General features: G+C 35.8%; 61 protein-coding genes, 1 pseudogene, 3 riboswitches and 2 other annotated features (2 of these 67 running past the window's edge). Of the genes and pseudogenes, 15 read left to right on the top strand and 47 right to left on the bottom strand.

The features are described 5' to 3' along the window. Nucleotides 1–345 (bottom strand): IS3 family transposase gene (locus MKY70_RS07740; protein ID WP_341074485.1) (it extends 1,010 nt beyond the left edge of the window). Within the gene, nucleotides 1–345 belong to an annotated coding region that runs on past the window's edge; the region does not span the whole gene. Nucleotides 346–668: 323 nt separating this feature from the next. Further along, nucleotides 669–1,514 (bottom strand): DUF72 domain-containing protein, encoded by an 846-nt coding sequence (locus tag MKY70_RS07735; protein WP_002086674.1) that lies wholly within the window; start codon nucleotides 1,512–1,514, stop codon nucleotides 669–671. A 160-nt stretch (nucleotides 1,515–1,674) separates the two neighbouring features. Between MKY70_RS07735 and MKY70_RS07730 the strand changes: the two genes are divergently transcribed. The 3 genes and pseudogenes from MKY70_RS07730 to MKY70_RS07720 all read left to right on the top strand — a co-directional run bounded on the left by MKY70_RS07730 (nucleotide 1,675) and on the right by MKY70_RS07720 (nucleotide 4,988). Then, nucleotides 1,675–2,940 (top strand): ATP-binding protein, encoded by a 1,266-nt coding sequence (locus MKY70_RS07730; RefSeq protein ID WP_088034901.1) that lies wholly within the window; start codon nucleotides 1,675–1,677, stop codon nucleotides 2,938–2,940. A 262-nt stretch (nucleotides 2,941–3,202) separates the two neighbouring features. After that, nucleotides 3,203–4,340: pseudogene (locus MKY70_RS07725) on the top strand (Gly-Xaa-Xaa repeat protein). 219 nt (nucleotides 4,341–4,559) lie between these two features. Continuing rightward, the gene (locus MKY70_RS07720; RefSeq protein ID WP_002168802.1) at nucleotides 4,560–4,988 is read left to right on the top strand and encodes a hypothetical protein; all 429 of its coding nucleotides are present in this window, start codon (nucleotides 4,560–4,562) and stop codon (nucleotides 4,986–4,988) included. Between the two features lie 178 nt (nucleotides 4,989–5,166). On the opposite strand, the gene MKY70_RS07715 is transcribed toward MKY70_RS07720, so the two are convergent. Beyond that, nucleotides 5,167–7,206, bottom strand: a complete 2,040-nt coding sequence (locus tag MKY70_RS07715; protein WP_341023856.1) for a transglycosylase domain-containing protein — start codon at nucleotides 7,204–7,206, stop codon at nucleotides 5,167–5,169. A gap of 311 nt (nucleotides 7,207–7,517) precedes the next feature. Here MKY70_RS07715 and MKY70_RS07710 point away from each other — a divergent pair, with 311 nt between their 5' ends. From MKY70_RS07710 to MKY70_RS07700, 3 genes are all read left to right on the top strand, one after another. After that, complete coding sequence (locus MKY70_RS07710; protein ID WP_000231445.1) at nucleotides 7,518–8,138, top strand: DUF47 domain-containing protein; 621 nt, start codon at nucleotides 7,518–7,520, stop codon at nucleotides 8,136–8,138. Between the two features lie 11 nt (nucleotides 8,139–8,149). Then, nucleotides 8,150–9,148, top strand: a complete 999-nt coding sequence (locus MKY70_RS07705) for an inorganic phosphate transporter (RefSeq protein WP_088034905.1) — start codon at nucleotides 8,150–8,152, stop codon at nucleotides 9,146–9,148. Nucleotides 9,149–9,265: 117 nt separating this feature from the next. Then, nucleotides 9,266–10,066, top strand: coding sequence for a sulfite exporter TauE/SafE family protein (locus MKY70_RS07700; RefSeq protein WP_002086690.1), 801 nt, complete (start codon nucleotides 9,266–9,268; stop codon nucleotides 10,064–10,066). 293 nt (nucleotides 10,067–10,359) lie between these two features. On the opposite strand, the gene MKY70_RS07695 is transcribed toward MKY70_RS07700, so the two are convergent. After that, a complete protein-coding gene (locus MKY70_RS07695; RefSeq protein WP_000883004.1) occupies nucleotides 10,360–10,587 on the bottom strand; it encodes a hypothetical protein in 228 nt (75 codons plus the stop codon). A 170-nt stretch (nucleotides 10,588–10,757) separates the two neighbouring features. Here MKY70_RS07695 and MKY70_RS07690 point away from each other — a divergent pair, with 170 nt between their 5' ends. Beyond that, nucleotides 10,758–11,270 (top strand): Crp/Fnr family transcriptional regulator, encoded by a 513-nt coding sequence (locus MKY70_RS07690; protein WP_341023854.1) that lies wholly within the window; start codon nucleotides 10,758–10,760, stop codon nucleotides 11,268–11,270. A gap of 29 nt (nucleotides 11,271–11,299) precedes the next feature. Here MKY70_RS07690 and hmpA read toward each other — a convergent pair whose 3' ends face one another. The 3 genes from hmpA to MKY70_RS07675 all read right to left on the bottom strand — a co-directional run bounded on the left by hmpA (nucleotide 11,300) and on the right by MKY70_RS07675 (nucleotide 14,430). Continuing rightward, entirely contained in the window at nucleotides 11,300–12,508 is a 1,209-nt protein-coding gene (hmpA, locus tag MKY70_RS07685) for an NO-inducible flavohemoprotein (protein WP_002126349.1), read from the bottom strand. A 191-nt stretch (nucleotides 12,509–12,699) separates the two neighbouring features. After that, nucleotides 12,700–13,218 carry a hypothetical protein gene (locus tag MKY70_RS07680; protein ID WP_147740224.1) on the bottom strand — a complete coding sequence of 173 codons (519 nt, stop codon included), beginning with the start codon at nucleotides 13,216–13,218 and terminating at the stop codon, nucleotides 12,700–12,702. Nucleotides 13,219–13,332: 114 nt separating this feature from the next. After that, the gene (locus MKY70_RS07675; RefSeq protein WP_002126346.1) at nucleotides 13,333–14,430 is read right to left on the bottom strand and encodes a site-2 protease family protein; all 1,098 of its coding nucleotides are present in this window, start codon (nucleotides 14,428–14,430) and stop codon (nucleotides 13,333–13,335) included. A 152-nt stretch (nucleotides 14,431–14,582) separates the two neighbouring features. On the opposite strand from MKY70_RS07675, the gene MKY70_RS07670 reads away from it, so the two are divergent. Then, a complete protein-coding gene (locus MKY70_RS07670; protein WP_000776287.1) occupies nucleotides 14,583–14,780 on the top strand; it encodes a hypothetical protein in 198 nt (65 codons plus the stop codon). Between the two features lie 183 nt (nucleotides 14,781–14,963). Here the strand turns inward: MKY70_RS07670 and MKY70_RS07665 are convergent, their stop codons facing one another. After that, on the bottom strand, nucleotides 14,964–15,815 hold the full coding sequence (locus MKY70_RS07665) for a hypothetical protein (protein ID WP_215587518.1): 852 nt from the start codon (nucleotides 15,813–15,815) through the stop codon (nucleotides 14,964–14,966). 108 nt (nucleotides 15,816–15,923) lie between these two features. Here MKY70_RS07665 and MKY70_RS07660 point away from each other — a divergent pair, with 108 nt between their 5' ends. Then, nucleotides 15,924–16,700, top strand: a complete 777-nt coding sequence (locus tag MKY70_RS07660; RefSeq protein WP_088034911.1) for a class I SAM-dependent methyltransferase — start codon at nucleotides 15,924–15,926, stop codon at nucleotides 16,698–16,700. A 39-nt stretch (nucleotides 16,701–16,739) separates the two neighbouring features. Here the strand turns inward: MKY70_RS07660 and MKY70_RS07655 are convergent, their stop codons facing one another. Further along, the gene (locus MKY70_RS07655; protein WP_000880630.1) at nucleotides 16,740–16,949 is read right to left on the bottom strand and encodes a hypothetical protein; all 210 of its coding nucleotides are present in this window, start codon (nucleotides 16,947–16,949) and stop codon (nucleotides 16,740–16,742) included. Nucleotides 16,950–17,211: 262 nt separating this feature from the next. Beyond that, nucleotides 17,212–17,470, top strand: a binding site (T-box leader). A 59-nt stretch (nucleotides 17,471–17,529) separates the two neighbouring features. Between MKY70_RS07655 and brnQ3 the strand changes: the two genes are divergently transcribed. After that, complete coding sequence (brnQ3, locus tag MKY70_RS07650; RefSeq protein WP_341023853.1) at nucleotides 17,530–18,885, top strand: branched-chain amino acid transport system II carrier protein BrnQ3; 1,356 nt, start codon at nucleotides 17,530–17,532, stop codon at nucleotides 18,883–18,885. Nucleotides 18,886–18,909: 24 nt separating this feature from the next. Here the strand turns inward: brnQ3 and MKY70_RS07645 are convergent, their stop codons facing one another. From MKY70_RS07645 to MKY70_RS07620, 6 genes are all read right to left on the bottom strand, one after another. Further along, nucleotides 18,910–19,266 carry a DUF3992 domain-containing protein gene (locus tag MKY70_RS07645; RefSeq protein ID WP_341023852.1) on the bottom strand — a complete coding sequence of 119 codons (357 nt, stop codon included), beginning with the start codon at nucleotides 19,264–19,266 and terminating at the stop codon, nucleotides 18,910–18,912. A gap of 10 nt (nucleotides 19,267–19,276) precedes the next feature. Continuing rightward, on the bottom strand, nucleotides 19,277–19,909 hold the full coding sequence (locus tag MKY70_RS07640; protein ID WP_048544876.1) for a response regulator: 633 nt from the start codon (nucleotides 19,907–19,909) through the stop codon (nucleotides 19,277–19,279). Then, nucleotides 19,906–20,961, bottom strand: coding sequence for a sensor histidine kinase (locus MKY70_RS07635; protein WP_002011673.1), 1,056 nt, complete (start codon nucleotides 20,959–20,961; stop codon nucleotides 19,906–19,908). Before MKY70_RS07635 ends, MKY70_RS07640 begins: the two co-directional genes overlap by 4 nt. Beyond that, entirely contained in the window at nucleotides 20,961–21,701 is a 741-nt protein-coding gene (liaF, locus tag MKY70_RS07630) for a cell wall-active antibiotics response protein LiaF (RefSeq protein ID WP_002126337.1), read from the bottom strand. Before liaF ends, MKY70_RS07635 begins: the two co-directional genes overlap by 1 nt. 106 nt (nucleotides 21,702–21,807) lie before the next feature. Beyond that, a complete protein-coding gene (locus MKY70_RS07625) occupies nucleotides 21,808–22,470 on the bottom strand; it encodes a PspA/IM30 family protein (protein ID WP_002030696.1) in 663 nt (220 codons plus the stop codon). Between the two features lie 44 nt (nucleotides 22,471–22,514). After that, nucleotides 22,515–22,871 (bottom strand): lmo0954 family membrane protein, encoded by a 357-nt coding sequence (locus tag MKY70_RS07620; protein ID WP_002011676.1) that lies wholly within the window; start codon nucleotides 22,869–22,871, stop codon nucleotides 22,515–22,517. Nucleotides 22,872–23,181: 310 nt separating this feature from the next. Between MKY70_RS07620 and MKY70_RS07615 the strand changes: the two genes are divergently transcribed. Then, nucleotides 23,182–23,604, top strand: a complete 423-nt coding sequence (locus MKY70_RS07615) for a GNAT family N-acetyltransferase (RefSeq protein WP_002011677.1) — start codon at nucleotides 23,182–23,184, stop codon at nucleotides 23,602–23,604. A gap of 68 nt (nucleotides 23,605–23,672) precedes the next feature. On the opposite strand, the gene MKY70_RS07610 is transcribed toward MKY70_RS07615, so the two are convergent. The 3 genes from MKY70_RS07610 to gltP form a co-directional block, all read right to left on the bottom strand. After that, on the bottom strand, nucleotides 23,673–24,989 hold the full coding sequence (locus MKY70_RS07610; RefSeq protein ID WP_341023848.1) for a Na+/H+ antiporter NhaC family protein: 1,317 nt from the start codon (nucleotides 24,987–24,989) through the stop codon (nucleotides 23,673–23,675). A gap of 94 nt (nucleotides 24,990–25,083) precedes the next feature. After that, nucleotides 25,084–25,189, bottom strand: a riboswitch (SAM riboswitch). Nucleotides 25,190–25,309: 120 nt separating this feature from the next. Beyond that, the gene (locus tag MKY70_RS07605) at nucleotides 25,310–25,828 is read right to left on the bottom strand and encodes a DUF402 domain-containing protein (RefSeq protein WP_341023846.1); all 519 of its coding nucleotides are present in this window, start codon (nucleotides 25,826–25,828) and stop codon (nucleotides 25,310–25,312) included. Between the two features lie 68 nt (nucleotides 25,829–25,896). Continuing rightward, a complete protein-coding gene (gltP, locus tag MKY70_RS07600) occupies nucleotides 25,897–27,171 on the bottom strand; it encodes a glutamate/aspartate:proton symporter GltP (RefSeq protein ID WP_002126331.1) in 1,275 nt (424 codons plus the stop codon). Between the two features lie 492 nt (nucleotides 27,172–27,663). Here gltP and MKY70_RS07595 point away from each other — a divergent pair, with 492 nt between their 5' ends. Together MKY70_RS07595 and MKY70_RS07590 are read left to right on the top strand one after the other, a co-directional pair. After that, nucleotides 27,664–28,938, top strand: coding sequence for a murein hydrolase activator EnvC family protein (locus MKY70_RS07595; RefSeq protein ID WP_341074484.1), 1,275 nt, complete (start codon nucleotides 27,664–27,666; stop codon nucleotides 28,936–28,938). 98 nt (nucleotides 28,939–29,036) lie between these two features. Then, nucleotides 29,037–29,201, top strand: a complete 165-nt coding sequence (locus MKY70_RS07590) for a hypothetical protein (RefSeq protein WP_003188170.1) — start codon at nucleotides 29,037–29,039, stop codon at nucleotides 29,199–29,201. 32 nt (nucleotides 29,202–29,233) lie between these two features. Here the strand turns inward: MKY70_RS07590 and MKY70_RS07585 are convergent, their stop codons facing one another. From MKY70_RS07585 to MKY70_RS07530, 12 genes are all read right to left on the bottom strand, one after another. Then, the gene (locus tag MKY70_RS07585) at nucleotides 29,234–30,589 is read right to left on the bottom strand and encodes a sodium-dependent transporter (RefSeq protein ID WP_002140989.1); all 1,356 of its coding nucleotides are present in this window, start codon (nucleotides 30,587–30,589) and stop codon (nucleotides 29,234–29,236) included. A 111-nt stretch (nucleotides 30,590–30,700) separates the two neighbouring features. Next, nucleotides 30,701–30,947, bottom strand: a binding site (T-box leader). Between the two features lie 61 nt (nucleotides 30,948–31,008). After that, complete coding sequence (locus MKY70_RS07580; protein WP_002166092.1) at nucleotides 31,009–31,626, bottom strand: NAD(P)-binding protein; 618 nt, start codon at nucleotides 31,624–31,626, stop codon at nucleotides 31,009–31,011. Continuing rightward, entirely contained in the window at nucleotides 31,601–32,353 is a 753-nt protein-coding gene (locus MKY70_RS07575; protein WP_341023840.1) for a sirohydrochlorin chelatase, read from the bottom strand. Before MKY70_RS07575 ends, MKY70_RS07580 begins: the two co-directional genes overlap by 26 nt. Nucleotide 32,354: 1 nt before the next feature. After that, nucleotides 32,355–33,131 (bottom strand): uroporphyrinogen-III C-methyltransferase, encoded by a 777-nt coding sequence (gene cobA / locus MKY70_RS07570; RefSeq protein ID WP_002030683.1) that lies wholly within the window; start codon nucleotides 33,129–33,131, stop codon nucleotides 32,355–32,357. An 84-nt stretch (nucleotides 33,132–33,215) separates the two neighbouring features. Then, complete coding sequence (locus tag MKY70_RS07565; protein WP_044437964.1) at nucleotides 33,216–33,416, bottom strand: DUF3906 family protein; 201 nt, start codon at nucleotides 33,414–33,416, stop codon at nucleotides 33,216–33,218. Nucleotides 33,417–33,426: 10 nt separating this feature from the next. After that, nucleotides 33,427–35,049, bottom strand: a complete 1,623-nt coding sequence (locus MKY70_RS07560; protein WP_341023836.1) for a nitrite/sulfite reductase — start codon at nucleotides 35,047–35,049, stop codon at nucleotides 33,427–33,429. An 11-nt stretch (nucleotides 35,050–35,060) separates the two neighbouring features. Then, on the bottom strand, nucleotides 35,061–35,654 hold the full coding sequence (gene cysC / locus MKY70_RS07555) for an adenylyl-sulfate kinase (RefSeq protein WP_002030679.1): 594 nt from the start codon (nucleotides 35,652–35,654) through the stop codon (nucleotides 35,061–35,063). Nucleotides 35,655–35,666: 12 nt separating this feature from the next. Next, entirely contained in the window at nucleotides 35,667–36,803 is a 1,137-nt protein-coding gene (gene sat / locus MKY70_RS07550) for a sulfate adenylyltransferase (protein WP_341023834.1), read from the bottom strand. Nucleotides 36,804–36,842: 39 nt separating this feature from the next. Then, on the bottom strand, nucleotides 36,843–37,547 hold the full coding sequence (locus tag MKY70_RS07545) for a phosphoadenylyl-sulfate reductase (protein WP_002011694.1): 705 nt from the start codon (nucleotides 37,545–37,547) through the stop codon (nucleotides 36,843–36,845). A gap of 87 nt (nucleotides 37,548–37,634) precedes the next feature. Beyond that, a complete protein-coding gene (locus MKY70_RS07540) occupies nucleotides 37,635–37,778 on the bottom strand; it encodes a YezD family protein (RefSeq protein WP_000116159.1) in 144 nt (47 codons plus the stop codon). Nucleotides 37,779–37,850: 72 nt separating this feature from the next. Next, a riboswitch (SAM riboswitch) is annotated at nucleotides 37,851–37,959 on the bottom strand. A gap of 117 nt (nucleotides 37,960–38,076) precedes the next feature. Continuing rightward, nucleotides 38,077–39,393 (bottom strand): diaminopimelate decarboxylase, encoded by a 1,317-nt coding sequence (lysA, locus tag MKY70_RS07535; RefSeq protein ID WP_002126306.1) that lies wholly within the window; start codon nucleotides 39,391–39,393, stop codon nucleotides 38,077–38,079. Between the two features lie 180 nt (nucleotides 39,394–39,573). Further along, nucleotides 39,574–39,755, bottom strand: a riboswitch (Lysine riboswitch). Between the two features lie 89 nt (nucleotides 39,756–39,844). Further along, nucleotides 39,845–40,240, bottom strand: a complete 396-nt coding sequence (locus MKY70_RS07530; RefSeq protein ID WP_176280957.1) for a DUF3888 domain-containing protein — start codon at nucleotides 40,238–40,240, stop codon at nucleotides 39,845–39,847. Between the two features lie 253 nt (nucleotides 40,241–40,493). On the opposite strand from MKY70_RS07530, the gene MKY70_RS07525 reads away from it, so the two are divergent. Continuing rightward, on the top strand, nucleotides 40,494–42,380 hold the full coding sequence (locus tag MKY70_RS07525; RefSeq protein WP_033708925.1) for an LTA synthase family protein: 1,887 nt from the start codon (nucleotides 40,494–40,496) through the stop codon (nucleotides 42,378–42,380). A gap of 182 nt (nucleotides 42,381–42,562) precedes the next feature. Beyond that, a complete protein-coding gene (gene pssA / locus MKY70_RS07520; RefSeq protein ID WP_002011698.1) occupies nucleotides 42,563–43,264 on the top strand; it encodes a CDP-diacylglycerol--serine O-phosphatidyltransferase in 702 nt (233 codons plus the stop codon). 32 nt (nucleotides 43,265–43,296) lie between these two features. On the opposite strand, the gene MKY70_RS07515 is transcribed toward pssA, so the two are convergent. From MKY70_RS07515 to ilvC, 17 genes are all read right to left on the bottom strand, one after another. Continuing rightward, nucleotides 43,297–44,277 (bottom strand): 2-hydroxyacid dehydrogenase family protein, encoded by a 981-nt coding sequence (locus MKY70_RS07515; RefSeq protein WP_002011699.1) that lies wholly within the window; start codon nucleotides 44,275–44,277, stop codon nucleotides 43,297–43,299. A 135-nt stretch (nucleotides 44,278–44,412) separates the two neighbouring features. Beyond that, complete coding sequence (locus MKY70_RS07510; protein WP_341023830.1) at nucleotides 44,413–44,577, bottom strand: YozQ family protein; 165 nt, start codon at nucleotides 44,575–44,577, stop codon at nucleotides 44,413–44,415. Nucleotides 44,578–44,645: 68 nt separating this feature from the next. Further along, complete coding sequence (locus tag MKY70_RS07505) at nucleotides 44,646–45,665, bottom strand: histidinol phosphate phosphatase domain-containing protein (protein ID WP_088034929.1); 1,020 nt, start codon at nucleotides 45,663–45,665, stop codon at nucleotides 44,646–44,648. A gap of 12 nt (nucleotides 45,666–45,677) precedes the next feature. Further along, nucleotides 45,678–46,001 carry a phosphoribosyl-ATP diphosphatase gene (gene hisE, locus MKY70_RS07500; RefSeq protein WP_002011702.1) on the bottom strand — a complete coding sequence of 108 codons (324 nt, stop codon included), beginning with the start codon at nucleotides 45,999–46,001 and terminating at the stop codon, nucleotides 45,678–45,680. Between the two features lie 10 nt (nucleotides 46,002–46,011). Beyond that, on the bottom strand, nucleotides 46,012–46,317 hold the full coding sequence (gene hisI / locus MKY70_RS07495) for a phosphoribosyl-AMP cyclohydrolase (protein ID WP_002086731.1): 306 nt from the start codon (nucleotides 46,315–46,317) through the stop codon (nucleotides 46,012–46,014). Next, nucleotides 46,314–47,072, bottom strand: coding sequence for an imidazole glycerol phosphate synthase subunit HisF (gene hisF / locus MKY70_RS07490; RefSeq protein WP_088034932.1), 759 nt, complete (start codon nucleotides 47,070–47,072; stop codon nucleotides 46,314–46,316). Before hisF ends, hisI begins: the two co-directional genes overlap by 4 nt. Beyond that, a complete protein-coding gene (hisA, locus tag MKY70_RS07485; RefSeq protein WP_002086736.1) occupies nucleotides 47,066–47,785 on the bottom strand; it encodes a 1-(5-phosphoribosyl)-5-[(5-phosphoribosylamino)methylideneamino]imidazole-4-carboxamide isomerase in 720 nt (239 codons plus the stop codon). Before hisA ends, hisF begins: the two co-directional genes overlap by 7 nt. After that, nucleotides 47,758–48,387, bottom strand: coding sequence for an imidazole glycerol phosphate synthase subunit HisH (gene hisH, locus MKY70_RS07480; RefSeq protein WP_002011707.1), 630 nt, complete (start codon nucleotides 48,385–48,387; stop codon nucleotides 47,758–47,760). Before hisH ends, hisA begins: the two co-directional genes overlap by 28 nt. Further along, entirely contained in the window at nucleotides 48,388–48,972 is a 585-nt protein-coding gene (gene hisB, locus MKY70_RS07475) for an imidazoleglycerol-phosphate dehydratase HisB (RefSeq protein ID WP_002030662.1), read from the bottom strand. After that, nucleotides 48,972–50,261, bottom strand: a complete 1,290-nt coding sequence (gene hisD, locus MKY70_RS07470) for a histidinol dehydrogenase (RefSeq protein ID WP_061675104.1) — start codon at nucleotides 50,259–50,261, stop codon at nucleotides 48,972–48,974. Before hisD ends, hisB begins: the two co-directional genes overlap by 1 nt. Before the next feature lie 11 nt (nucleotides 50,262–50,272). Beyond that, nucleotides 50,273–50,908: an ATP phosphoribosyltransferase gene (gene hisG, locus MKY70_RS07465; RefSeq protein ID WP_033708301.1), complete on the bottom strand. Its 636-nt coding sequence runs from the start codon at nucleotides 50,906–50,908 to the stop codon at nucleotides 50,273–50,275. Continuing rightward, nucleotides 50,884–52,146, bottom strand: a complete 1,263-nt coding sequence (locus tag MKY70_RS07460) for an ATP phosphoribosyltransferase regulatory subunit (protein ID WP_002140970.1) — start codon at nucleotides 52,144–52,146, stop codon at nucleotides 50,884–50,886. Before MKY70_RS07460 ends, hisG begins: the two co-directional genes overlap by 25 nt. 308 nt (nucleotides 52,147–52,454) lie before the next feature. Next, nucleotides 52,455–53,036, bottom strand: a complete 582-nt coding sequence (gene leuD, locus MKY70_RS07455; protein ID WP_002086742.1) for a 3-isopropylmalate dehydratase small subunit — start codon at nucleotides 53,034–53,036, stop codon at nucleotides 52,455–52,457. After that, a complete protein-coding gene (gene leuC / locus MKY70_RS07450; protein WP_002011716.1) occupies nucleotides 53,014–54,408 on the bottom strand; it encodes a 3-isopropylmalate dehydratase large subunit in 1,395 nt (464 codons plus the stop codon). Before leuC ends, leuD begins: the two co-directional genes overlap by 23 nt. Beyond that, on the bottom strand, nucleotides 54,408–55,472 hold the full coding sequence (gene leuB, locus MKY70_RS07445; RefSeq protein ID WP_002011718.1) for a 3-isopropylmalate dehydrogenase: 1,065 nt from the start codon (nucleotides 55,470–55,472) through the stop codon (nucleotides 54,408–54,410). The genes leuC and leuB overlap by 1 nt, the downstream gene beginning before the upstream one ends. Nucleotides 55,473–55,550: 78 nt before the next feature. Continuing rightward, the gene (leuA, locus tag MKY70_RS07440) at nucleotides 55,551–57,071 is read right to left on the bottom strand and encodes a 2-isopropylmalate synthase (RefSeq protein WP_002188914.1); all 1,521 of its coding nucleotides are present in this window, start codon (nucleotides 57,069–57,071) and stop codon (nucleotides 55,551–55,553) included. Between the two features lies 1 nt (nucleotide 57,072). After that, nucleotides 57,073–57,671 carry the 3' portion of a ketol-acid reductoisomerase gene (ilvC, locus tag MKY70_RS07435; protein ID WP_003188179.1) on the bottom strand. 418 nt of this gene lie beyond the right edge of the window, so only the last 599 of its 1,017 coding nucleotides appear in the window; the start codon falls outside the window, past its right edge; it ends in the stop codon at nucleotides 57,073–57,075.

Here is a 57,671-nt window from a genome sequence, read left to right as displayed (position 1 = left end):
ACGCCCCTTTTTCTTAGATTGAAGGGCATCAATTCCTTGTGTTTCGAGTTGTTTTTTCCAAACAGAAATCGTTGAAGGGGCAGGAATGTTAAAGATAGCTGCCGTCTCAAATAAGGACATACCGTTTTCAATCATAAAGTTTAGTACGTCTAGTTTAAATTGTTGTGTGTAATTTGTACATCGTTTTAGAAAAGCTTCCACACCATTTTGCTTATATTGGTTTACCCAATTCAAAATGATTGTGCCACTTATACCGATCGCTCTACCCATTTCTCGATAACTTTCATTTCCGTTCAAATAACGTAGAACGATTTGTATTTTTTCATCAGCTGTAAATTTAGCCATAGAAAAACTGCGCCTCCAATTGTTAGACTGTGTCTAACAATTGGGGTGCAGTTCAGTAATTGCTGTTCTTTTTTTATTACTATTTAAAATATAAAATGAAACTTTAATCAGTGGGGGTCTTACTGCCGCAAATAGCGGGATAAAAAGTTTTTTACTTATTTTCCGAAAAACCATTGACAATGATAATGATAACCATTATCATTTATTATGAAGCCAACAATTGATGAATCAACCAAACGCTCAGTAACATTGTTACCCCTCTTTTTCATATAGAAAGGCACTGTACATTCCCCCTGTTTGTACAGTGCCTTTCTTGTTTATCATCATTCAAACAAATTTAATTGCTCAGGCTTCGGCTCACCATATGTAATGTTCATCATTTTCATAAGCTGTTTCGCATTATCCGCTGCATCTCCGCCCGAATTATTATTAAACAATACAAATATATCCTTCGTCTTCTTTTTCAATCGCTCTAATCGTTCTACCCATTCCGCCAATTCTTTACTATTATAACGATATAAACAGCGAACCGCTCTCCAATTTTCTCCTTTATCCAGCCAACCATGAACATTTCGGCCATGAAAACGTATTAACGCCATGTCCGAGTTTGTTGCCTCTAATATAAGCGGTACTGATCCTATTCCAGCCTGAGGCTCATCGCAAATTGTATGAATCCAATTTTCTTTTTCTAAAAACTGTAACGTCTTATCTCTCATTTCTGGATAAAACCATGTTTGATTTCGAAATTCTATTGCACATGGTAAATCTTCCATTTTTTCTTTCGTGTATCGAAGTAAATCTACATTTTTCACTTTACAATCAAACCATGGTGGATATTGAAATAAAATCATTTTTAATTTATTTGCTTCTATTAAAGGAAGAATGGATTGTTTATACACATCAAACATCTCATCGAACGTAGAAAAAGGGATTTCCCCTTTCATATGTCCTGTCATACCTTGATAGGCTTTTACTATAAAAGAAAAATCTTTCGGCGTTTCCATCGCCCATTTTGTATAATTCCGCGCAGGTTGTATCGCATAAAATGAACTATCTACTTCCACAATGGGAAAATGTTCACTATAAGTTCGCAATTTATTTCTATTTTCATAGGGATTTATATATAAAGAATCATGATCTCCCCACCCTGTCACTCCAATGAAAAGCAAATATATCCCTCCCTTTTTAACTTCACCTTCTATCCATTCTACTCACTTCCCGGACATTTCAGCTAATCAATTTCATTAAGTAGCCCCTTCTTTAAGAGTATCCGTATAAAAATATGATATACTAAATGGAAGAATTTTTAAATTGAGGGGTTATTTATTTATGCTTCCAAACGATGATATTGTATCTCATGAAAAACGAATAGAAGAACTAGAAAATAAAGTGCGGTTATATGAAGAGCTTGTGAATCAATTACCACATCATTTCACATACAAAAATCCACATATTGGTTTACAAATAAAGAAAACGAGAACGACTCATTCCATTCAAAACATACAAAAAGAGAATAAAAAGGCTGATTTTCAACTTACTTGCGATTCATTATTTTTATTTGAACAACTTGAAACATACTTTGTTCATATTTTTGATGCTTTTTCACATCATGTCACCTTTGTTGATAGTAAAGGAAATATAACTTTATGTAATCAAGCTGCAGCAGATGATTTTGGTGTAGTACGAAATGATATAATTGGAAAGCCAATTCAACAATTACTAAACTTGCCAGAAGAACAAATTAAAGCGATTGAAACATTAAGAACAGGAACAGAAATATATAATGAAGAAGTGTTAGACAAAAACTATGGTATTTTAAACAATCGAATTATTCGGGATTATAACGGAGAGATTTTTAGAGTTATTAGTGTCTTCCATTATTTAAACACAGAACGTGATGCAGAAAAATTTTCATTAGCAGGACGAATCGCAGCTGGGATTGCTCATGAAGTACGAAATCCCCTTACAACGGTACGTGGATACTTGCAATTTCTACAAGATAACGTTTCTCCATCCAATAAAGAATTGTTTAAAAGTCTACTCATTCCTGAACTAGATCGTGCAAATAGTATTATCACAAAATTTTTAGCCATTTCAAAAACACGTGAATTTACTAGAGAACCTTTTCCCATCAATACGTTTTTACGCGAATATATTCAACAACTACTTGCTAGTGAAGTTTTTTTACACAACATTTCTATTGACTATGAATTTTCTACGGCATTAGATGGTGTACTTGTCAATATCGATCGTCATGAACTTGTGCAAGTTTTTTTAAATTTATTTCAAAATGCTATCGATGCTCGAGGCGAAAGACCTCTTTCCATTCAAATCTCTAGTTATCGCCTAGATAACTTTGTTCGGATTACTTTCACAGATAACGGAACTGGGGTTCCTCCAGCTATTCAAGAATATATCTTTGATCCATTCTTCTCAACAAAAGATTCAGGAACAGGACTGGGCTTGTCAGTAACGAAGAAAATTATTCAAAATCATAACGGTACATTAAAAATGTCTAGTAATCAAAACGGTACAACTTTCACTATTTCTATTCCAATTTTACCTAAAGCGAACTATGAACGAATTAATCATTAAAAAGGTTGGGCTGTTCCACGAACTGCACGCAAATTGTTAGATATAATCTAACAATTTGCGTGCAGTTTTTTTATTCTAACCTATTCTTTTTTAACTCATATAAATCTTTCTCTATCTCTTAATTGTTCTTTGTTTTCACAAGATAGGTAAACTTCTTATTTTTTTAGAAATAGTAGTTTGTCCCTCACGAATTCAGTTTAGTTTCCATTTTATTATATAGTAACGACTATTTATTCTATAAAAGAAAAAAAGGAATGAACAAATGTCCAACAAAAATAAAGGAAAAGTGTTTTATGGTAATGATTGTTGCGAAGTAAGAGCTTGCAGTTATATTAACATCTCTAAGGCAGAACTAAAAGAGTATGCTAGACTTCTTCAAGCTCTTGGTCAAAGTATTCAAGCTGTATTTCAAAACCCTTCCCAAGATAACATCGATAAACTAATTGCTCTCCTGAATAATCTTCAAAAATTCCTCAGTTGCTTAGATTTATCACCTGCACAAGAAAAAAATTGGTAGTTCTATTATTGCTAACTTATTAACTATCCTAAAGTTCTCACCTTTCTCATGCGGAGCATTGTACGTTGAACTACAAAGTTTGCTTAATTATTTATTGTATATTGCTAAGTTATTCAAAATCGATTGCTGTACTATCGATAAACTAGTTAAGCTCATTACAGAAATTCAAGCTATCCTAGTTCAATATGGATCAGGTTGCCTTGGTGGAGGAACAATAGGACCTACTGGACCTCAAGGTATTCAAGGGACTCAAGGTCCGGCTGGTGCTCAAGGTGCTACTGGACTTCAAGGACCACAAGGTATTCAAGGACCGGCTGGTGCTACTGGCGCTCAAGGTGCCCAAGGTGCTCAAGGTCCGGCTGGTGCTACTGGCGCTCAAGGTGCTCAAGGTACTCAAGGTCCGGCTGGTGCTACTGGCGCTCAAGGTGCTCAAGGTACTCAAGGTCCGGCTGGTGCTACTGGCGCTACTGGACCGTCGGGCACACCACTCCCTGTAACTATAGCAGCAATAGGAAATTCTAATCCACAAACTATATCACCTGGAACGAATATCCAATTTAATCAAGTTTTCGAACTAAATAATCTCATTTTTAATGACACTTCAGATACTTTAACTATTTTAGAAACAGGAGTATACGATATTAGTTTCTCAGCATCTACAACCTTCCCGGGTTCTTCACCATTTGGATTCGGTATTTCATTCAACGGTCAACCACCTACTCGTAATTTTTCAACTAACGTTATCGGTAGTGCGGTTTCTTTCTCCACAATTGTTACTTTAACAGCTGGTACAACAATCTCTGTACAACCTACAGTAAATACTATTTCCATCCCTAACACTGGTGACACAACAGCTACACTATCAGTCTTCCGAATTTACTAATTTTAGTTTTCATTTTATTTTTGCACGACCAAGAATGTTTGATTTATAGTAATTTGTATTATTTTGATTGTATGTTAAATCTTTCTTTTAATAAAAAGGAGCACTTATTTTGGAGGATAAGTGCTCCTTCTTTACGTTTCTTTACTTCAAATTTACTCTAGCTTAATCCTCTTTTTGTATGATGAATAGTGAAGACAAAGACATGAAAGAGGGATGACAATGCGAATTATATCACTGACACGTTTTTGGTTTGTTCTTATGGTATGCATAATTTTATGTATAGGGTTTCTTTTAACTCTAAACTATTCAAATGTTTCAAAAGCAGAAAGAAAAACAATTCCATACGAACTTCTGTATACAAAACAAAACAACATCCCGTATTCCTCTTCCACACAAAATGAAAAAAAAGTTATAAAAGGAATGCTTATTACAGAAGCTTCTAGTTATGAAAACCTACTTCAAATCGCTGAAACGATTAAAGATCAATATAAAAATAAAGACGTTGATGAAATAACACTCTCTATCCATAATGAAAATACTGGAAATTTCGAAGAGGAATTGCCATATGAACCTATTAGTAAAGGAATAATAACCGTCACGTATGATTCTCAATCCTTCGGTAGGACCAATGTTACGCTAAATAAATAAACTGAAGCTTTAATCCGTGGCGCTTTTCCCATCCCCACGGATTATTAAGTTAAACCCATCAAATTTTTATAGGCAGCTCGATTCTCACCTAACTTCTTTTCTGTTGCCACATTTTGAACCGAGATAAAACCGCTCATTTCTCATAAAAAAGAGGCGAACTCGTTATTCGCCTCTTTTTTTACCAAAATGGAATCCACTCTTTCACTTTATCTATCCATTCATTTTGCTGTTCTTTTCTTTGTTGTTCCTCTTCTTTTCGTTTTTTCTCTTCTTCTTTCCTTCGTTTTTCTTCCTCAATCGTTTTTAATTGTTTTGTATAATCCGCCTCAGGTATTAGTGATAACTGAAATGCCTTTTGAGTTGGATTTTCATTCGCTTTCTTCATAATATCCCGGAACATTGTCGTTGTAATTTGGCTGCCTCCTGGCACATAATGCTCACTATCCGTTTTATCATACCCTACCCAAATCGCACCTACTAAATCCGGTGTGTATCCAACAAACCACGAATCCTTCGCACCAGTGCTTGGTCCATTTACAAGCTGGGTAGTCCCTGTCTTGCCGGCGGTATCGATATTATTAACTTTCGCTTTTTCACCTGTTCCCCTTTCAATAACACCTTTTAATAAGTATGTCATCTTTTGGGCAACTTTCTCGTTCGTCACACGAGTTTCTTTCTTATACCATTTTCCAATTGTTTCCCCTTCAGCATTTTGGATTTCTCTAATGGCATGAGCTTCTACTTGGACACCATCATTTGCAAGTGCGCTATACGCTTGAGCCATTACAAATGGTGAAGTCCCTACATGCATACCTCCTAAAGCAATCGGATACGTATGGTCTTCAGGCTCTAATGGAATACCAAACCGCTCTAAAGATTTCAATCCTTTATCTAATCCAATTTTCTCTAATAGCCAAACTGCTGAAACATTATATGACTTTGCCACCGCTTCATACATCGTCACATTACCATGGAACGTATGATCACTATTTTGTGGTGCATATTCTTTAATATTAAACGGTTCATCTTTTAAGACATCGTATACTTCATATCCTTGTTCTAACGCTGGTACATACACTGCAAGAGGCTTTAACGTTGAACCTGGCTGTCTTTTTAATTGTGTTGCATGATTAAACTGTAAAAATTGATAAGGACCTCTGCCTCCAACTAAAGCCGGAACACCGCCAGTTTTTGGATTCATAAGGACCACTCCAGTTTGCATAAGCTGATCTGAGCCACTATCTTTAAAATAACTATCATTATTCACAACATCTTCAACCGCTTGTTGTTTTTTCGAGTCAAGTTCCGTATAAATACGATAGCCACCTGCTAAAATTTCATTTTGTGTTAATTCATACTTGTCCATCGCTTCTCTAACAATATAATCTACGTATTGAGAATATTTTCCCTTATATTTATCGTCAACACCACGTCGTAATACAAGACCTGATTCTTTCTCCTGATTATATTGTTCTTCAGAAATATATCCTTGCTCCTTCATTAAACCTAATACGACATTACGTCTTTCAATTGATTTATTAAAGTTTTTATACGGCGAATACGCAGATGGCGCTTTAATTAATCCTGCAATCGTTGCAGCTTCTGAAATCGTTAAGTCTTTTACTTCTTTATCAAAATAAGATTTAGCTGCTCTTTTTATCCCCCAAGCACCTTCACCAAAATAAATTTGATTCATATACATTTCAACAATTTCATCTTTCGTATAAGTACGTTCTATTTTTTTCGTTAGAAAGTATTCCTTTATTTTACGCGAGAATGTACGGTCTTGCGTTAAAAATACATTTTTCGCAAGTTGTTGTGTAATTGTACTACCACCTGCCACAACTTCACCGGCTGTAATGTTCTTAAATACAGCACTTATAATTCCACTATAGTAAATACCATGATGACTAAAAAATTCCTTATCTTCTACTGCAACAATTGCTTGAACCATAATATCAGGAATATCTTTCCTTTTGACCCCTTCTGTTTTAGAAGAAGCTAATTTAGTCGCAACTTCATTATTTGCATCATAAATTAAAGTCGGTTGTGGAACAGCTTGTTTTAATTCAGATATATCTTGAATGGAAATTATTATATTTACAACAATAAATAGAGTAGCAAGTAAACTTCCCAATACAATTAATGAATTGCGTAGTTTCTTCCTCTTATTGAACCACTCAAGCGTTTTTTTAAAGTGAGTGTTCTTCAATTTCATTGGTTCACTTCCTTCATTTGTTTACACTCTTCTTTTTAAAAGGAAGAATATACCTCCTTTTAAATTTATTATAATAACGTAGTCGTTCCTATAGTGTAAAGCTTTTCTTTCACATTCATACTTTTTGCAAGAAAAGGACATTCTACAAGTAAGATATTCATTGTTGAGTATTAATATTATTAATACAACAATGAGAGTTATGTTAAGTTTTTGTAAACTTTTCGATAAAATGTTTTAAAAAACGACAGTTTTTTGTTAGAATTGATTAGCCAATATATTTTACATATATTACTTTTGTGGGGGTAACAATAATGGTCTTTAAATCAAAAAAAGATAAATTTTCTGAAATGCTTATGAACGTTTCCGAAAATTTAAAAGAAGGCGCGCAGTTTTTCGTGGAGTATAAAATTAAAAATGCTAGCGATTTAAAAGAGTTTTCTATGCGCATGAAAGAGTATGAGTCAAAAGGTGACTCATTCATTCACGAAATCATTATGGAGCTAAACAAAGCGTTTATTACTCCTATTGAACGTGAAGACATCCTACAACTTGCAATGAGTATGGATGATGTATTAGACGGATTAGATCACAGTGCTGGTCTATTCGAAATGTATTCTATTACAGAAGCTGATGAATACATGATTAAATTCGTTGAAGCAATTAATCAATGTGCGATTGAGATTGCAAATTCTGTTGAACTACTTTCTAAAAAGAAATTAGTCGATATTCGTACAAATGCGATCAAGATTAAGGATTACGAGTCACAATGTGATGATATTCGCCGTCATGCGATTAAGCACTTATTCTCTCGTGAGAAAGATCCGATTAAGATTATTCAATTTAAAGAGATTTACGAAGAGCTTGAAGAAGTAGCTGATAGCTGTCAAAGCGTTGCAAACGTATTAGAAACAATCATTATGAAGAACGCGTAAGGAGTTTGATCATGGATACACTCTTGATACTGACCGTTTTAGTAGTCATTTGCGCTTTAGCTTTTGACTTTATCAATGGATTTCACGATACAGCAAACGCTATTGCAACGGCTGTTTCAACGAAAGCTCTAAAGCCTAGACATGCAATTGTTATGGCAGCTATTATGAACTTTTTAGGTGCGATGACATTTACAGGTGTAGCAAAAACGATTACAAAAGATATTGTTGACCCGTTTGCTTTGCAAAATGGTTCTGTTGTAATTTTAGCTGCTTTGCTTGCGGCAATAGTCTGGAATTTGATCACTTGGTACTATGGCATTCCAAGTAGTTCTTCGCATGCAATCATTGGCGCAATCGCTGGTGCAGCAATTGCTGCTGCTGGTATTAGCGCATTAAACTATAAAGGGTTTATAAAAATTCTTGAAGCTTTAATCATTTCACCGATCATCGCTTTTGTTATTGGTTACATCGTATATAGTATTTTTAAAGTGGTATTTAAAAACTTTAACTTAACGAAAACGAACAAGAACTTCCGTATATTCCAGATTTTCACCGCTGCATTACAAGCTTATACGCACGGTACGAATGATGCACAAAAAGCAATGGGAATCATTACGATGGCTCTTATGGCCAATAACTATCATACTTCTGGCGATATCCCTTTCTGGGTACAATTATCTTGTGCAATCGCAATGGGTCTTGGTACTTCTGTCGGTGGTTGGAAAATTATTAAAACTGTCGGTGGACAAATTATGAAAATTCGTCCTGTAAATGGTGTAGCTGCCGATTTATCATCATCACTTGTTATTTTCGGCGCAACATTTATTCACTTACCGGTTAGTACGACGCACGTTATCTCTTCTTCTATTTTAGGAGTTGGTGCTTCACATCGCGTGAAAGGTGTAAAATGGGGAACTGCAAAACGCATGTTAATTACATGGGTTATTACACTTCCTATTTCAGCTTCTTTAGCTGCATTATTTTACTACTTATTACACTTAATCTTTTAATCAAAAGTCGTCTTCCTTATTTTTCTAGGAAGACGACTTTTTTGTGAACAAGCCTATTTCTTATTAAAAAGCGTGTATAATGTTTGATGGATAAGTTATATAGAGGAGTTGGCAATTTTGGAATACATTATGTTACTTTTCATCGGATTAATCGCCGGGACAGTCGGGAGCCTAGTCGGACTTGGAGGCGGAATTATTATCGTTCCGTTATTAATTGGATTACACAGTTTATCACCACAACTCGCAGTAGGAACTTCTATGGTAACAGTCGTTTTTACAGGGCTGGCTTCTACCCTTACTTATATGAAACATAAACGGGTAGATTATAAAAGTGGACTTATTTTATTTATCGGGAGTGGCCCTGGTGGTATTATCGGATCATGGGCAAACAAATTTTTAAACCAAGATACATTTTCTTTATACTTTGGGATTTTTCTTATATTCGTCTCCATTCTTCTTATACTACGAGACAAATTGAAACCTCTTTCCCTATCAAATATGACTGTAATTAAGCGATCTTTTACAGATAACGAAGGAAATACTGTAGACTATCAATTTCCACCATTTCTCGCTATCTTTATTGCCTTTATAGTTGGATTTATATCCGGATTATTTGGAATCGGTGGTGGTGCCTTACTTGTGCCAGCGATGATGCTCCTTTTTGCGTTCCCAGCACACATTGCTGTAGCAACTTCAATGTTTATCGTATTTCTCTCAGCAATTGTAAGTTCTTTAACTCACATCTCTCTAGGAAATGTCAGCTGGGCTTATGCATTAATTCTTATTCCTGGTGCATGGATTGGCGGAAAAATCGGGGCTTATATTAACACAAAATTAAGCGGTAATGCAGTAATTAATTTATTACGTATCACATTAATTATTCTTGGAACTAGATTAATCATTACTTCATTTTTATAACGCGTTCTTTCTAGAATGCGTTTTTTCTTATACACATGAATATAAAAAGGCTCCTAGGAGAACAAGTAAAACTAAACAAACACTTAATAGCATAAAATTTGAAATATGTAATTTCTTCAAGTTGATCACTCCTATAGCTATGACTGTTATCTTTATGATAGCGAAAAAACAGTTATCTTACAGTTACAAAGCGCTAACAATGCAAAATCATTTATTACAAATTTTATCCTTATATTTCATTTCTTTGTATAATCTATCGATTCAATAAAAAAAGATGTCATATTGACATCTTTTTAGTGAAGAAGTGACCATCCCATAAAGTCTTCATGTACCTGGCACGCCCTCTTATCGTTTCGATCATATAATTCAGCATAACTATCTGTTTCTTCATCATAAGCCATCGTATAAATAATTTGGCCGTCTATTTCAACGGATAAAACGACTCCACCTTTCATCTCTTCCACATGAATGATAGCATTCGCCGGAATTCTCATATCCGTCATCTTCATCGCATCTAACAATATACTAAACCCCCTACAGCGTATTCATTGCTAGTACTATTACACACTAAATAGTATACTACTGTAATAGCATACATTTCGTCAATGAAATTGCTGTTTAAAAAGCATATTGTCTTTATACATATACGCTAAAATATAAGAAATAGAAATGTTTTAATGGGGGGCTAACATTGATTCTACATAAGGGAGATGTATTATTCCGTCAAGGTGAGGACGGTCCATTATATTTTATAAAAACAGGTTTATTAAAAGTTATTCGGTTAGAAGAAGACGGAACACCATTTTTATTTAATATTATCGTTCCTGGTGAAACGATACCTCACCATTCTTTAATTTCACCGAAGGAATATCACGGTACAGCTATGGCTTTAATGAAAACAGAAGTGGAGCCTATAATTAGCAATGAATGGTACGACAAACTTCAGGCAAATCCTGCATCATATGAAAATATCGCTATACAATTACAATCGAAGTTAAGAATGATGCAACAGCGTATCGATCAATTGACAACTGTCTCTCCTAAAGAGCGCCTTCATCGTTTACAAGAGTGGTTCACCTTTTATTTAGGTGACATCCCTATTTATGAAATATTAACACAAACTGAAATTGGTCAGCTCATAGGTGTACGCCGCGAAACAGTAAATCGCTTACTTAGAGAACAAGCAAAAAACGAGGTAAAATAATACCTCGTTTTTTGCTTGGCAACGTTAACCTATTGTAAGCTTGCTGCGGGACCGAAAAATTCATAATGAATGTTCTCTTGTTTAACACCCAAATCAATTAATGCAGCATTTATATGTTTCATAAATGGTACTGGACCACAGAAATAAAATTCTGCTTCAGTCGTTGGAATAATAGTTTGTAACCATTCACGTTCAATGAATCCTTCTTGATCAAAATTCTTCATTTCCACATCTTGCTCTGTCGGTGAAGAATAGCAAGTATATGCTTTAACTTGTTCATACTCTTTTTCTACTGTCTCAACATGCTCTTTCATCGCATGTGTATTACTATTTATCGCCGCATGAACAAAGCATACATTACGCTTTGATTCTTGTTCAATTAACGTATTTAACATACTCATCATCGGTGTAATACCTACTCCACCACTAATTAGTACAACAGGTAATGTTGACTCCATATTTAATACGAAATCTCCCGCTGGTGCACTTACAGGTAAGACATCTCCTTCCCCTACATGATCATGTAAGTAATTAGATACTTTACCATCTGGTGTATCTACACCTTTTTCTTTCTTTACACTAATACGATAATATTCTTTTCCTGGAGCATCAGACAAGCTATATTGACGATTATGTGTATATGTCTCACCTTTAATATTTATTTGAATCGTTACATATTGTCCTGGGATGAATGAAGAAACTTTCCCGCCATCTTCAGGTTTTAAATAAAATGATGTAATAACGTCGCTTTCCTTCACTTTTTTAACAATCACAAAGTTGCGGAAATCTTTCCACCCACCTTCTTTATGTGCAGCTTCTTCATACATACCCGCTTCAATGCTAATGAATGCATCAGCAATGACGCCATACGCTTCTCCCCATGCATTTAAAACTTCATCAGGCGCGCCTGCGACCTCTTTAATCGCTCTTAGTAAGCATGTACCTACTATTGGATAATGCTCTGCTTTAATACCTAAACTTCTATGCTTATGACCGATTTGTTTTACAACTGGAATAATAGCTTCTAAATTATCAATGTACATTGCAGCTGCATAAACAGCATTTGCTAATGCTTGTTGTTGTCTTCCTTTTTTCTGGTTCGTATGGTTGAAAATATTCAATAACTCCGGATGTTCCGAAAATAAAATTTGATAAAATCTCGTTGTAATCTCAACGCCTTTTTCTTGTAATAACGGTACTGTTGACTTTACGATTTCAATTGTTTTTGCACTTAACATTGTATCCCACTCCTCTATTTCCTTAACTGTTTTTAGTTTAACTGAATTGTATAATACATATTGTGATTTTAATCACTATTAACATGGTGTTTTTGTGAAAAATATATGAACAATGCACATATTAAGTTAATTTTAATTAGCCCTCATTAATTATGCTCAAAAAAAAGCTAACTAGAATTCTAGCTAGCCTACTACTTTGTTTGTATTGCTTGTTCAATTACTCTTATATTCTGCCCATCTCCAAACTCTGTATACCCCCATATATTCGTTTCACCTTTATGTTTATTCACAAGTATATCCAAGTCATGATATACGCGATGAGCATAGATTACATACTCAATATTCTGAAGCTCCACACCTTTTTTTACAATTTCATAACTTCTATTCACATCGCGTTTTATTTTTTCATTTTTTATTTCTTTATGTATATTTTTTAAAGAGGCTTCTTGCTCTTGAAACCATTGTTTAAAATGTTTCCAATCCCCATCTGTATATTTCTCTGCCTTGCCATAATTCAAGAAATTATTATAACTTTCATGTGTCGTACGAACAAAATCGAGTGTCTTCTTCTTCTCTTGCACCTCTTCTATTTGTGCTACTGTATTTACTCCAGCAGACTTATTCGCATAATATAATAGTACTTTCATAAGACTATAGCTCGCTATTGCCATCACAGTAATAGTTACCAATACACTTAACAATTTCTTCATATACAGAACCCCTTTTCTACTATGAATATTACAATGTACTGTTACACTTGTAACATTCTCTCGTAGAAATGTAATTCCTGTTTAAATCCTCCTTTTCATTTCGACACTATTTTTCTACAAACTTCTCCTTGGTAAATGCTCTTGTAAAACAACATAACCTTCATAAGCTGTATAACCGAGTATAGCCATTAATCCGATATAACAAGCAAATACTGTCCATTTCGTTTTCGTATCGACTTTATAATAATTTTCTTGTTGTTCCTTTTCTGTTTCCCATTCATTTAATTTTCTTTCTGACATTTCAAATGCTTCTCTTATATGAATTGTATGCATTTCTTTTTCATCTTCATATGGGACATAATCAAGTGGCTCAAATTTTGGTAAAAGGTACTCTAGCACTTCAATCTTTTGAAGTTCTCCTGTTTTTAATTCTTTTTCACGTTCTCTTTGTCTTAATACGTTCATTTCATGGTGAATCATATAAATCGTTCGATGCACCGCACCAGTTTCTTTTAATTCCTCTTCAAGCCTAGCAGCATATTCTTTCATTCCATCGATTTTATATCCTAATTCCTTAATCGGCTCATCTCTCTTTATTACTCTATATAGTTCCATACAGCCGATAATAAAAATAAATCCTCCTAAAATACTTTTGAAGTAAATAGAATAGCCGAGTAGTAAAACTAGCCCTGCTCCCCAAATTTTCGTGCTTACAACTGAAATTATTCGTCCACCATCTAATGGAGAAACTGGAATTAAGTTAAAGAAATTAATCATACTTCCAAGTAAAATAATAAGCGCCCAAAACGGCTCTTTCGTGATTATATACAGTGGGATCGCGGGTAAAAATGAAAGCAATCCGAAAAGAGGTCCCATATATGCAATGTAAGCTTCATCTTTTGCATTTTTCGGCATCTCTTTCATCCCAATAAGAGCTCCCATAAATGGTATGAAGATTGCTGGCGATGTTGGTATCCCTTTCTTTCTCGCTGCCCATAAATGCCCCATCTCATGTACAAACAATAAATATACGAGTGCTACCCCAAACTTCCAACCATATATGACTGCGTATGCACCAAGCGATAAAAACATACTAAATACTGTTGAAAATTTTGCTAACTTAAAAATTGCAAATACCCATTTTAACTTAGATAGTAAAAATAACCCTATTGCAACTATAACTCCCCATAATCCTTTTTTATTATTTTTCATATTCCTCTCCTTTATCTCGCTTTATTGAGCCATATACACTCATCAAAACTTATTCTTTTTCTCTATTATGACATATTTTTTTCTATTGTTAGAAATAATGTTTATTCCATCCATTTTTAGCCAAAAATAAAAATAAAAGGAGGTAAATACAAATGAAATTACAATCTCTTATGATAGGCGCTCTATCGTTTTTAGCTTCAACTCTTATTTTTTATACCGTCAGCTACGTATTATTATTAGATTGGTTGCCAAATCACTTATTTATAGCCCTTATTATTCTTTCTGCTCTTATGATTTCCTTTCTAATTACACGAAAATCAATGAATGAGCCATCTGCAAAAGCAAAATAATAGAGGGGATCTTTCCCCTCTATTATCATTTCCTAGGAAAGGCCATATAGACTTTATGATTCTTACTGCCCGCTATTTACGGGCAGTAAGAATCCCACCTCAAAATTCGGCTGGAGCAAAGACTTTAGGTAGGAGTCGTGCTAATAATCAGCGGGGGATGCCCCCACTGATTAAAATTTCACTTTATCTTTGTAAATTCATTTTTTCACCATACTCTTTAACAATTTGAATAATGTTTTGAAATGCTCCTACTTTTTCTTTCTTACTATTTAATATTTGTAAATCGTGATTATCATAATAGGTTTCTAGTGATTTTAATTGTGATTCTGAAGCATCTTTTATCGGAACAGTAACATTCAACTCATACTGTTTATACCCTTCCTTTACTTTTTCAGCTGAAATTATTTCACTCTCTTTTGCGCCAATTAATTTTTGGACCTTTTCCGGAAAAATTAATTGCAAATAATATTCTTGTTCCTTTGCTAACTTATTATATAGTGATTGTGAAATCGTATAACGTACTGTATAATTCATTTTTTGATCACCTGCTTTAATATGAAACGCAGTAATCTGCATGTCTTTTTTTGTTACTTCCGTTAAAGTACCTACCTGCATCTCATCTTCTTTTTGTTCTGGAATCTTTGGAAAGATAGCCAAAAGCTTTTCCGTATCTTTTTCGTTAAGCATATACATATCTTTCTTATATTGAATCCATCCTCGGCGATCTTCTCCTCTTAACCATGCATAATATGTTTCTTTTTTTCCATCACTACTAATTTGTATTTCATATTCCGGTTCACCAAAACTACCCGTTACTTCTTGTTTTTCCGCTTTGTTTATAATATCCACCACCAACTCCGCATCCATTTTCTTTAATTTTTTTTCTTCTGTACCTTTTTGTATAACAGTTATTTGTAATGGTTCTTTCACTTCATTCACTGTCTCCTCTACTTGTTTCGGTTCTTTCTTTTGCTCTGCTTGACCACACGACGCGAGTAAAATAACACATAAAACCATTAAATATTTTCCTTTCAAATCGATTCTCCTTTTCCAATAAGAAATTCTTATAATCCTCATACATAAAACAAAAACGTTACATTATATAGAATGAGCTATACTATACAATGAAGGGAGGATTTTACAATGTCCATTAATTTTCATGATGCAAATAATAAGTATACGTATGCAAGTCGTAACGCACATATTTCATGGCAGGAAACAATAAACAATATTGTAGATGTGCAAAATAAACAAGTAATTGATATAGGTTGTGGTGGCGGCATTTACACGAAAGAACTTGCTCTTATGGGAGCCAAAAGTGTTGTTGGGCTTGATTTTTCAAAAGAAATATTACAAGCTGCAAAAGAAAATTGTAACGGCTTCCCAAACATTTCATTCATTCACGGTGATGCACATAATATCTCATTCCCTAATGAAACATTCGACCTTGTCATTTCTCGTGCAGTCATTCATCATTTGCATGATATTCCCACATTTATACGAGAGGCTTCTCGCATATTAAAAAAAGACGGTATACTTATTTTACAAGACCGAACCATTGAAGATTGTATAATCCCAGGAAGTCCTGAACACCTTCGTGGATATTTTTTCTCTGTCTTTCCAAAACTCATTGAAACAGAAGCGAAAAGAAGACCAAAAACCACTACTATTCAGCAAGAATTACAACAATATTCTCTTCAAGCGTTCCCCATACAAACACAATGGGAAGTACGAAAAGTACATGATTCTGTAGAGGCTTTGCTACAAGATTTATCTCCTCGAACAGGCCGATCCATTCTATATGAACTAACAGATAATGAACTTTCTCAGCTTCTACATCATATCCAAACGGCATTACAAAACGTCTCTCCTATCATCGAAAGAGATCGTTGGACAATTTGGAGCGCGAAAAAATTGTAAGGAAGGAAGCCTCACAAAATAATGTGAGGCTTCCTTCTTTCATAATCTAATTTTGCAACACTCTTGATATCCTCCACTCCTGGCCTGTGCACTTCCACACTTCGGACATACTAAATATCTAGACTGATTTGTCAACAAACTACCTTTTTGAAAGAGTAAAACTTCTGCTTGTTTAAACGAACGCGAATAATATAACCACATAAAACCAATTATAGCAATAATGCCAAATAATACTCCCATCGCAAGCATTTCAGTCACCTCTTTTGGTTTGTTCTTTCCAGCAAGTGGATTGTTGTATTATTCTCTGCAAATTCAAACAATTCCTTCCTTACTCCTATAAATATCGATTTTCTCCATAAACTTTACAATTCTCTATAATGTTTTACAGCATTTTTACAAATAGTATTAACCCTTATATTCTCAGCTATATTTCTACAGGAAAGTGTATTTCTCAAAAAATATGTTGACTTTCTAAAAAAAACATGTAAAAATGTTGTCAGAATACTTGAATAAAAATTCATTGACGAGAACGAGTATGTTATAGAGCTGTTCCCCAGAGAGTTGGTATTTTGCTGAAAGCCAACGCTCAGTTCGTAACCGAAAATCATCTCCGAGAAGTAGAACCGAATGCTAAAGTAAGTTCTTACCGGTCGTCCCCCGTTACAAGGAACACGTATCATGTTGTACGTTGTAAAGCCGTATACATATAGATATATTTCTACATGTATAAATTAGGGTGGTATCGCGGGTAAATATAACTCGTCCCTTTCTTAAGGGGCGAGTTTTTTGTGTTCTTACAATGAATTTACAAAAAAGGAGGAAAAAAACAATGAACACTGTATCAAAAAAACATGTTTTTTTCACAGGTCTTATGCTATTTTCTTTATTTTTTGGAGCAGGAAATTTAATTTTCCCTCCAATGCTTGGACAAAATGCTGGTGAAAACTTTTGGCCAGCAATGATTGGTTTTTTACTAACAGGAGTCGGCTTACCACTACTTACTGTTATCGCTATTTCTCTATCAGGAAATGGAATGCAACAACTTGCAAGTCATGTACACCCATTATTCGGAATATTCTTTACGGTAGTTGTATACATTGCAATCGGTCCATCTATGGGCATCCCACGTGTTGCTAATGTCGCTTATGAAATGGGAATTAGTTCTTTCTTACCAGAAACTATTCGCTCTAGCAGCCTAGTGCTATTTTTATACACAGTCATCTTCTTTTCTATCGTATTTTGGCTTAGTTTAAACCCTTCTAAGCTCGTCGATCGTATCGGAAGTGTATTAACACCTATTTTATTACTCTCTATTTTTTTATTATTCGTTAAGAGTGTATTTACACCACTTGGACAATCTGGACCAGCAATGCAAGAGTATCAAACTTCTCCAATTTTCAAAGGTTTTATGGAAGGATACTTAACGATGGATACCATTTCAGCGCTTGCATTTGGAATTATCGTTGTAAATGCAATTCGCTCAAAAGGTGTGAGTGATCGTAAATCAATTGCCATCGCAACAGCAAAAGCAGGACTTATTGCCGCTACTGGTCTCGTACTTGTATATGGTGCACTTGGCTGGCTCGGTACAACTAGTGTCTCTCTCGGATACGCAACAAACGGCGGACAGCTACTTACCGTTATCGTACAACAATTACTCGGTCCATATGGTCTAATTCTATTATCTCTTATCGTTACACTCGCTTGCTTAACAACATGTATTGGACTTGTATCTGCATGCAGTCAATACTTCTCAACATTATTAACGAAATTTTCATACACAACGTTAGCAAGTGTCATTTGCACATTAGGATTATTAGTTGCCAACTTAGGTTTAACAAAAATTATCGCAATCTCTGTTCCTATTTTACTTGTTGTATATCCAATTGCGATTGTACTCGTATTACTATCATTACTTCATAAATATTTCGGTGGATATCGTTCTGTTTATGTAGGTGCGTTAATTGGATCTGCAGTTGTGAGCGTATTTGATGGATTAAAACAAGGGAATATTCCTGTTTCATCTATCACATCTTATTTCGAGTTTATTCCATTATATAATGAAGGAATTGGCTGGTTAGTACCAGCATTAGTTGGGGCTATTATCGGTTTTGCTATCGCAAAATTAAGTGGCGCCAAAGCAGTACCATTAACGGATCATTCACCTGAATCGAAAGTATCATAAAAAAACTCCCATTTCGGGAGTTTTTTACATTTGATAAGAAGTATGATTAAAGCTACTTACTTTATAAGCTTTCGTATAGTAATCAATATTCGTATCCACTGTTTCTACTTTTACAACATCATAGCTATCTTCTTGCTTCACTAGAAATAAATAATATTCTTCTGTTGCCTCAATAATTGCAATACGATCTGTTTCAATATCATATTGTTCACAAAGTGCTTGCAACGCATTCACATAGTTACCTAATTTTTTCGTTTCATCCATTCCAAATATCGTTTGAACTAACATACACTCTCTCCCCTTTGTATGTACTGTTAACCCCTTAATGATAACGCTTACATAAATAACCGTCAATAAAAAGCTTTGACCATATATAGTCAAAGCTTCCTTCTCATTTCGTCAATTGGTGTCTAAACGCATAAATAACCGCCTGTGTCCGGTCACTTACATTTAGCTTATTTAATATATTACTCACATGTGTCTTTACTGTTTTAAGGGCAATAAACAACTCATCTGCAATCTCTTGATTACTTTTCCCCTCTGCAATTAATAACAAAATTTCAGACTCTCTTTCTGTTAACTCCTCATGCAAAGGTTGTTCTTTCTTCTGACGCATACGAGACATCATTTTTCCAGTAACTTTCGGCTCTAATACCGTTTCCCCATCATAAGTAGCTCTTACAGCATCTGCAATATCACTCGCTCTTGATGTTTTTAATAAATAACTTGTCGCCCCCGCCTCAATAACAGGATATAACTTTTCATCATCTAAAAAGCTCGTGACAACTACAATTTTCGCTTCTGGCCATTCTTGAATAATAGTACGTGTCGCTTCAACCCCATCCATCTCATCCATAACAAGGTCCATTAAAATAATATCCGGTCTTAATTGCAAAGCTAACTCTGAACCTTTTCTTCCATTTTCAGCTTCTCCAACTACTTCAATATCTGGCTGCGTTGATAAATATGCTGATACACCCATTCGAACCATTTCATGATCATCAACTAGTAATACTTTTATCATGATTCTCCCCCTCTCTCAATCATAATAGGTACTTTCACTTCTATTTGCGTACCTTTATTCGGAAAACTAAGAACTTTTAATGTACCACCAATTTCATGAACTCGCTCTTGCATTGACCTTAAACCGTATGAACCAGCCTTATTAACACCAACTTTAAACCCAACACCGTCATCAATAATTTTCAAAATCGCATATTGATCAATTTTCCGAAGGCGTACTTCGGTTTTCTTTGCCTTCGCATGCCGTAAAGTATTAGACAGCGCCTCTTGTACAATACGGAATAAATGATCCTCTACACCTTTTTTTAATTGAATCGGTTCAATTAACCATTCAATTTTCATATGTTGCTTTCTAGACAGTTCTGTTAATAATTCTTCTATACCCTCTGTTAGTTTCTTACCTTCTAACTGCACTGGGCGTAAATGAAGGAGCAATGCTCTCATTTCTGATTGTGCATTTACAACCATATTCTCAACAAGCTGCAACTGTTTTTTCGTCGTGTCTGGAATTTCAGCTGCTTGCTCATTAATGGCTGACATCATCATCGACATTGCAAAAAGCTGCTGACTTACAGAATCATGTAGCTCTCTCGCTAATCGATGCCTTTCTTGAGAAATCGCTTCTTGTCTCATCTCTTCATTCCAATGGGCTCGTTCATTCGTTACTTTTTGAAATAGCCCAGCTTGCTCCTCTAAGCGACGAGCAAGACCAATTACTTTTCGTTCCACTTCATGAAATTCATCGTCCGCAGTAAATGAAACATCACTCGGAAAATTCCCTCGCTCTACTTCAAATAGAAAAGTATTTAATCCTTGTATACGCTGTTCTATATAATAACCGATTGCATATCCTACAATTCCTCCGATAAGAAGACTCGTACTCATAATAAACAAGCCAATTGGAACAGAAGCAATGGATTCTTTCCAGAGTAAATCATAAACTTGTTGCTCGCTTTTCCATACATATACAATTGTACAAATAAGTGCGATACTAACAGAGGACAACATAGAATAACGAATATACATCCACGAAATATTCCTTTGTTTTTTCATTATACTTTCCTCACTTCCGTATCGCCTACGACAAGCGAAGAAATAATTTTAATACGACGAGGGGCTTCTTTATACTGTTCTGTTCTAAACGTAACATTACGGTTAAATCCAGTTTCTTCGTGTCCTGGCAGGAGCACTCGCCCAACAATAACAGAATGATTTAAAGACAATTCAATATCATATGGTACATATAAGCGAATATTACCAATGACGCCCCGAATCACAATAACCGTTTCTCCCTCTGGAATCATAGCAGTTGTTAAATCAATCTCGACGTCACAAGCACCATATTGGACGTTAATATCCTCTATTTCATAAATATGATCCATCATTCGTACATTACCTACAAACATATTTTTTATATACGGTTCTGTACGATATATTTGTTTTTCTTCATTTATATATCCTTTTTCTTTAATTTCAACTTTCATTGCTTTTTGCCGATGTCCTTGTTGAATAAGTTGATAACCAATTAAAGCTAAACAAGCAAACACAACAAGTACGAATGCCGCTGATGAAAATAAGAAGAATAAGAAGACAATACCACCGACAAATAAAAATACATTCCCTCTTACATAACGGTTCTTCTTTCGATAATGTCTTCCAAACATAATCATAATAAATGCAAATATTAGACCACCTGGTTCAAAATGTCCAAGTATCATATCAAGAAAAAGACCGAATCCAAATATGATGAGGAGCATCCCCATAAATTGTGTTTTTGAAAATTGCTTCTTCATTTCAGCTCCCCCCTCCTTGTCACATATACATAGAAGAAAAGGCATTGCTTTCCAACACCTTTTCTCCTATCACTATATCATAAGCCTGTTTTATTATATACTACAATTATTTTGTTACTTCTTTCGTTAACGATACTTCATTTTTCTCTTTCATTTCACTCTCTAGTTTTGCAATTTTCATATCAAATGTATCACGCTCATGCTCTTCATTTATACGAAGCTCTATGTCACGAATGTGATCTTCAATTTCTTCGAATCGTAAGAACGGATTATTTTCATCCATTTTATGCATAGCAGTATTCATACGGCGGTTTGCATGCGCCATATTTTCACGTGCCATTAATTCCATACGCTTTGCGTTCATTTCTTTTAATTTATTTTTCATTTCTGAAAGACGACGCTCTAACTCATCAATTTGCTCTACAACACCAGCATACATTTCTTCTAAGCGAGTTACTTGCCCTTCATAATACGCTACTTCTTCTAATGCACGTTCATGCAATTGCAATTCGCCTGCTTCTTGTGCGATGATAGCTTGCTTTGATCTTTTATTAACGAAATAACGTGCTTGCTCAAGCTCACGAGCGAAGTTAGATTTTAATGCTTTATGACGCTGAATTAACTTCTCAATTTTTGTTATTTCACGCTCACTATCGCGTAAATATTGGTTTAACATAGCAATTGGATTTTTTCTTTCTTTCTCATCTAACACATTATGAAAATCAGCTAAAATTGCATCGCGTACACGTCCGAATAAAGATTGTTTCATTATAATCTTCCTCTCTTCTACTTTATAATTTGATTTATTTTATATTAGTTTTTCATTAACTTGTTCCACTCATCTTCAAAGTTGCTATATGGTTTAGCACTTTCTGGAGCAGAATCAACAACTACATTTTTTCCTTTTTTCCACTCACGGTATCCGTAGTATAAAACTACTAATGCTGCGATACCGATTAATGCTGGGGAATGAGAAAGTGCAATGGACAAACCGATTAAACCAACAATACCCCAAGCTAACTTTCCAAAGAATGATTTAGCTCGCACAAATGATTTATAGCTCCAGTACACAACTCCTGCTCCAATGGCGAATCCTACAATACCAGCAAGACTACCAAGAGCAATTAAAGCCAAAATACCGGCTGCGATAAACGCTAGAAATTGTTTCATCTTGTGCTTGCCTCCCTTCGATTTGATACTCTTATCTTAACTATTTTTTCATTTTTTCATAACGAGCTTAAGAACTGTTTTCGACTCAGACTTAAGACTGAGTTGCATTCAGCCTTTTGCAAAACGAACATGTATGCGATGCGTATAGATACAGAAAAATTCTTATTCAATAACGGATGAAAATCTCAACTTGCGCGTCCAAAAAATTAGCAATACATACAAACGTTTATTAAATTACATTAAATATATTATTAAGAAAATTATGTTAAAATAAATCAGAAGGCTACATTTAAATTAAAGGGGATATATCATGAATTTACACATTACGAAAGAAATCAATACCGCCGCTAAAAACTATATAAACAATCAGCTTTATGAATATAATTTAAAGCACTTTCCATCTGATTTAAGAGACAGATACTTAGAGATTCATTTATTTCTTAAAGATGAAAATGGTAAAATATGCGGGGGAATATTAGGTGAAGTCTGTTGGAATTGGTTAGAGATTCACTCTTTTATCATCGATGAAGATATACGTGCATTAGGGTATGGAACTAAACTGTTATTAGAAGTAGAAAAAATCGCTTTAGAAAGAAATTGTGATTTTATAAAAGTTGACACTTTAAGCTTTCAAGCATTAGATTTCTATAAAAAATATGGTTATAAAGAGTATGGTATCCTCGATAACGTAGGAAGAGATTATAAACACTACTATTTGAAAAAGGATTTATAAATAATAAAAAACGCTCAGAGAATGTTCTCCGAGCGTTTTCAACTGCTAATAATAAATGTCTCTTTATGTTATGCAGTTTTATGATACTCTTTTTTTTCCGCCACTTTAGAAAATCTCGGGAAACCAATTAATATAGAAATGATTCCACATACTCCAACTAAAATTGGATAAAATGCATATGGTAACAATTCGACCGGAGATAACGCAGCAAATCCTGCCGCTGTTAACATTTGAGCACCATATGGGATTAACCCCTGTACACAGCAAGAGAAAAGATCCAGTACACTCGCTGATTTACGGGGATCAATTTCATACTGATCCGCAATTTTTTTCGCAAGCGGACCTGTAAAAATGATAGAGATTGTATTGTTTGCTGTACACACATTCGTCATACTCACTAAGCCAGCAATACCAAACTCCGCTCCTTTTTTCGAACGAATATTACGTGTTAAAAGATTCATTAAATATTGAATGCCACCATTATACTGGATAAGTTCAACCATACCACCGATTAAAATGGCAAGTAACACTAACTCCATCATACCGCCCATTCCAGTCGTTACACTTTTAAAGAAACTCTCTAACGTATAACTTCCATCTATAAGACCGATAACACCAGATAGTACAGTTCCACCGGTTAATACAATAAGTACATTCCAGCCAAGTAGCGCTGTAACAAGTACACCTGCATATGGTAAAATCTTCACCCAGTCAAAACTATGGGCTTTAACTTGTGTATCACTTCCTAAAGTAATTATTACTAATAGTACAATTGTAATAATAGCGGCTGGTAATACAATTAAAAAGTTCGTTTTAAACTTATCTTTCATTTCTGTTCCTTGCGAACGAACAGCAGCAATTGTCGTATCAGAAATAAATGATAAATTATCGCCAAACATCGCTCCGCCCACAACAGTAGCCATCGCAAGTGCAATTGAGATATCAGTTTGCCCACTAATACCTACAGCAATCGGTGCTAATGCAGCAATTGTTCCCATTGAAGTTCCCATCGCTAATGAAATAAATGCCCCTATAACAAAAATTCCAGCAACGATAAATCCTTGGGGTAAAATAGATAACGCTAAGTTAACAGTGGAATCAACTCCGCCCATTCCTTTTGCTGTTTCAGAAAACGCCCCTGCAAGTACAAAAATTAATACCATAATCATAATATCAGGGTTTCCTGCACCTTTAGCAAATCGTTCTACTTTCACATTAAAGCTTTCCTTACGATTCATCACTAAAGCAATTCCTACAGCAATTGAAATTGCTACAAGTATCGGCAATTTATAGAAATCACCTGTAATAATTCCAGAACCAATAAAGAGCGCCAAAAATATTCCAAGTGGTAATAACGCTAAACCATTTCCTCTCGTTTCTTTCAAAGTATCATCTCTCCCTAGTTTTCAACCTTTTCTAATGAACAACAAAAGACCTCTTCCAACGAGAAGAGGTCTTATACATCTATAAGAAACACTCTTCTCATCTTTCAAGCACATGCTTGCTGGATTTGGCACAGCACTCTGAAATCGAGTCCGCTGCCGAGGCATCGTAGGGCCAGTCCCTCCGCCTCTCTTTATAAGAAGGTTTCATATTTATTTTTTAATAATAATTTCTTTCCTAACTTTACTCGCTTACAAAACAAAAGTCAATTATTTTTTGTATAGATTTTTTTGGTAATTATACAAAAATATGAATAAACCAATCATTTTAACTTTTCGATTTCTTTATCCAATATTGAGATCCAATAAAATTTTCTATTTTTTATCGTCGCGATAATCCATTTTGTTGTATTCCATGCTAACTCATATTCTTCTTTTGTAACATCACCAATTTTATAGGCATCCTCTAACTCGTCTTCATCCAGTACATAGATCTCACCGTTCGGTAACAATACTACATCTAAATATAAATCATCAAAATAAGGTAAACCACGCTCGTCTATTTTATATTCTTTCGTCACGTCGATATAATATTGTACTAATTGTTTTTGATTGTCTAACATAGCTGTAATTGCAAAGTTTTTTCCGTTTATAAAATATTGCATCCATGTATACCCATCACCTGCAATGCAAAGCTGTTTACCACTGTATTCTTTATGACTAGGTTCTCTCACTTTTTTTATGTCCAGTATTCCTAACATTCCATCCTCTACTTGCTTAACCCTATAATCCTTCTCTATTAGTCGCTTCCACGAAGAACCGTCACCATATTTACGTTTCATTACGTCCGCTCCTCTTCTATATATAGAAAAGCCCCCACATATTATGTGAGAGCTTGTTCATATTATAATTAAGCCGCTTGACCCTTTTCAGATATCTCTTTTAAATAGGCTTGTCCTTTTTCAGCGTCATATTGACCTTCCCACTTAGACATAACTACAGCCGCTAAAGAGTTACCTACAACGTTAACTGCTGTACGAGCCATATCAAGAATACGGTCAATACCTGCAATAAACGCTAAACCTTCAGCTGGAATACCTACTGTACCAAGTGTTGCTAATAATACAACGAATGATACGCCCGGTACACCCGCGATACCTTTTGATGTAACCATTAATACAAGTAATAACGTAATTTGTTGTGTAATGGATAATTCAATACCGTACATTTGCGCTAAGAAAATTGCCGCAATTGCTTGATATAAAGTTGATCCATCTAAGTTAAATGAATAACCTGTTGGAATAACGAAAGATGTAATTGCTTTCGGACAACCGAATTTCTCCATTTTCTCCATAATTTTCGGTAAAACCGTTTCTGAACTTGCTGTAGAGTACGCTAAGATCAGCTCGTCTTTTAAAATTTTAAAGAATTGGAAAATGTTAATACCGAATATTTTCGCTGTAAGTCCTAATACAACTACAACGAAGAAGATCATTGCTCCGTATACTACAATGAGTAATTTCCCTAATGGAATTAATGAAGCTAATCCGAATGTAGAAACTGTAACACCAATTAATGCGAATACACCAAATGGTGCAAACTTCATAACTTGGTTCGTTACATAAAACATTGCATCTGCTACACCTTGGAAAAATTGTAGAACTGGTTTACCACGCTCACCAATTGCTGCTACACCTAAACCAAATAATACTGAGAAGAAGATAATAGCAAGCATATCACCTTCAGCTAATGATTTCATAATGTTCGTCGGAACAATATTTACAAACGTATCCGCGAACGAATGACTTTGTACTTGCTCTGTCGTAGCTGTATATTTTGAAATATCAGTCTTTGTTAATTGATCCATATCAACGCCTTTTCCAGGTTGGAAAATGTTCGCTATTAATAGACCAACAACAATTGCAAGTGTTGTAATAATTTCAAAGTAAATAATTGTTTTTCCGCCTAGTCGGCCTAACTTCTTAACATCGCCAACACCAGCAACCCCAACAACAATACTCGCTACAACAATCGGTACAACGATCATTTTAATTAATCGGATGAAAATATCACCAATTGGTTGTAAGTACTTCACCACTTCCGGATTGCCAAAGAAAATCGCCCCAACTGTAATACCAAGCGCAAGTCCTATTAAAATTTGCCATGCAAGTCCTATTCTTTTCATACTTGTGGTAACCCCCTCTTCGATGTGTCACTCTATCTCTCATTCTATCTCTATAAAATATGAAATTAAGAGTATTACATATTATTCGACAATTCACTACATTTTGTCCCTGTTAAAAATCATAAATCAAAATTTAAAATCTGACAACAAAATAAGTTTGCACGAATGCAAATAATTTTCTTGACAAAAACAAACTTCATGTCAGAAAACCTCACATGAAATCGATTCCTTACTAGTGATTGATAGGTTTTTAAAATACTGTTTCATTATGGAAAACTCCATCATTTCCCATGTTTTTTTAAAAAAATATAGAAATTGATATCTTTTTCTATACATTCAAGAATTTTAACTTTATGACAAACACTACGAAAAGATACTAAATTCCGACAAAACTTAGCAAAATTATAAAATTTTCTTTACATTATGATTACAACGATAGACACTCTTCTTCTTATGATATATAACATTCATAGGGAAAGGAGCAAGACAACCATGAAAAAGAAATTTGCAGCATTTAGTGTTTTAGCAGCTGGAACGATTTTCGTTTCCCCGTTACTTTCACCCGTATACGCTGAAACGAATGAGAATAAATTATCTAATATTCAATCCGAATTAGAAGGCAAACAAAATGACTTACAAAATAAATCAGCTGAGAAAGAACAAATAGAAAAAGAAATCCAGGAATTACAAAAGAAAATCGACGAATTAACTACTTCTATTAATAAAAACGAAGCTGAATTAAACGATACAAAAAAAGAAATTAGCAACACACAGCAAGTTATTACTGAAAAAAAGAAACATATAGAGCAATTACAAACGAACATAGATACACGGCAGGAAGTTATTAAACAACGACTACAATCTATGCAAGAAAAGCCTCGTACGAGTATCATTACAGAAGTAATAACAAGTTCTGCAAATATTGCCGATCTTGTTGATAGTATGTATTCTGTAAGTTTAATTTTAAATAACGATACAGATATTGTGAAAAAGCAAACAAGTGATCAGAATGCTGTGACGACAGAAAAAGAAGCTGTTGAGAAAAAAGAGCAACAATTGAAAGAATCCGAGCAAAAATTAGTACAAAAACAACAAGAGTTACAAAGTAATCAACAACAGCAACAAACTTTTATTAACGATCTACATACGAAAGTAGCAAAAGTAGATTCAGAGATTGAAGGGTTAGAAGAATCAAAAGGCATTTTAGAAAACCAGCGTCAAGCTGTTCAAAAAGCAATTGAAGAAGAAAAACGTGCAGAAGATGCGCGTAAAGCTGAAGAGGCACGTAAGGCTGAGGAAGCAAAAAAACAAGCCGCCGCTTCTGCTAAAGAAAGCACACAATCCGCACCAACACCGCAAGATACGAACAAAGGTGGATTTATTAAACCTGCCGCTGGATCGAAAACTTCAGGATTTGGTACACGTTCTTTAGATAACCATAAAGGAATCGATATCGCAGCTTCAGGAACAGTGCCAATCGTAGCTGCTGCAGATGGCGTCGTTATCCGTTCAGAATTATCATCTAGTTACGGAAATGTTGTATACTTATCTCACCGTATAAACGGAAAAACATATACAACTGTATATGCACATATGAGTAGCCGTTCTGTATCTAATGGACAAACTGTAAAACAAGGCACTCAACTTGGATTTATGGGGAACACTGGCCAATCATACGGACAACATTTACACTTCGAACTTCACCTTGGGGAATGGAATGTCGGTAAGACAAACGCAGTTGATCCATCTCCTTATATCGGATTATAAAAAACTCGGTGCATACCGAGTTTTTTTTACTACTTCACACTTTTTAGGCGTTTTACATAAACTACAACTAAATGCCTATATTTTGCGGGGGGATAAATATGAATACACAATTACAAGAAGAAATAGAAGAAGCTAGAGAAACATACATTGGCCGGCTATTTACATTCGGCGGCTCAGCGTTATTTTTAATTGGATCATTTATCGCAGTTGTCACAGCTTATAAAGCATATAATCGCTTATTAAATACTTCTACAACACAATAAAAAGACGGAGAATCCACATCTCCGTCTTTTTATTATGCAAACATTTTAAATACACCTATCGCATTTAAAAATACGATAATTACAGTTACCGGAATAACATAACGAAGCAAGAAGAACCAAATATTAAACAATGTTTTCCCTTTCGTTTCCGTAACTTCTAATTCTTTCATTAATAGCTCTTTACTCATTTTATTTGGTACAAATAACGAAATGGCTAGTACTCCGAGTGGCAGTAATACATTACTTACCGAAAAATCGACGAAATCAAAGAATGTCTTACCAAATATTTTCACATCACTCATAATTCCAAACGATAACGCTGATGGGATTCCAACTGCAAAAATAAGAATACCAATTAATAACGAAGCTGACGGACGCTTCTTCTCATTATCTTTCGCAACAGATGCTACTACAATTTCAAGCATTGAAATCGCAGATGTTAAAGTCGCAAAGAAGAATAAAACTAAAAACATAATGAAGAAAAATTGTCCAAATGGAATTTTTGCAAAGACAGCAGGAAGAACGATAAATAGTAGCCCTGGTCCTTCTGTCGGTTTAACTCCTAATGCGAAAATCGCTGGAAAAATCGCTAATCCTGCAAGTACTGTAATAAATACAGTTAAACTTACAATAGATGTTGCTGATTTAGCTAAATGCTCTTCTTTCTTTAAATACGAACTATACGTTACCATTACCGAGGCACCTACCGTTAGTGAGAAGAAAGATTGTCCCATCGCATATAAAATCGTGTCTGCTGTAAGCTTTGAAAAATCTGGTTTTAAGAAGAACTCTACCCCAGCCATAGCACCATCAAGTGTTAACGCACGAATAATGATAGCAATAAATAAAATGAATAATAACGGCATCATGTACTTACTTGCTTTTTCTATGCCTTTTTCCACACCTTTACTAACAACAAAAATGGTACAAAGCATAAAGATGAATTGCGCCCCAATCGCACTTACTGGATTTGAAATTGTTTCAGCAAACAATTGTCCATAATCGACTACTCCGTTCCAGAAACTACCTGTGACACTATAGTATAAATAAAGTAAAATCCATCCACCTACAACACTATAAAAAGATAGTACGCTAAAACAAGTAACAACCCCCATACGACCAATCCAAGGATATAACTTGCTATTCGGTACTAATACTTTATAAGCTGTAACGGCCTCTTTTTGAGTACTACGGCCAATAACAAATTCAGCTAAAAGAAGAGGCATACCAATAAATAAAGTTAATAGTAAGAATACAAGGAAGAATGCGCCTCCTCCACCATTACCTGCAACATACGGAAACTTCCATATTGCACCAAGACCTACTGCGGCTCCGGCTGCTGCGAGTACAAAGCCAATTTTCGACGTCCATTGCTGTGTTTCTTTCATCATAAATTCTCCTTTTCTGAATATTATAACTTTTATCAATTATACACTTTCATTTCATACTCGCACACCTCCTTTAGAAAATAAAAAAGTCCCCTACACGCAAATATGCATGTAGAGGACGATATATGTAATAGAATACCGTGGTACCACCTCAATTGGATCAATAAATCCCACTTGTTCAGGTACAGGAAAATTCCGATACCCTATCCTTTTAACGGCGGAACCCGGGTTGCCTACTGCAATGTTCAGCATACCTCTCGCAAGCCCATTCTGTATATTTTATCGTACCGGGCTCACACCTTACCCCAGCTCTCTGAACGCATCAAATATACGTACTCTTCTTGCTCATCGATTTCATCTTTTGAAGTTACTTGTGATTATAAATTATATTTTTATATTTGTAAAGCACAATTCACTCACTATCCTATATAAATTCCCCTCTCTAATTCTTGTAAAAAAAGCTCTCTTTTTTGTTCACTTTGAACATATATCGACTTTAATACTTCTTGTAACAATATATTTTTTTGCCTTTTCTCTACTTGTAATTCTTTCACTTTTAGTCTAACTTCATATAAAAAATCAAGATACGATTCATACTTCTCATCATATTTATTTGCGATATCATCACGAATTTTTTTTGCAAGTTTCGGACTTGCCCCTCCAGTAGAAACAGCTACATTAAGTAATCCACGATGAATTGCCGCCGGAAAATGAACATTTCCACTTTCCGGATTCGTAATAACATTTACCAATTGATTCACTGCGGCATCTTCAGCAATTTGTTCATTTAGTACCGAATCACTAGTCGCTGCAACTACTAAAAAAGCATCTTTAATATCACTTTTCTCATACTCTCTTTGATACCAACGAATTTGCTTTTCTTCTACAAGTTTCACTAAATTTGCATCTAATTCTGTACTTACTACAACAATATCCGCACCTTGTTTTAGTAAAGGAATAATTTTAAACCCCGCTACTTTCCCTCCACCAATGACAACAACACGTTTCTTATCAACTCGCACTGTAAGTGGATACATATTGATCTCCCTTCAATATTTCCTCTGTTTTCTGAATTAACATCTCTCGAAACGCTACATTCTTTCCTAAATAGGGACTTATTTTTATCTCTTCCGACTCATATTGACGCACTTCTTTCTCAACATGTTTCATGAGTAAGCCTGTAAATAATAAGTAAGGTAACACAACAATGTTCCGTTCTTTTTGTTCTACAATTTCTTTCAACCTCTCATCAAACTTCGGCTCCGCGGCTGCTAAATAACAAACTTCCACCTCTTTAATGTTCTCTTCTTTTTGAAATAAAGAAGAAATCCACTTTATATCTTGTAAAGTTTCCAGATCACTACTCCCTCTTGCAACGAGCAAAAGTGTTACTTCTTCTTTATAGTCTTTAATACCACTTCCGTTATATACCGCTTTTACAAGCACTTCTGATACACCAAATGGATTACCATACACTATTTTGATATCCGGATATTCCTCGTTTAACTTTCGTAATTCAAACGGAATATCTTTCTTTACATGTCCTGCCGCTAATAAAAAAACAGGAATAGCGACAATCTCTGTAGCACCACGCTTCACACATGTACGAAATCCTTCTTCAATAGAAGGATTCGCTAGCTCTAAAAAACAAATTTCTTGAATATTTACCTCTACACGGTTCATACATGACGTAATAAATGCAACCGCTTCTTCTTTTGCTGCTTTCAAACGGCTTCCATGACATATATATATAACAGCCTTCATTTTACAATACTCCGCTTACTTGATATGCATTTTCCGTTTGTTTCTCAAACCAATGTATCTTTTCTCTAAAACGGACAACTTCTCCAATAACAATCATACTTGGATTTTGAATTCGTTCTTTTTTGGCAACATCTACAATTGTTCCTAACGTCGCTGTAACAGTACGCTGCATAGATGTCGTTCCCCACTCAATGATAGCGGCAGGTGTACTTTGATCTTTTCCATGTTTTATTAGTTGTTCACATATGTAAGGTAAATTACTAACCCCCATATAGACCGCTAATGTATCTACACCTTTCGCTAAACTTTCCCACTTCACTTCCTCTTCAGCCCCTTCTTTCCGGTGCCCTGTCACAACAGCAAAACTTGCACTTGCATCGCGATGCGTTACTGGAATTCCAGCATAAGCAGGAGCAGCTATACCAGCTGAAATACCAGGAATAATTTCAAATGGGATACTTTGCTTCGCTAACGCTTCAGCTTCTTCTCCACCTCTTCCAAATACAAATGGATCTCCGCCCTTAAGTCTCGTTACAACTTTTCCTTTTTTCGCATATTTAATAAGAAATGTGTTAATTGTCTCTTGCTTCATCGTGTGATAATTTGGGAGTTTCCCGCAATAAATTAAATCCGCTTCAGGCTTTGCATGAGAAAGCAATTCTTTATTTACGAGACGGTCGTACAATATAACATCAGCCTTCTCGATGCATCTCAACCCTTTAACAGTAATTAAATCCGGATCACCAGGACCCGCCCCGACGATATAAACCTTCCCCATAATCTCTCCTCATTTCTACTATAAAATGAAACTTCCACTCTTAATCACGAATGGAAGTTACTATTATTTCGTATTACATGTTCTCTACTCATGAATAACAAATGCCGCCCCTTTTCGAATCTTCTTTTTTTCAAACAAAGAAATCTCTTTCACTTCTGGTAACGGTAAAAAATGTTTTTCAAGCTCAATTTCCGCAAGCTTAAATGCCTGTTCTTCACTCTGAGCAACGACAACAATTGGAACAACACTATTCACTAATACAGCTTCAAATCGATATAAATCCATATTGTCCCTCCTAAGACGCTATTACTTCTTCTACTACTTGGTTTAGTATAATTTGTAATTCTTCCACTCCAATACGTCCGACGAAATCATAAAACGTTTCGGCTAGTAATTTATTCTTTTGGAAATAACTTAAAAAGGAAACGAGAACATCCGGCAAATCTTCTCCATCTATTTTCCCTTTTAATTTTTCGTTATATGCTCCTCCGTCTAATAGTGTTCCGCCCACATATATTTCAAACGCCTCAACGATTCCCTTTTCCTTCGTTTTCAGTTTCACTCCTTGCAAACCAATATCAGCAATTTGACGTTGACCACAGGAATTCGGGCATCCTACCATATGAATTCGAACTGGTACATCAAGTGCAATTTGTGTATCTAAGTACTCTGCTATTTTGCGTAATCTTTCTTTCGTTTCTACTAACGCAAGATTACAATACTCAATACCAGTACATGAAACCGCATGACCGATAAATGATTTCGGATTTGCAGAAATTGCTTCAAACAACGGTTCACTTAATAGCCCTTCAGTATTTTCTGGCGGAACATTCGGAATAATGAAGTTTTGAGAGTTACAAGTTCGAATTTGCCCGTTTCCATATTTCTTTGCAATTCTTGCAATCTCAAACATTTCCTCTGCGTTTAAACGCCCTACTGGTACATTAAAGCCGACATACTTTAATCCTGCTTGTTTTTGATCTTGAACGCCATAAAAGTATCCTGCATTCCAGCCTTTGAGAGCACTTTCCCCTTTACTTTGCAATAGGCCTGTGTATTCTACTAGTTTCTCTTTAAATTTCTCAGCGCCCCAGTCAGCGACAAGAAATTTCAAACGTGCTAAGTGGCGTTTTTCACGATATCCAAAATCACGGAATATAGTAGCAATTGCAATCGACACTGCCTTCACTTCTTCTGGTAAAACGAATACATCTAATTCTTCCGCTAAGTACGGACGAGCTGATAAGCCTCCGCCTACTTTTATATGAAAACCAACTTTTTTCTCACCATCTATTTCTTTCGTAGCAGGTGTAAATGCCACACAGTTAATCTCTGCATTTGCTGAATTATAAATGTTAGAACTAATAGACATTTTGAATTTACGTGGTAGATTAGAAAACTCTTCATTATGTTGGAAGTAATCGTATATTTCTTTAACAATCGATGTTGTATCAAATAGTTCATTCGCATCAATTCCAGCAAGTGGATTTCCTGTGATATTACGCGTAATATCACCGCATGCCCCCGCTGAAGATAAACCAACTCTAGCTAACCTCTTAAAAATATCCGGAATTTGCCCAATTTCTAACCAATGAAACTGAATCGCCTGTCTTGTCGTAATATCTAACACATCACGCCCATAATCTTCAGCAATGGAAGCCAGCACCTCTGCCTGCGCATTTGTAATAATTCCAGAAGGAATGTTGACACGCATCATAAAATAGCCCGCTTCTTTTGGCCTTTGCAAATACAATCCTGCCCATTTAAAAGCGTCCCACTCTTCTTTCGGAATAGATTTAAATCCATTCTCCGCATAGTAAGGAATATCATTAAAGATTTCTAATCCGTCTTTCTCTAATTTCTTTTTCTCTGTTTGATTTAATTTTTCATTATTAGCCCACACTTTTTCATAACTCATCTTTTATCCCCCTATATGAAACTACGCTCTTGCAAGTACTTCACAATTTGCTCTGCACATTCTTCAATAGAATACTTGTGCGTTTCTACAATTAATTCTGCTTGTTTTGGTTCCTCATACGGTGAATCAACACCAGTAAACTCTTTAATATCACCTTGTCTCGCTTTTTTGTATAACCCTTTTGGATCACGTTTTTCACACTCTTCAATTGGACATTTTACAAACACTTCTATAAACTCATCTGCCGCTAATAAATCCCTAACTTGTTTTCGATCTACTTGAAATGGTGAAATGAACGCTGTAAGGACAACAGTACCTTGATCTACAAATAGCTTCGCCACTTCGCCAATACGTCTTATATTTTCCATACGATCACTTTCAGAAAAACCTAAGTCTTTATTTAAACCGTGCCGAATGTTATCCCCATCTAGCACATAATTTCCTATATTCTTTTCAAATAGTTTACGAGCAACCGCATTCGCTACTGTAGATTTACCCGAAGCTGATAAACCAGTAAACCAAACTACAAAACTGTGATGCCCATTCTTCACTCTTCTCTCATCTTTTGAAACAGAAGCTGTATGCCAAGTAATATTCGTATCCATCTCATTCTCTCCCTATTCTGTTACTACTTCTTTTTTCAAACCTTTAATTAGCACTTCCACTACTTCTTTACGACTAAATGTACTTGGCGGAATCTCACCATTCCTTAACATTTCTCGTACTTTCGTACCCGATAAAATGACACGGTCTTCTTTTCCATGCGGACATGTTTTCGTTGAAGCCATTGCTTCACATTTCGTGCAGTAAAAACTATGTTCAAAAAATAACGGCGTAATCCCTAACTCTTCTACTGTAAAATTCGTAAAGATTTCCTGCGCTTCATATGTTCCGTAATAGTCCCCTACCCCAGCATGATCACGCCCTACAATAAAGTGGGTACAACCAAAGTTCTTTCTTACTAGTGCATGAAATATCGCTTCCCTTGGTCCTGCGTAACGCATTGCTGCAGGAAATACACCTAAAAAGACACGATCTTTCGGATAATAGTTTTGAAGTAATACTTCATAGCTTTCCATCCTTACATCAGCAGGAATATCATCTGACTTCGTTTCCCCAACGAGCGGATTTAAAAAGAGACCATCTACAATTTCAAGGGCAGATTTTTGAATATGCTCATGGGCACGATGTACTGGGTTTCTCGTTTGAAATCCAACTACTGTTTTCCAACCGCGTTTTTTAAATTCTTCTCTCGTTTCAATTGGATCTAAATGATAAGAAGGAAACGGATTATTTCCAAAGCGTTTTGTAAGAATAATAGCTCCTCCAACGTAAACGTTTGGTCGTTCATATAATTTTTTCACCCCTGGATGTGCTTCATCCGTCGTTTTATATACAAGTAACGCTTCTTTTTCTTTATCTGGTACAAAAATATCTTCTATTTGAATAACACCATATACATTTCCGGCGTTGACAAGTTTTACTTCCTCTCCAGCCTGCAGTTTCTCGGCTACTTCTTCTGTTACCGGTAGTGTAATCGGTATACTCCATACGCTACCATTTGCTAAACGAAGCGTTTCTACTACTGAATCATAATCTCTCTTCCCTAAAAATCCTGTAAGAGGGCTATATCCTCCTGTCGCCAAAAGTTCTAAATCACTAAGTCCAATTTTGTCTATCTCGATTTCCTTTACAATGTTCGATATTTCATATGTTTCATCAATGCGGTTTACTAATTCATTTGTTGTACTCATCTTCTTATATCCCTTCTTAGCTTTATTTCAAAATCTATCTCATTGAAAGTGAAGGCCACATTCCGTCTTCATTTTCCCAGCCCATCTTCCATCTCTTGAGTTGCCACCATCACCTACAGGTAATGTACATTTCTCACACCCAATACTCGGATAGCCAACATCATGCAATGGGTTATACGGCAAACTATGTTTATATACATATCGCCAAACTTCTTTCCAAGTCCAATGAATGAGCGGACAAACTTTAATAGATTGAAAACGACGATCTTGATTTATAAACTGTGTATGCTTACGCGTTTCTGATTGTTCCCTTCTTAAGCCTGATATCCACGCTTTTTCCGCTGCTAATGATTTTTCTAACGGTAAAATTTTTCTAATACTACAGCAAAGATTCGGATTACTTTCCCATAACTTCTCTCCATGAAGCTTCGCTTGTTCATCGAGTGTAAGTTCTGGCTGTTTTTCTATAATATTTAATGAAGGAAATCTCTCGCGTACCTTCTTAATTAATTCGTACGTTTCTTGAAAATGAACATTTGTATCCAAAAATACAACTTTAGCAGATGGATTTACTTGGTTTATAAGATGCAATAAAACCATTCCCTCCACCCCAAAGCTACATGCATATACAATTTCATCTTTATATTCGTTATAAGCCCAACTTAATACTGATAGCGCGCCTTTCGTTTCATCTTCTTCAGAAAATGAAACACTATTTTCTTTCCACGTTTCGTACGTCAACATGTTTTTTCCCCCTGTAAAAGCAAAAAGACGGCTTTAACCTATTAAAAATAGATTAAAACCGCCTCTAGTTTTTCTAGTCAGCGCTTTTTACTTTAAACGAACCTTTTCACTTTTTTCTAATTGAATCACTTTTCCATCTTGCACAACAATTGTAATGGAACCATATTTCATATCAGCAAGCATCGCTTGAATTTTCTCAGATACTTCATCAAAATGCTCCCGTACGCTCACGCAAACAGCCCCCCTTTTTATTCATAAAAAAAATCTTTCCCATTTCGAAAAGACTGTTCGGTAATATATTTTACCTTATCTTTCAAAATGGATTCCATTTTGCTGGATTTAGCACCTTGCTTTCTATAAGCAGGTTGCCGAGCTTCGTAGGGCCAGTTCCCTCAGCTTCTCTTGATAAGCTTTGTATTTGTATTTTATCACAATTCTGATTTTTTTCAATCCTAGTTTTCCGATATATTTAATTATTTTTATTTTTTTAAAAGGAGCTGCCTTTACTAGACAACTCCTTCTTTCTCATTCACACCAGCTCTTTAATACGTATGCGATCGTTCCCAATGATATTTTCATATGTTTCACGTTCTACGACAATTTGTGACGTCCCGCCTTTTGCAAAGACGACAGCTGGTCTACGAATACGATTATAATTATTCGCCATCGAGTACCCATATGCCCCCGTGCAAGAAATTGCTAGTAAATCAGAAGAAGCAACTTGCGGTAAGTTAATATCCCAAATCAGCATATCTCCACTTTCACAGCATTTCCCAGCAATCGAAACGAGTTCCTCATTCTCATCATTCCCTCGATTCGCCAACATCGCCTCATAACGGGCTCCGTATAGCGCTGGTCTTAAATTATCTGTCATTCCACCATCGACTGAAACATATTTCCGAATGCCAGGAATCTCTTTCACCGCTCCGACTGTATAAAGTGTTGTTCCAGCATCACCTACAATACTACGACCTGGTTCAATCCATATTTCCGGAAGCGGATATTCACATAATGTAAATTGTTCTCTTATCGTACTTGTTACAGCGTGCACATACGTTTCAAGTGTTAACGGTGTATCTGAATCCGTATAACGTATACCGAAACCTCCGCCCACATTTAATACTTTCATCACATAATGTGTTCGCTCTCTCACTTCTTCTAAAAATTGGCGGAGTACTTCAATTGCTCGAACAAATCCAGCCGTTTCAAATATTTGTGATCCGATGTGCGAGTGAATTCCTAGCACATTATAATTTGATTTTTGCAAGGCAAGCTCAATTGCTTGCATCGCTTGACCATTTGAAACACCAAATCCAAATTTTGAATCCTCTTGACCTGTTGTTATATATTCGTGTGTATGTGCCTCTACTCCAGGCGTTACACGGATTAATATGTTCACAAATTTCCCATGTTGCATTGCTAAATCATGTAAGATTTCTAATTCTAAGAAATTATCTACTACAAAACAACCGATATTCGCCTGAAGAGCCATAATCATTTCTTCTTCTGTTTTATTATTTCCGTGAAAATGAATACGCGATGCCGGAAAACCAGCTTGGAGCGCAGTATATAATTCTCCTCCTGAAACAACATCTAAAGACATATTCTCTTCACGAGCTACTCGGCACATCTCCATGCACAAGAACGCCTTGCTTGCATATGCTACTTGATAAGAGAAACCACTTTCTTTAAAAGCACGATGAAACGCGCGGCACTTTCCTCGAATAGACTCTTCATCGTATACATAAAGTGGTGTTCCGTATTGTTTTGCTAGCTGCGTCGTATCGCACCCACCAATTTCTAAGTGTCCTTGCCCATTGATTCGGCTTGTGCCGTGTAAATACATTTGAATTCCTCCCTTATTTCCTCTAAAACTCATAACCCCAATCTTCTATTCATTGCAGCACGCTTTTAGATAGACAAAAAACGCGCGGAACAATGTTCACACGCGTTTCTTATTAGGAAAAATATATATTGAAAAAATAAACGAGTTGTTATCTCCTCAAAATAAGAAACCGCATCAACATCTCCAAATAGCTCTTCATAAAATAAATTTTATGACAGTACTACATTTATTCAATGCAGTCCCAATATATGAATAAGATGGTTATTCTTATATTTCGGCAATAGTCCCTTTCAACCTATGATCACAGATTCCATTAAATCTCCCATAGCTTACTCTTTCCTATCGCGGCCTCTACCTTTGAGAGTAGATGAGGTAAGTCTATTTAATTTTCAAACATCTAATTGTTGCTATTAACAATACCAAAGGACCATTTTATTTGTCAAACAATTTTTTATATTGTTTTTTTACAGTTTAATTTTGTATCATTTGGTAAGCGCTTTACTGAAACCTTTGTCACTTCCCATTCGCCCTCTTCGTTATTAAATGTAACCGTTACCTTCTCAAATGGTGGAACAATTTTCCCACCAACCTGTTCATACTTCGTTACTTCAATACTCGCTTGAAATAAATATGTACCACTATACACTTTTTTTAAACTAATAATTTTAGGACATTGATAAGGCTTCAAGCTCCCATATTGTTTTTCAATTGCCTTATTTATTTTTGGAAATAAAACAGAATAAAGGGCATCTTCCATAAGGGGTGCATCATATTGTGCTACCGACACACTCGGTGAAGCAAAAAGTATAACACTACTGCATACTATAAAATATAATAATTTTCGCATTATAACCTCCGTTTTATTACTCGATTCTTTTTGCGCACGATAATTATCATACATAGAAACTCCGTTTTATTGTCTCCCACTGCCCTTTTTCTACTCAATTATTATAAAAAAGCCCACAACTCTCTTTTATTTTCGTATAATGATACTCATAGTATAATAAACATAATAACAAAGGACTGTTCGTATATATAAAATGAGGCGCTAATCAAACCGGCTCACAAGAACCGTCATGCTTTTAGGAGAGGAGTATATTATGCTACAAAATCTGTTTCCAAAACTGCGATTTGCACTAGTTGCAGTCGTTTTATTATGGATAAAAACATATATTGTGTACAAGCTAGCATTTGATATTAGAATTGATAACTTCTTTGAAGAGTTTATGCTTTTTATTAACCCACTAGCTTCGTTACTTTTATTTTTTGGTTTCGCTTTACTTGCATCTAAGTACCGAAACCGAATTATTATTGTAATTAGTTTTATACTGTCATTTATTTTATTTGGAAATGCAATGTTTTACGGGTTCTATAACGATTTTGTTACTTTCCCTGTTTTATTCCAAACAAATAATATGGCTGACTTAGGGACGAGTATAAAAGAACTCTTTACGTATAAAACATTACTTTTATTTGCAGACGCAATTATTTTAATGTTTATTTTGCGTAAATTCCCATCATTTGGTGATAAAACACCCCTTTCTCGCTCTGAGAAGCGAACTTTCTTTAGCGGTGTAACAGTATTATTAGCACTACAAATTGTTGTTTCAGTTATATATAAACCACAAATGTTCTCACGCTCATTTGATCGTCAAACTGTCGTGAAAAATTTAGGGTTATACACATATCATCTATTTGATATTACACTTCAATCTAAGTCTTCAGCTGAGCGTGTATTTGCAAGTGGAGACGGGTTCTCTGAAATTAAAAACTATACAGACTCAAAAGATAAACAAGTTGATAAAAACTTATTTGGAGCTGCAAAGGGTAAAAATGTAATTTTAATTTCAATGGAATCTACACAAAGTTTTGTTATTAATAAAAAAATAAATGGAAAAGAGATTACTCCATTTTTAAATGAGTTTATTAAAGATAGTTTTTATTTCGATAACTTCTATCATCAAACGGGACAAGGTAAAACTTCTGATGCTGAATTTATCGTTGAAAATTCCCTTTATCCGTTAGACCGTGGTTCTGTATTCTTTACTCATGCAACAAATGAATACACTGCCACACCAGAACAATTAAAGAAATACGGATATTCTTCTGCTGTCTTCCATTCAAACGATAAAACGTTTTGGAATCGTGACGTAATGTATCCTGCGCTTGGATATGATCGTTACTTTAATTTAAATGATTACGTAGGAACGGAACAAATGTCTGTCGGTTGGGGATTAAAAGATAAAGAGTTCTTTGAGCAATCTATTCCAAAGTTAAAATCTTTACCACAACCGTTCTATACAAAATTTATTACGTTAACAAACCATTTTCCATTTCTTCTAAATCCAGAAGATCAATATGTTGATGAATTTAATTCCGAAAGTGGTGTTTTAAATCGCTACTTCCCAACCGTTCGTTACACGGATGAAGCTCTTAAATTATTTATTAAACAATTGAAAGACGAAGGACTATATGATAATTCCGTTATTGTCATTTATGGTGATCATTACGGCATTTCTGAAAACCATAATGCAGCTATGGCTCAGTTCCTTGGGAAAGACGCTATTACACCGTTTGATTCTATGCAATTACAACGCGTCCCTCTCATTATTCATGTGCCTGGCCAAGAAGGAAAAGTCATCTCTAAAGTATCTGGTCAAATTGATATTAAACCAACGTTACTTCATTTACTTGGTATTAAAACAAATCAATCCGTAGAATTTGGAACAGACTTATTTACGAAAGAAAAAGACCCTCTTATGGTAATGCGGGACGGCAGTTTTGTTTCGGAAGATTATGTTTATACAAAAAATATGTGCTATAAAAGAAGCACAGGTGAAGAAGCTGATTTAACACTATGTCAGCCTTATATTGAAAAAGCAAAAACAGAATTAAAATTATCCGACAAACTCATTTATGGAGATTTATTAAGATTTGATCCTAACAATCGATATAAAACCGGAACGATGACAACGAAATTTGAATAGTGTAGGAAGCAACTTTACAAAAGTTGCTTCCTTTTTTTACTTATTTTTCAAATTTCTCTTCTATACAATCTTTCACAAATTGGGAATTTTTTTCGTATGAGAAAGAAATTTATGGTATGATAAAATAAGTAAACTTTCATACACTAATTAAGAATTTATAACAGAAAGCAAGGGATCAGATTTTGTATAGAGCAGCTATTCCAAACTTATTTACGCTCGGGAATTTATATAGCGGATTTTTGTCAATCGGCTATGCATCTTTAGGATATTATAAATCAGCTGCTATTTTAGTACTGATCGGGATGATGTTAGATAGTCTTGATGGTCGTGTCGCTCGTTTATTACGCGTTGATTCACAAATGGGAAAAGAGCTTGATTCACTCGCGGATGTTGTAACATTTGGCGCAGCACCTGCTGTTTTAATGTATTACACATCTTTTTCCAACTATGGAATCATTGGACTATACATAGCGGGATTATTCCCTCTGTTCGGAGCATATCGCTTAGCACGATTTAATGTAACACCATCTTCTACTTCTATGAAATATTTCACTGGAGTTCCGATTACTGCAGCAGGAGGGCTTGTTGCTTTCTTAACATTATTTTCACATACCATTCCAAAAATCGTTCTCATTACCGTATTTGTAACGTTCGCATTTTTAATGGTGAGCCGTGTTCGTATCCCAAGTTTAAAAGATGTACCAATTCCACGATATAGCATAATTATTACACTATTTTTAGTTGGAATTATTATCACAATGTACCAAACAAGTTTTGGCAACATTTCTGTTTTCTTATTCATTGCCATTCCACTATACATTTTGTATATGTTATCTCAATTTATTAGACAAAGACCTTCTAAAAAAGCGAATAAAGAAAAATAAAAAAACCTTCCGTATTTCGGAAGGTTTCTTTTTTATTTTGTAACTAATACTTTTTGATTTACAGGTGTTACAGGTTCTTCACCATTTAATACAGCTAAAATATTTCTTACTGCCATTTCAGCCATTGCATCACGTGTTTCGAATGTTGCATTTCCTACGTGAGGAGCAAGTACTACATTCTTTAATCCTTTTAGCTCTTCTGTAATTTTCGGTTCAAATTCAAATACGTCAAGAGCTGCACCTTCAATTTCATTCGTTTTTAGTGCATGAGCAAGTGCTGATTCATTCATAATTGGTCCACGTGAAGCATTTATAATATATGCTGTTTTCTTCATCATTTTAAACTGTTCTTCATCAATCATATGATGTAATTTCGGATTATAAGCACAGTTAATTGTAATAAAGTCCGCTGTTTGTAATAATTCTTCCAACGTTACGTATGTCGCTTCCAGTTCACTTTCAGCTTCAGGCTTTCGATTTGGTCCTGTATATAAAACATTCATTCCAAATGCTCTCGCACGCTTTGCAACTGCCTTCCCGATTTCTCCAAGGCCAATAATTCCGATTGTCTTACCGTGTACTTCGCGGCCCAAGAAGAATAACGGTGCCCATCCGTTAAATCCAGTTGTACGACATAACGTATCACCTTCAGGAATTCTACGTGCCGCTGCTAAAAGCAGTGCAAACGTTAATTCTGCTGTCGCTTCAGTTGATACTTTCGGTGTATTTGTAACAGCAATACCCTTTTCTCCAGCATATGTGTAATCAATATTATCGTAACCAGCACCATAATTTGCGATAATTTTCAAGTTTGGTGCTGCGTCAATAACCTCTTTCGATACCTTCGTAGAAAGTAAGCTTAAAAGTGCATCTTTATCTTTTACACGTTCTGCTAACTCTTCTACACTAATTAATTCTTCTTTATTGTACATTTCTACATCATGATTTTTCAATAATTCTAATCCGATTTCTGGAATTTTCCCTGCTACTAATATTTTCGCCACTACTAACACCTCTTCTATACAAAATATGATATCTCTTATATTTCATTGTAAGAAATCTACATATAAAAACCAAGGAATTTGATTATAGTTTTGAAAATCGACACTTTTCCATAAAAAAAGAGGAGATGCAACTCTCCCCTCTTTTTACGCTTTTTCTTGCGATTCTTTCTCAAGCTTCGCATCGATTGTTCCTTCTGCAACTGTATCGCTAATTTGTTCCTCAATAACTGAGTTAGCAGTATTATTTGTTTCAGAAGTATAGGCTTGATCTGCCGCTTGTACGTTTTGTTTATTTTGTTGTTTCACCATTTTTCATCCTCCTTTTCATTCTTTCTTATTTTGAACAAAAAGGGTGATTTTCATCAAAAAATCGTGTTTCATTTTGAAATTATTACTTCTTCTTCAAGCAATCTCATCGTTCTTACTCGTTTCGTAAATGTAGCTATGTGAGAAATATCATGATTGCGTAATGTCTTTATATTCTCTTCCACATACTTTCCTAAATCATTCGGATAATGGGCATCTGAGGATAGAGTAATCGGAACTCCATGCTTAGCTAATACTTGTAAATAAAGCGGACTTGGGCACATTTCGCGCACAGGATATCGATAGTACAATCCCGCATTTATTTCTGTTGCTGTATTTGTTTCCACTAACGCACGAGCAATTTCCTTATAATAAGAAAGCTGTTCATTCTCATCTAACCGGTAATTAAATACTTTTATGTTATCGAGGTGAGCTATAATATCAAAAAGCTCGGAACGAACAGCACTTTCAACTGTAGCGAAAAACGTGTGATATAAAGTATGTAACTCATGCGTACCAAAATACTCTTTCGTATCTGGATTATCAAATCCCCATCCATCTATAAAATGGACCGAACCGATTACATAATCAAAGTCTCCTAATGCTAGTAAACCTTTTAACTCTTGTTCACCCCCGATAAAATAATCCGCTTCAATTCCAAGTTTGAGCGTTATCCCTCGTTTACTCCATCGCTCTTTTGCCTCTTCAATCGCCTTTGTAAAATCATAAATAGACGTTACTCTTACTTGATCTAACCATTCTTTTTGCAGGCGACCAAGCTTAGAATCACTAATATCTACATACTTTTCATAATATCCTTTCGCTTCATGAAAACGATATAAATGATCGACAATACCAACTTCTTTTATACCTTTTCGCACAGCTTCTTCTAAATATAAATCAATCCATTTCGCTGTAAATGGACCTTCCTTCACACGTCTTTGCAGGCGTTCTTGTGTTTTCATAAGCCATTCCATAGAATGTTTTTCTTCTTTAAGCGGTTCAAAATATTGTAGCGCATCATTTATTTTAGCTAGCCACCCTATTGAATATGGTCCTTCTTCTAAATGAATGTGATAGTCCACTTTCATCCATATTCCCCCTTATAATGTATCTATTTCTCTTCTGTCCCCTACTCGCGAAAGCTTTCCATTTCTTTCTTTCACTTCTTGCATGACATCTTCTAATGGAATATTTTTTTCGGCTAATAGAACAAAACAGTGATAGAACACATCAACCATTTCTTTTACTATTTCTTCTTTATCATTATTTTTAGACGCAATAATTACTTCGGTGCACTCCTCACCAATTTTCTTTAAAATTTTATCTTCACCTTTTGAAAATAAATAATTCGTATATGATTCAGAGAGTGGATTTTTCTTTCGTTCTTCAATTGTTTCAAATAATAACTTAAGGATATCTTCCATATGTATCCCCCTATATAATTTTGTAGTGAAAACACGTTTTTTCTCCCGTATGGCAAGCAGGCCCTACTTGCTTTACGACAACAACGATTGCATCTTGATCACAGTCTAAATAAAGTGATTGCACATATTGGACATTTCCCGATGTACCTCCTTTATTCCATAACGATTGTCTCGAACGGGAATAAAACCATGTTCTTTTCGTTTCCAGCGTCTTGTCATACGCTTCTTCATTCATATAAGCTAACATTAAAACTTCTTTCGTATCTTCCTCGATAACAACAGCTGGTATCAATCCTTTTGCAAAATTAGGTTTCATAACCGCACCTCAACGTTTGCTTCTCTTAATTTTCTCTTTACATCTTGTACAGTCGCTTCACCATAATGAAAGATTGATGCCGCTAATGCTGCATCAACTGTTGTCTTTTGAAATACTTCTATAATGTGATCCACATGACCACATCCACCTGATGCGATTACTGGAACAGAAACGCTGTTTGAAATTGCTCCTGTTAAACGAAGATCATATCCGTTTTTCGTTCCATCTGCATCCATACTCGTCAACAAAATTTCTCCTGCCCCGAGCTTAACAACGCGCTTCGCCCATTCGATTGCATCCATCCCTGTATCGACTCTTCCGCCGTTCACGTATACATTCCATTTATCTTCCTCTACTTTTCTAGCATCAATTGCTACGACAATACATTGTGAGCCAAAATGTTCCGCACCTTCCTGGATTAACTTCGGATTTCTCACTGCCGCTGAGTTTATTGAAACTTTATCTGCTCCAGCTCTTAGTAAATTGTACATATCTTTAACACTTGAAATCCCCCCGCCAACTGTAAGAGGAATAAACACCTTTGAGGCTGTTTGTTCTACAACATCTATAATCGTTTTTCGCCCTTCATGCGTCGCAGTGATGTCTAAAAATACGATTTCATCTGCTCCCGCATCATTATATAATGCGGCTATTTCAACAGGATTACCGACGTCTTGTAACCCTATAAAATTCACACCCTTTACTACCCGCCCTTCTTTCACATCTAGACATGGAATAATTCGTTTTGCTAACATAGTTTGGTTACCTGTAACACTTTTTCTAAATCAATCGTTTTCTCGTAAAGTGCCTTCCCAATAATGACGCCATATATGTTCATATCATTTAATCTTTTCACATCTTGAATAGATGCGACACCTCCAGATGCAATCACACGAATACCCACGCTTTTTTGCAGTAACTCTAATTGCTCAAAATTTGGTCCTGCAAGTGTCCCATCTTTTGAAATGTCCGTAAACACAATCGTTTGAACACCTACACTTTCCATTTGCTTCGCTAAATCGATGTACGAAATTTCAGACACATCTAACCAGCCCCTCGTTGCTACGAAACCATTTTTCGCATCAATTCCAACTATGATTTGCTCCTTATATAGACGAACTGCTTCTTCTAAAAATGATTTATCGTAAAGGGCAGCCGTTCCTAATATCACTTTTTCTACACCTACTGACAACAACTTCTCCACTGCCGCGAGTGACCGAACTCCTCCTCCAATTTGCACCGGAATACGTACCGCCTTGCATATTTTTTCAATGACAGGTAAATTTACTGACTCCCCAACAATTGCTCCATCTAAATCAACAACGTGTAGTATTTTCGCTCCAAGTTTTTCAAATATGATTGCTTGTGCGACTGGATCTTCATTCATCACCGTTTCTTTACTAAACTCTCCTTGATAAAGCCTGACGCATCGTCCTTCTTTTAAATCGATAGCTGGGAAGATTTCCATGCTTCTACCACCCCTTTGAAATTTTTTAACATTCGCATCCCAATTTCCCCACTTTTTTCAGGATGAAACTGTGCGCCAAATATATTTCCTTTTGCTACAAAACCAGGTACTTTCACTCCATATTCACTTGCCCCATACACAATTTCATTCGGACAATCTGCATAATAAGAGTGGACATAATATACGAAAGAACCGTCCTCTACTCCATTCCAAAGCGATATTTCTCCTTCTTTTTTTAATTCATTCCACCCCATATGTGGAATTTTATAAGGAACTTTTAACTTTCGAATAACACCTGGCAATAAATTTAATCCGTTACAATTTTGTAGTTCCTCACTTTTTTCAAATAAAAGCTGCATTCCTAAGCAAATACCTAGAAGCGGTTTTCCTAAGCTCCCAACTTCTTTTAGCACACATACTAAATCTTTTTCTTCTAAAACGCCCATCGCTTTCGGAAATGTGCCTACTCCTGGTAAAATAACTCCATCACTTCTCAATATTTCTTTTTTATCATCCGTTATGATGTACTCTGTTCCAATATATTTTAATGCTTGTTCCACACTACGAATATTTCCCATTCCATAATCTATAATTGCAATCAATTACAACATCCCTTTCGTTGAATTTACACCATTAATATTGGCATTTTTATCGACTGCCTCTCTAAGCGCTCGACCGAACGCTTTAAATAAAGCTTCAATTTTGTGATGTGTATTGCTTCCGTATAAAATGCGAGCATGTAACGTAATATTTGCAGCATGAGCAACTGCTCTAAAAAATTCTTCCGTTAATTCTGTGTCAAAATCCCCTAGCTTCGGATTTGTTAATTCACCTTGAAATACAATATATGAGCGCCCGCTTATATCAATCGCGACAAATCCTAAAGATTCATCCATCGGTACATACGCTGAGCCGTAACGGTTAATCCCTTCTTTATTTTGCAATGATTCTTTCAAGCAAGTTCCGAGTACAATTCCAACATCTTCAACCGTATGATGAGCATCAACGAATACATCACCTTCAGCTTCAATTTGCAAACCAAATCTTCCGTGTCTAGCAAATAAAGTTAGCATATGATCAAAAAATCCAACTCCTGTTTGCACAGAAACATTCGTACTTTCATCAAGTTGCAAACTTAATTTAATTTTTGTTTCCGTCGTCTCACGTACTTGACTAGACTCGCGCATTATTCTTCCTCCTTAAACCTAATTTGGATTGCTCTTGCGTGTGCATGTAAACCTTCTTTATTTGCAAGTTCTACAATATGATGCTGTACACTTCTTAACGCTTCTTCCGTATACGAAACGAAGCTTGATTTTTTTACGAAATCATCGACGGATAACGGAGAAAAAAACCTTGCCGTTCCACTTGTCGGTAATACGTGATTCGGCCCCGCCAAATAATCTCCGAGCGGTTCAGGTGCATATGGACCAAGAAAAATTGATCCAGCATGCTTTACATAAGCTAGAGCATTCATTGGCTCTTTTATGTGTAACTCTAAATGTTCTGGAGCGATTTCATTTGATAAATGAAACGCCTCTTCTAAAGAAGGGACAATAAAAATTGCTCCATTTCTTTTTATGGATTCACGAGCGATTTCACTTCTAGGCAACGTCTCTAGCTGCCTTTCTATTTCTCTTTCTACTTCTTTAGCAAGCTTTATATTTGTTGTAATACAAATAGCTGTTGCCCTCTCGTCATGTTCTGCCTGTGATAATAAATCAGCAGCAATATATTCGGCATTTCCTGTTTCATCTGCGATAACTACAATTTCTGATGGTCCAGCAATCATATCGATATTGACTATCCCATATACTTCTCTCTTCGCTAGCGCGACATATAAATTCCCTGGCCCAACTATTTTATCTACTTTAGGAATCGATTCCGTTCCATATGCTAGAGCAGCAATTACTTGAGCACCACCGGCCATATATATTTCATCTACACCTGCAAGACTTGCAGCAGCTAAAATATGCGGATCAATTCCTCCTTGCTTCGGCGGTGTTACCATTACAATTTTTTTCACTCCTGCGAGTTTTGCTGGCAATACATTCATTAATACTGATGAAGGATACGAAGCAGTCCCGCCCGGCACATATACACCTACATTTTCTAACGGACGAATAAGCTGCCCTCTAATTACCCCTTCACTCACGCAATCAAACATAGATTGTCTTTTTTGCTTTTCATGATACGAGATAATATTTTTCTTCGCCTCTTTTAACGCTTCTAAAAAAGCTTGTTCTACAAACTTACTTGCTTGTTTTATTTCTTCCTCACTTACACGAAAATCTTTTGTCTCTACACCATCAAACTTTTTTGTATAGAACGATAAAGCCTCATCTTTACTCTTCCTCACGTTTTGAACAATTTCACTTACACTTCTTTGAACAGTTTCTTCTATTATATTAGCGCTTTCTCGTAGCGATTTTATTTTCGATAAAGCCTCTTGGAAATCTTCAAAAACTATCTCCATTTAAAGTCCCCCTATTTCCCTGACAAAATTTCTTGTTCCATCATATTTATAATACAGAATATTTCGTCTTTTTTAGTTTTCAATGCAGCCTTATTCACAATCATTCGAGCTGATATAGAGCACATTTCCTCAAATACAATTAACCCGTTTTCTTGTAATGTTTTTCCTGTTTCAACAATATCAACAATGGCATCTGCCAAACCTAGAAGTGGAGCAATCTCTACAGATCCTTCTATTTTAATAATTTCTACATCCTCCCCTTTATCATGAAAATATGTAGAAGTAATGTGCGGATATTTCGTAGCAATTCGTTTTTTTCGATAACTCTTCGGATTATACGTAGGAATAGAAGCGACACAAAATTTACACACGCCCACTCCTAAATCGACCATCTCATATATATCTTTCTCAAATTCCATTAATATATCTTTTCCAACGACTCCAATATCAGCTACGCCATGTTCTACATAAGTAGCAACATCTACCGCTTTCACTAAAATAAATGAAATGTTTGTGTTTTTACTTTTAAACACAAGTTTTCTTCCTTTATCTTTGAGCTCTGAACAATCAATTCCAATTTTTTCAAACAGTGGAATAACATGCTTTTCTAATCTTCCTTTCGTTAACGCAATTTGAATGTTACGCATGAAGCCTCCCCTTCTTTCTGGATGATCCATTTCTCTCTCCATACATATTCCACTAGTGACTCACTCTTCGCCTCAACGACTGTCATTATTTTATTCTTGTTTGCAAATTGAAAAGTATCGTTTAAATTAGAGAATAAAGATAACTGGGCATTCTTCCCGTCCTTTTGAAGTAAATTTCGTAACCTTTCCGCTTCTGCTAATCTATTTAACTCATAATGAATCATAATATCTATTCTCTTTCGTTTATATGGTTCTTGCTGCTCTTGAAGTGCCTTAACTATTTGATTTACTTGCACCGCGAGCCCAACCGCTGGCATCATCTCTCCAAAATTTCCAATTAACTCATCATATCTTCCGCCACTAACAATCTCTTCTCCAATTTCATATATATACCCTTTGAAAATAACACCCGTATAATAATCCAAATGTTGAACCATACCTAAATCAATTGATATGTAAGAGCCATATCCTAACTGTTCAATTGTTTCATATATTTCTTTCACTCTCGCAATGGCCATTTTCATTTCATTACTTGAGGCGAGTTTTTCTGCTTCCTCAACAACATCTAAACTCCCGAATAACCTTGGTAGTTTCTCAAGTAACCTTACTGTTTCATCACACCGATTTAATTTCTTTTCTTCTATAAAGTGTGAGAGTGCGGCATAATTTTTACTTTCAATATACGTTCTAAGTAACTTCTCTTCTTCATCATTAATGGGGAGCTTTTTTACGATACATTTATATAACTGCACTTGCCCAATCTCAATTGTGAAAGATTGCACCTTTAATTTTTGAAGTGCTTGAATTACGCTTATCACACATTCAATTTCAGCCCTTACATTTTCAATCCCGATAATTTCAATACCACTTTGCACTATTTCATTATATTTCCCAGTAAGGGACTCATTCGCCCGAAATACATTCCCGCTATAAGTTACTTTAAGAGGAATATCTCCTCTCTGTGTTCCAATTACTCTTGCTAAAGGAATTGTCATATCTGGGCGTAAAACGATAATCCGTCCTTTTTCATCGAAAAATTTATACATCTTTTCTTCATCTATCGGCCTGTTTTGAAATGCAAAAACATCATAAAATTCAATTGTAGGTGTCCTTATTTCTTCATAACCTCTCTCTAAAAAGGTCCGTCTTAATTTTTGTTCCACTTCTTCAATTAACGTACATTCTTCGAATAAGTAATCTCTCGTTCCATTCGGATTTGCCCGTTTCCACTTTGTCATCTGAATTCACACACCCTTCCCTCTTTAATTTATGCCATTCCATCCACCCAAACCGAAAATAAAAAGAGCCTTGTAGACAAAATACCTACAAGGCTCTTTAGTAGAGTGTAGGTACAACGGGAATAACCCTTGTGCCTACACGTTTTCACGTTAGGTTCAAGGGTTTCATGTATGATGATGTAGTTTTGTAAGCATTTTAATAGATTGCACGATATTCATAATACTTACTCCCTTTCTCCTCTGATTTTTTACATATTATATAACAGTTAATTCTGAATGTAAATACATTTAGAATATTCTACTTTTAGTTAATGTGAAGCTACTTTTCTTTCATACTCTTCAATTTCTTGTTCATATTGCATTGTAATGCTGATTTCATCTAGACCATTTAATAATTTTTCTTTCCACATTTTCTCGATTGTAAAATGAAACCTGTGCGTATTCGTAATAATTACTTCATTCTCTAAATCAACTTCCATTTGATCTCTCGCATTCGTTTTGGCAAGTTGTTCACGCATCTCTTTATCCATTACAATCGGTAACATACCATTCTTCATACAATTCATATAAAAAATATCTGCAAATCCTCCGGCGATAATAACGCGGAAACCATAATCCGCAAGCGCCCACGGAGCATGTTCTCTTGAAGAACCACATCCAAAATTATCACCTGTAATTAATATACTTGCTCCTTTTCGTTCTTGTGCATTAAGGGAGAAATTAGGATTTTCATGGCGCTCATTATCGTAACGCCACTCATCAAATAAATATTTTCCAAATCCCGTCCTTTCAATTCTCTTCAAATATTGCTTCGGAATAATTTGATCTGTATCAATGTTATCATTCATAAGTACTGCGGCGGTACCTTTATGAATATGAAATGGTTCCATCGTAACTCTCCTTTCTAATATCAACAAAATGACCATATAACGCAGCTGCTGCAGCCATAGCTGGACTTACTAAATGTGTTCGTGCTCCTTTCCCTTGCCTTCCTTCAAAATTACGATTTGAAGTAGAAGCACAATGTTCTCCTTCAGGTACTTGATCTGGATTCATCCCAAGACACATTGAACATCCAGGCTCTCTCCATTCAAATCCCGCTTCTTCAAATATGCGATGTAAGCCTTTTTGCATCGCCCGCTCTCTCACACTTTTTGATCCTGGTACAACGAGTGCTCGCACACCTTCTTTTACCTTTTTCCCTTTTACAACAGATGCAGCAATTTCTAAGTCAGATAAACGTGAATTTGTACAAGAACCAATGAAGACATGCTTAACAGGAATTTCAAACGTACTTTGCCCAGGGCTCAATCCCATATATGAAAATGCTCTTTCATCATTTTCGTTATGCTTCTCTGGTAATTTTTCATCAATAGGAACACCCATACTAGGATTTGTTCCCCAAGTGACATACGGTGCTAAATCCGTAACATCTACCGAAATATGTAAATCATAAATTGCATCTGAATCTGTATAAAGCTCCGACCATTTTCCCGTAAACGTTTCATAGTCTTTCGGTGCATATTCACGCCCTTTTACATAAGAAAATGTTTTCTCATCTGGTGCAATGATGCCAGCTTTCGCTCCCCCTTCAATTGCCATATTGCAAAGTGTCATTCTCTCTTCCATACCCATATCACGAATCGTCTCTCCGTAGAATTCCATTACATGCCCCGTTCCAACCGCTACACCGTACTTTGAGAGAAGATGCAAAATAATATCCTTTGCATAAACGCCTTTCGGTAACTTTCCTTTTAATTCAATCCCCATCGCTTTCGGTTTTCGTTGCCACAGCGTTTGAGTTGCTAATACATGTTCTACTTCACTCGTACCAATACCAAACGCTAAAGCACCGAAAGCACCGTGGGTTGCTGTATGGCTATCACCGCATACAATCGTTTTCCCCGGTTGTGTGAGCCCAAGTTCTGGTCCTATAACGTGAACGATTCCTTGCTCTTCATCACCAATATCGGCTAATCGCACCTTAAATTGTTTACAATTGTCACGAAGTGTATCCAATTGCTGCTTCGCAATGCGATCGGTAATATTCCAAACATCTTTCGTTGGAATATTATGATCCATCGTTGCAAACGTTAATTCCGGTCTCCGAACAGTTCGATTTGCAAGCCGCAAGCCTTCAAAGGCTTGCGGTGACGTTACTTCATGAACGAGATGAAGATCGATATATAATAAATCCAATCCATTTTCATTCGTTACAACTACATGTCTTTCCCAAAGCTTATCTAGTAACCTTTTCCCCATTATCTTCCTCTCCCTACTAGTGCCTGCTCTTCCATTTCTTGAATAACTGCCCTCGTAAATGAAGTTGTCGTCTCATTCCCCCCAATATCAGCTGTACATTTCCCAGATTGAAGAACTGCAGAAATTGCCTCTTCAATCGCATACCCTTCTCTCGTTAATCCAAATGATTGCCCAAGCATCATCGCTACTGAACGCATCATCGCAATTGGATTCGCTTTATTTTTACCTGCAATATCTGGCGCTGATCCGTGAATAGGCTCATATAAAGACGGCCCGTTTTCCGCATGGCTCGCTGATGGAAGCATTCCTAATGACCCTGCTAATACAGAAGCCTCGTCGCTCAAAATATCACCAAATAAATTTTCTGTTACGATAACGTCAAATCTCCTTGGGTTTCGAATTAACTCCATAGCAGCTGCATCTACTAAAATGTGCTCTAATTCAACATTAGGATAACGAAGAGCTACTTCTTCCGTAACAGCTCTCCACAATTTACTAGATTCTAAAACATTCGCTTTATCAATAGAGGTTACTTTTTTCTCTCTCTTACTCGCTAATTGAAAAGCATACGACACGATACGTTCAATTTCATGACGATGGTACGTAAGTGTATCAGTTGCCGATTCTTCCGTTCTTTCTTTCGGATAAGAGAAATAAATACCGCCTGTTAGTTCACGAACGACAACGAAGTCAATTTCATCTGCGTTTTTTAATGGCGATAAATGTGCAGTTGCGCTTTCTACTGTTACAGGACGAACGTTCGCAAATACACCAAGTCCTTTTCTTAAAGCTAATAATCCTTTCTCTGGCCTTTCTTTCGCATCATCCCACCGCGGTCCACCAACCGCTCCAAGTAAAACCGCATCACTCGCTAAACAAGCGGCAAGTGTTCGCTGTGGTAATGGTTGCCCATTTAAATCGATAGCCGCTCCGCCAAAGTACTCATCTTGTAAATGAAAGTGATGTCCATATAGCCTCTCTACCATATGCAATACTTCCTTCGCGCTTTCCATAATTTCCGGACCAACACCATCACCCGCTAAACAAACGATACGTTTTTCCAATTAAAACACTCCTTTTTATCTGAATTTTCAGAAATATATTTTGATAAGTAAGGGACGATCCCCTCACTTATCAAACAGTTACTTCACAAGAGTAATAAAAGATTTTAATTTTCCGGCCGCATGAACATACGCTCTCGCCGATGCTTCTAATACGTCTTGCGCAACACCAAAACCTGATACTTGATGAGTTCCTTCTTTTAATTCAACATGAACATGTGCAAGTGCATCTTGACCTTGCGTTATAGATTGTATGCGATAATCCGCTAAGTCACATTCTAATCCTAAAATTCTTTGAATTGCATTATAGATCGCTTCAATACTTCCAGAACCAGTTGCTGCATCTTCGTACATATTTCCTTCCTCATCTTTTAGTACAACCGTTGCACACTGTGTACTATTTGATACGAAATGTACTTGCAATTGAGTAATGCTATATTGCTGGGCCGCAAATGCTGCTTCACCAAGCATAAGCGCACGTAAATCTTCTTCTGTAATTTCTTTTTTACGGTCAGCCAAGTTTTTAAATGCTTCAAACACCACATCTCGTTCTTCTTTTGTAAACTCATAACCAAGTTCTTTCATTTTTTCAGTAAACGCATGGCGCCCGGAATGCTTTCCTAATACAAATAAATTTTGTGACTCTCCAATCAGTGATGGTTCAATAATTTCATACGTCGTTACTTCTTTTAATACACCGTCTTGATGAATACCTGATTCGTGAGCAAAAGCATTTGCTCCAACAATCGCCTTATTTTTCGGTACAACCATACCCGTTAACCGACTTACTAACGTACTCGTCGCTTTAATTTCTTTTAATGTCATAGAGGATTCTGCTTCATAGAAATCTTTTCTAATATGGAGAGCAACCGCGACTTCTTCTAGCGCCGCATTCCCCGCTCTTTCTCCAATTCCATTAATCGTTCCTTCTACTTGTAACGCTCCGCCTTCAACCGCAGCTAACGAATTCGCTACTGCCATCCCAAGATCATCGTGACAATGACAAGAGAAAATTGCTTTTTCATACGACGGAACGGATTCTTGTAAGTATTTAAAGAGAGAATAATATTCTTCTGGATTCGTATATCCAACTGTATCAGGAATATTGATTACATTCGCTCCTGCGCGAATCGCGACTTCTACTGCTTCCGCTAAAAATGCTCTCGATGTTCTTGTTGCATCTTCTGCTGAAAATTGAACTGTTGGAAATAGTGATTTCCCGAGCGTAACCGAGCGATGTATGCTATCTAATACATCTTCTTTTGACATACAAAGCTTATATTTCATATGAATGTCACTCGTAGCTAAAAATACGTGTAAACGAGGAGAGACAGCGCCTTTCACAGCTTCATAGGCTCTTCGAATATCACTTTCTTTCGCTCTAGCTAAACTCATAACCGTAGCATTTTGAATGGTATTTGCGATACGTTTTACCGATTGAAAATCACCTTCAGAAGCTGCTGCGAATCCAGCTTCCATTACATTAATACCAAGTCTCTCTAGTTGCCTCGCAATCTGTAATTTCTCTTGTTCATTTAAATTAACTCCTGGTGATTGTTCGCCATCACGTAGCGTCGTATCCATGAACAAAATTCGCTTCATATTATTTGACCCCTGCCTTTACTCGGGGCTGTACGAAAGGCATCATTTCACGTAATTTACGTCCAACTACTTCGATTTCATGTTCATTTTCTTTCTCATTTGTCGCATGGAAATTTGGTTTTCCTGCTTTATGCTCTGCAATCCAGCCTCTTGCAAATGTACCATCTTGAATTTCTGCTAGCACTGCACCCATCGCTTTCTTCGTATCTTCCGTTACAACGCGTGGTCCTGATACGAAGTCGCCCCACTGCGCTGTATCTGAAACTGAATATCTCATATTTTCAAGTCCGCCTTCATACATAAGGTCAACGATTAGTTTTAGTTCATGTAAACATTCAAAATATGCAACTTCCGGTTGATAACCAGCATCAACTAACGTTTCAAACCCAGCTTTTACTAGTGCAGTCACTCCGCCGCAAAGTACAGCTTGCTCTCCAAATAAATCTGTTTCTGTTTCTTCTTTAAACGTTGTTTCTAATACACCTGCTCTCGTCGCCCCAATTCCATCTGCATATGAAAGTGCCTTTTCAGTCGCAACTCCTGTTGCATCTTGATATACTGCAAATAATGCAGGAACAGCTCCCCCTTCCGCAAACGTAC

It is taken from the genome of Bacillus sp. FSL R9-9492 (genome assembly GCF_038007365.1).
Taxonomy (GTDB): Bacteria; Bacillota; Bacilli; order Bacillales; family Bacillaceae_G; genus Bacillus_A; species Bacillus_A mycoides.
The sequence above is the reverse complement of the archived record's forward strand: the minus strand, read 5'-3'. Positions and strand labels throughout refer to the sequence as shown.

Excerpts from the sequence above, each read along its gene's own strand:
- MKY70_RS07730 (WP_088034901.1), top strand. The coding sequence starts at position 1,675 with ATGCTTCCAAACGATGATATTGTATCTCATGAAAAACGAATAGAAGAA.
- MKY70_RS07720 (WP_002168802.1), top strand. The coding sequence starts at position 4,560 with ATGCGAATTATATCACTGACACGTTTTTGGTTTGTTCTTATGGTATGC.
- MKY70_RS07715 (WP_341023856.1), bottom strand. The coding sequence starts at position 7,206 with ATGAAATTGAAGAACACTCACTTTAAAAAAACGCTTGAGTGGTTCAAT.
- MKY70_RS07710 (WP_000231445.1), top strand. The coding sequence starts at position 7,518 with ATGGTCTTTAAATCAAAAAAAGATAAATTTTCTGAAATGCTTATGAAC.
- MKY70_RS07705 (WP_088034905.1), top strand. The coding sequence starts at position 8,150 with ATGGATACACTCTTGATACTGACCGTTTTAGTAGTCATTTGCGCTTTA.
- hmpA (WP_002126349.1), bottom strand. The coding sequence starts at position 12,508 with ATGTTAAGTGCAAAAACAATTGAAATCGTAAAGTCAACAGTACCGTTA.
- MKY70_RS07680 (WP_147740224.1), bottom strand. The coding sequence starts at position 13,218 with ATGAAGAAATTGTTAAGTGTATTGGTAACTATTACTGTGATGGCAATA.
- MKY70_RS07675 (WP_002126346.1), bottom strand. The coding sequence starts at position 14,430 with ATGAAAAATAATAAAAAAGGATTATGGGGAGTTATAGTTGCAATAGGG.
- MKY70_RS07670 (WP_000776287.1), top strand. The coding sequence starts at position 14,583 with ATGAAATTACAATCTCTTATGATAGGCGCTCTATCGTTTTTAGCTTCA.
- MKY70_RS07660 (WP_088034911.1), top strand. The coding sequence starts at position 15,924 with ATGTCCATTAATTTTCATGATGCAAATAATAAGTATACGTATGCAAGT.
- MKY70_RS07655 (WP_000880630.1), bottom strand. The coding sequence starts at position 16,949 with ATGCTTGCGATGGGAGTATTATTTGGCATTATTGCTATAATTGGTTTT.
- brnQ3 (WP_341023853.1), top strand. The coding sequence starts at position 17,530 with ATGAACACTGTATCAAAAAAACATGTTTTTTTCACAGGTCTTATGCTA.
- MKY70_RS07640 (WP_048544876.1), bottom strand. The coding sequence starts at position 19,909 with ATGATAAAAGTATTACTAGTTGATGATCATGAAATGGTTCGAATGGGT.
- MKY70_RS07635 (WP_002011673.1), bottom strand. The coding sequence starts at position 20,961 with ATGAAAAAACAAAGGAATATTTCGTGGATGTATATTCGTTATTCTATG.
- liaF (WP_002126337.1), bottom strand. The coding sequence starts at position 21,701 with ATGAAGAAGCAATTTTCAAAAACACAATTTATGGGGATGCTCCTCATC.
- MKY70_RS07625 (WP_002030696.1), bottom strand. The coding sequence starts at position 22,470 with ATGAAACAATCTTTATTCGGACGTGTACGCGATGCAATTTTAGCTGAT.
- MKY70_RS07620 (WP_002011676.1), bottom strand. The coding sequence starts at position 22,871 with ATGAAACAATTTCTAGCGTTTATCGCAGCCGGTATTTTGGCTTTAATT.
- MKY70_RS07615 (WP_002011677.1), top strand. The coding sequence starts at position 23,182 with ATGAATTTACACATTACGAAAGAAATCAATACCGCCGCTAAAAACTAT.
- MKY70_RS07605 (WP_341023846.1), bottom strand. The coding sequence starts at position 25,828 with ATGAAACGTAAATATGGTGACGGTTCTTCGTGGAAGCGACTAATAGAG.
- gltP (WP_002126331.1), bottom strand. The coding sequence starts at position 27,171 with ATGAAAAGAATAGGACTTGCATGGCAAATTTTAATAGGACTTGCGCTT.
- MKY70_RS07595 (WP_341074484.1), top strand. The coding sequence starts at position 27,664 with ATGAAAAAGAAATTTGCAGCATTTAGTGTTTTAGCAGCTGGAACGATT.
- MKY70_RS07590 (WP_003188170.1), top strand. The coding sequence starts at position 29,037 with ATGAATACACAATTACAAGAAGAAATAGAAGAAGCTAGAGAAACATAC.
- MKY70_RS07585 (WP_002140989.1), bottom strand. The coding sequence starts at position 30,589 with ATGAAAGAAACACAGCAATGGACGTCGAAAATTGGCTTTGTACTCGCA.
- MKY70_RS07580 (WP_002166092.1), bottom strand. The coding sequence starts at position 31,626 with ATGTATCCACTTACAGTGCGAGTTGATAAGAAACGTGTTGTTGTCATT.
- MKY70_RS07575 (WP_341023840.1), bottom strand. The coding sequence starts at position 32,353 with ATGAAGGCTGTTATATATATATGTCATGGAAGCCGTTTGAAAGCAGCA.
- cobA (WP_002030683.1), bottom strand. The coding sequence starts at position 33,131 with ATGGGGAAGGTTTATATCGTCGGGGCGGGTCCTGGTGATCCGGATTTA.
- MKY70_RS07565 (WP_044437964.1), bottom strand. The coding sequence starts at position 33,416 with ATGGATTTATATCGATTTGAAGCTGTATTAGTGAATAGTGTTGTTCCA.
- MKY70_RS07560 (WP_341023836.1), bottom strand. The coding sequence starts at position 35,049 with ATGAGTTATGAAAAAGTGTGGGCTAATAATGAAAAATTAAATCAAACA.
- cysC (WP_002030679.1), bottom strand. The coding sequence starts at position 35,654 with ATGGATACGAATATTACTTGGCATACAGCTTCTGTTTCAAAAGATGAG.
- sat (WP_341023834.1), bottom strand. The coding sequence starts at position 36,803 with ATGAGTACAACAAATGAATTAGTAAACCGCATTGATGAAACATATGAA.
- MKY70_RS07545 (WP_002011694.1), bottom strand. The coding sequence starts at position 37,547 with ATGTTGACGTACGAAACGTGGAAAGAAAATAGTGTTTCATTTTCTGAA.
- lysA (WP_002126306.1), bottom strand. The coding sequence starts at position 39,393 with ATGTATTTACACGGCACAAGCCGAATCAATGGGCAAGGACACTTAGAA.
- MKY70_RS07530 (WP_176280957.1), bottom strand. The coding sequence starts at position 40,240 with ATGCGAAAATTATTATATTTTATAGTATGCAGTAGTGTTATACTTTTT.
- MKY70_RS07525 (WP_033708925.1), top strand. The coding sequence starts at position 40,494 with ATGCTACAAAATCTGTTTCCAAAACTGCGATTTGCACTAGTTGCAGTC.
- MKY70_RS07510 (WP_341023830.1), bottom strand. The coding sequence starts at position 44,577 with ATGGTGAAACAACAAAATAAACAAAACGTACAAGCGGCAGATCAAGCC.
- MKY70_RS07505 (WP_088034929.1), bottom strand. The coding sequence starts at position 45,665 with ATGAAAGTGGACTATCACATTCATTTAGAAGAAGGACCATATTCAATA.
- hisE (WP_002011702.1), bottom strand. The coding sequence starts at position 46,001 with ATGGAAGATATCCTTAAGTTATTATTTGAAACAATTGAAGAACGAAAG.
- hisI (WP_002086731.1), bottom strand. The coding sequence starts at position 46,317 with ATGAAACCTAATTTTGCAAAAGGATTGATACCAGCTGTTGTTATCGAG.
- hisF (WP_088034932.1), bottom strand. The coding sequence starts at position 47,072 with ATGTTAGCAAAACGAATTATTCCATGTCTAGATGTGAAAGAAGGGCGG.
- hisA (WP_002086736.1), bottom strand. The coding sequence starts at position 47,785 with ATGGAAATCTTCCCAGCTATCGATTTAAAAGAAGGACGATGCGTCAGG.
- hisB (WP_002030662.1), bottom strand. The coding sequence starts at position 48,972 with ATGCGCGAGTCTAGTCAAGTACGTGAGACGACGGAAACAAAAATTAAA.
- hisD (WP_061675104.1), bottom strand. The coding sequence starts at position 50,261 with ATGGAGATAGTTTTTGAAGATTTCCAAGAGGCTTTATCGAAAATAAAA.
- hisG (WP_033708301.1), bottom strand. The coding sequence starts at position 50,908 with ATGCGTAACATTCAAATTGCGTTAACGAAAGGAAGATTAGAAAAGCAT.
- MKY70_RS07460 (WP_002140970.1), bottom strand. The coding sequence starts at position 52,146 with ATGACAAAGTGGAAACGGGCAAATCCGAATGGAACGAGAGATTACTTA.
- leuD (WP_002086742.1), bottom strand. The coding sequence starts at position 53,036 with ATGGAACCATTTCATATTCATAAAGGTACCGCCGCAGTACTTATGAAT.
- leuC (WP_002011716.1), bottom strand. The coding sequence starts at position 54,408 with ATGGGGAAAAGGTTACTAGATAAGCTTTGGGAAAGACATGTAGTTGTA.
- leuA (WP_002188914.1), bottom strand. The coding sequence starts at position 57,071 with ATGAAGCGAATTTTGTTCATGGATACGACGCTACGTGATGGCGAACAA.